The 57,671-nt window shown below is 51.2% G+C and carries 37 protein-coding genes (2 of these 37 cut by a window edge); 26 read left to right on the top strand and 11 right to left on the bottom strand.

The genetic code is table 11. The annotated features are described in order from the left end of the window. From ACG2F4_RS04165 to ACG2F4_RS04145, 5 genes are all read left to right on the top strand, one after another. On the top strand, positions 1-1,395 hold the 3' portion of the coding sequence (locus tag ACG2F4_RS04165; protein ID WP_395258785.1) for a RagB/SusD family nutrient uptake outer membrane protein. Its footprint begins 516 nt before the window's first position; only the last 1,395 of its 1,911 coding nucleotides appear in the window; its start codon lies off the left edge, out of view; the stop codon is at positions 1,393-1,395. A 292-nt stretch (positions 1,396-1,687) separates the two neighbouring features. Further along, positions 1,688-5,044 carry a VCBS repeat-containing protein gene (locus tag ACG2F4_RS04160; RefSeq protein ID WP_395258783.1) on the top strand — a complete coding sequence of 1,119 codons (3,357 nt, stop codon included), beginning with the start codon at positions 1,688-1,690 and terminating at the stop codon, positions 5,042-5,044. A gap of 201 nt (positions 5,045-5,245) precedes the next feature. Continuing rightward, complete coding sequence (locus tag ACG2F4_RS04155) at positions 5,246-6,145, top strand: sugar phosphate isomerase/epimerase family protein (RefSeq protein ID WP_395258781.1); 900 nt, start codon at positions 5,246-5,248, stop codon at positions 6,143-6,145. Between the two features lie 95 nt (positions 6,146-6,240). Further along, entirely contained in the window at positions 6,241-7,314 is a 1,074-nt protein-coding gene (locus ACG2F4_RS04150; protein WP_395258778.1) for a Gfo/Idh/MocA family protein, read from the top strand. Positions 7,315-7,353: 39 nt separating this feature from the next. Continuing rightward, complete coding sequence (locus tag ACG2F4_RS04145) at positions 7,354-8,349, top strand: N-acetylglucosamine-6-phosphate deacetylase (protein WP_395258776.1); 996 nt, start codon at positions 7,354-7,356, stop codon at positions 8,347-8,349. A 14-nt stretch (positions 8,350-8,363) separates the two neighbouring features. Here the strand turns inward: ACG2F4_RS04145 and ACG2F4_RS04140 are convergent, their stop codons facing one another. The 3 genes from ACG2F4_RS04140 to ACG2F4_RS04130 form a co-directional block, all read right to left on the bottom strand. Beyond that, positions 8,364-9,638 (bottom strand): AGE family epimerase/isomerase, encoded by a 1,275-nt coding sequence (locus ACG2F4_RS04140; RefSeq protein ID WP_395258774.1) that lies wholly within the window; start codon positions 9,636-9,638, stop codon positions 8,364-8,366. A gap of 4 nt (positions 9,639-9,642) precedes the next feature. Next, positions 9,643-11,139, bottom strand: coding sequence for a sodium:solute symporter family protein (locus ACG2F4_RS04135; protein WP_395258772.1), 1,497 nt, complete (start codon positions 11,137-11,139; stop codon positions 9,643-9,645). A 247-nt stretch (positions 11,140-11,386) separates the two neighbouring features. Beyond that, on the bottom strand, positions 11,387-12,262 hold the full coding sequence (locus ACG2F4_RS04130) for a sugar phosphate isomerase/epimerase family protein (RefSeq protein ID WP_395258769.1): 876 nt from the start codon (positions 12,260-12,262) through the stop codon (positions 11,387-11,389). A 184-nt stretch (positions 12,263-12,446) separates the two neighbouring features. Here ACG2F4_RS04130 and ACG2F4_RS04125 point away from each other — a divergent pair, with 184 nt between their 5' ends. From ACG2F4_RS04125 to ACG2F4_RS04090, 8 genes are all read left to right on the top strand, one after another. Continuing rightward, on the top strand, positions 12,447-14,009 hold the full coding sequence (locus ACG2F4_RS04125; protein ID WP_395258767.1) for an FG-GAP repeat domain-containing protein: 1,563 nt from the start codon (positions 12,447-12,449) through the stop codon (positions 14,007-14,009). A 767-nt stretch (positions 14,010-14,776) separates the two neighbouring features. Beyond that, complete coding sequence (locus tag ACG2F4_RS04120) at positions 14,777-15,562, top strand: glucosamine-6-phosphate deaminase (RefSeq protein ID WP_395258765.1); 786 nt, start codon at positions 14,777-14,779, stop codon at positions 15,560-15,562. Between the two features lie 72 nt (positions 15,563-15,634). Continuing rightward, positions 15,635-16,987 (top strand): Gfo/Idh/MocA family protein, encoded by a 1,353-nt coding sequence (locus ACG2F4_RS04115; protein ID WP_395258762.1) that lies wholly within the window; start codon positions 15,635-15,637, stop codon positions 16,985-16,987. A gap of 224 nt (positions 16,988-17,211) precedes the next feature. Then, complete coding sequence (locus ACG2F4_RS04110) at positions 17,212-18,234, top strand: Gfo/Idh/MocA family protein (RefSeq protein ID WP_395258760.1); 1,023 nt, start codon at positions 17,212-17,214, stop codon at positions 18,232-18,234. Between the two features lie 288 nt (positions 18,235-18,522). Beyond that, on the top strand, positions 18,523-19,908 hold the full coding sequence (locus ACG2F4_RS04105) for a DUF1080 domain-containing protein (RefSeq protein WP_395258757.1): 1,386 nt from the start codon (positions 18,523-18,525) through the stop codon (positions 19,906-19,908). A gap of 32 nt (positions 19,909-19,940) precedes the next feature. Continuing rightward, complete coding sequence (locus tag ACG2F4_RS04100) at positions 19,941-21,266, top strand: Gfo/Idh/MocA family protein (RefSeq protein ID WP_395258755.1); 1,326 nt, start codon at positions 19,941-19,943, stop codon at positions 21,264-21,266. Positions 21,267-21,749: 483 nt separating this feature from the next. Further along, entirely contained in the window at positions 21,750-23,003 is a 1,254-nt protein-coding gene (locus ACG2F4_RS04095; RefSeq protein WP_395258753.1) for a tagaturonate epimerase family protein, read from the top strand. A 414-nt stretch (positions 23,004-23,417) separates the two neighbouring features. Next, entirely contained in the window at positions 23,418-24,641 is a 1,224-nt protein-coding gene (locus ACG2F4_RS04090) for a Gfo/Idh/MocA family protein (RefSeq protein WP_395258751.1), read from the top strand. Positions 24,642-24,884: 243 nt separating this feature from the next. On the opposite strand, the gene ACG2F4_RS04085 is transcribed toward ACG2F4_RS04090, so the two are convergent. The 6 genes from ACG2F4_RS04085 to ACG2F4_RS04060 form a co-directional block, all read right to left on the bottom strand. Beyond that, positions 24,885-26,192 (bottom strand): serine hydrolase domain-containing protein, encoded by a 1,308-nt coding sequence (locus tag ACG2F4_RS04085; RefSeq protein ID WP_395258749.1) that lies wholly within the window; start codon positions 26,190-26,192, stop codon positions 24,885-24,887. Positions 26,193-26,260: 68 nt separating this feature from the next. Beyond that, positions 26,261-27,559 (bottom strand): TRAP transporter large permease, encoded by a 1,299-nt coding sequence (locus tag ACG2F4_RS04080; RefSeq protein WP_395258747.1) that lies wholly within the window; start codon positions 27,557-27,559, stop codon positions 26,261-26,263. 6 nt (positions 27,560-27,565) lie between these two features. After that, entirely contained in the window at positions 27,566-28,054 is a 489-nt protein-coding gene (locus tag ACG2F4_RS04075; RefSeq protein WP_395258745.1) for a TRAP transporter small permease, read from the bottom strand. Continuing rightward, a complete protein-coding gene (locus ACG2F4_RS04070; RefSeq protein WP_395258743.1) occupies positions 28,051-29,106 on the bottom strand; it encodes a TRAP transporter substrate-binding protein in 1,056 nt (351 codons plus the stop codon). Before ACG2F4_RS04070 ends, ACG2F4_RS04075 begins: the two co-directional genes overlap by 4 nt. Before the next feature lie 386 nt (positions 29,107-29,492). Further along, on the bottom strand, positions 29,493-30,941 hold the full coding sequence (gene uxaC / locus ACG2F4_RS04065; RefSeq protein WP_395258741.1) for a glucuronate isomerase: 1,449 nt from the start codon (positions 30,939-30,941) through the stop codon (positions 29,493-29,495). Positions 30,942-31,048: 107 nt separating this feature from the next. Further along, the gene (locus ACG2F4_RS04060; protein WP_395258739.1) at positions 31,049-32,092 is read right to left on the bottom strand and encodes a LacI family DNA-binding transcriptional regulator; all 1,044 of its coding nucleotides are present in this window, start codon (positions 32,090-32,092) and stop codon (positions 31,049-31,051) included. Positions 32,093-32,890: 798 nt separating this feature from the next. On the opposite strand from ACG2F4_RS04060, the gene ACG2F4_RS04055 reads away from it, so the two are divergent. The 11 genes from ACG2F4_RS04055 to ACG2F4_RS04005 all read left to right on the top strand — a co-directional run bounded on the left by ACG2F4_RS04055 (position 32,891) and on the right by ACG2F4_RS04005 (position 53,813). After that, on the top strand, positions 32,891-35,884 hold the full coding sequence (locus ACG2F4_RS04055; RefSeq protein WP_395258737.1) for a SusC/RagA family TonB-linked outer membrane protein: 2,994 nt from the start codon (positions 32,891-32,893) through the stop codon (positions 35,882-35,884). 19 nt (positions 35,885-35,903) lie between these two features. Next, positions 35,904-37,589 carry a RagB/SusD family nutrient uptake outer membrane protein gene (locus ACG2F4_RS04050; protein ID WP_395258735.1) on the top strand — a complete coding sequence of 562 codons (1,686 nt, stop codon included), beginning with the start codon at positions 35,904-35,906 and terminating at the stop codon, positions 37,587-37,589. 98 nt (positions 37,590-37,687) lie between these two features. Further along, the gene (locus ACG2F4_RS04045) at positions 37,688-39,694 is read left to right on the top strand and encodes a ThuA domain-containing protein (RefSeq protein ID WP_395258733.1); all 2,007 of its coding nucleotides are present in this window, start codon (positions 37,688-37,690) and stop codon (positions 39,692-39,694) included. A gap of 130 nt (positions 39,695-39,824) precedes the next feature. Further along, positions 39,825-41,264, top strand: a complete 1,440-nt coding sequence (locus ACG2F4_RS04040; RefSeq protein ID WP_395258730.1) for a Gfo/Idh/MocA family oxidoreductase — start codon at positions 39,825-39,827, stop codon at positions 41,262-41,264. Positions 41,265-41,412: 148 nt separating this feature from the next. Further along, positions 41,413-42,789, top strand: coding sequence for a putative oxidoreductase C-terminal domain-containing protein (locus tag ACG2F4_RS04035; protein ID WP_395258728.1), 1,377 nt, complete (start codon positions 41,413-41,415; stop codon positions 42,787-42,789). A gap of 383 nt (positions 42,790-43,172) precedes the next feature. Then, the gene (locus ACG2F4_RS04030; protein ID WP_395258726.1) at positions 43,173-44,198 is read left to right on the top strand and encodes a plastocyanin/azurin family copper-binding protein; all 1,026 of its coding nucleotides are present in this window, start codon (positions 43,173-43,175) and stop codon (positions 44,196-44,198) included. 11 nt (positions 44,199-44,209) lie between these two features. Then, positions 44,210-45,694, top strand: a complete 1,485-nt coding sequence (locus tag ACG2F4_RS04025) for a hypothetical protein (RefSeq protein WP_395258724.1) — start codon at positions 44,210-44,212, stop codon at positions 45,692-45,694. 437 nt (positions 45,695-46,131) lie between these two features. Then, positions 46,132-46,827 (top strand): DUF1080 domain-containing protein, encoded by a 696-nt coding sequence (locus ACG2F4_RS04020; RefSeq protein WP_395258722.1) that lies wholly within the window; start codon positions 46,132-46,134, stop codon positions 46,825-46,827. A gap of 422 nt (positions 46,828-47,249) precedes the next feature. Beyond that, the gene (locus tag ACG2F4_RS04015; RefSeq protein WP_395258720.1) at positions 47,250-50,915 is read left to right on the top strand and encodes an FG-GAP-like repeat-containing protein; all 3,666 of its coding nucleotides are present in this window, start codon (positions 47,250-47,252) and stop codon (positions 50,913-50,915) included. Positions 50,916-51,096: 181 nt separating this feature from the next. Next, positions 51,097-53,268: an alpha-glucuronidase family glycosyl hydrolase gene (locus ACG2F4_RS04010; protein WP_395258718.1), complete on the top strand. Its 2,172-nt coding sequence runs from the start codon at positions 51,097-51,099 to the stop codon at positions 53,266-53,268. A gap of 110 nt (positions 53,269-53,378) precedes the next feature. After that, complete coding sequence (locus ACG2F4_RS04005; protein WP_395258715.1) at positions 53,379-53,813, top strand: SRPBCC family protein; 435 nt, start codon at positions 53,379-53,381, stop codon at positions 53,811-53,813. Between the two features lie 66 nt (positions 53,814-53,879). Here ACG2F4_RS04005 and ACG2F4_RS04000 read toward each other — a convergent pair whose 3' ends face one another. Together ACG2F4_RS04000 and ACG2F4_RS03995 are read right to left on the bottom strand one after the other, a co-directional pair. Beyond that, positions 53,880-54,938, bottom strand: a complete 1,059-nt coding sequence (locus ACG2F4_RS04000) for an FAD:protein FMN transferase (RefSeq protein WP_395258713.1) — start codon at positions 54,936-54,938, stop codon at positions 53,880-53,882. Positions 54,939-54,969: 31 nt separating this feature from the next. Beyond that, positions 54,970-55,785, bottom strand: a complete 816-nt coding sequence (locus ACG2F4_RS03995) for an SDR family oxidoreductase (protein WP_395258711.1) — start codon at positions 55,783-55,785, stop codon at positions 54,970-54,972. A 653-nt stretch (positions 55,786-56,438) separates the two neighbouring features. On the opposite strand from ACG2F4_RS03995, the gene ACG2F4_RS03990 reads away from it, so the two are divergent. Both ACG2F4_RS03990 and pstC read left to right on the top strand, forming a co-directional pair. Beyond that, a complete protein-coding gene (locus tag ACG2F4_RS03990) occupies positions 56,439-57,395 on the top strand; it encodes a PstS family phosphate ABC transporter substrate-binding protein (RefSeq protein WP_395258709.1) in 957 nt (318 codons plus the stop codon). Between the two features lie 40 nt (positions 57,396-57,435). Beyond that, positions 57,436-57,671, top strand: partial view of a phosphate ABC transporter permease subunit PstC gene (gene pstC / locus ACG2F4_RS03985; protein WP_395258707.1) — the start only. The gene runs 646 nt beyond the window's last position; 236 of the gene's 882 nt are visible here — the first part of the coding sequence; it begins with the start codon at positions 57,436-57,438; the stop codon falls past the right edge of the window.

Raw genomic sequence — 57,671 nt, 5'->3', positions numbered from 1 at the left:
GATGAAACTACGGAAAATCCAAACCAGCCCAACGACCAAGATATCTGGCCGAATATTGAAGCCGATTTTCAGTTCGCGTTTGACAACCTGCCGGAAGTGCAAAATGACGCAGCCCGCGTTAATAAATGGGCGGCGGCATCGTACCTGGCAAAAACCTATGTCTACCAGGAAAAATGGAACGAGGCTCAGCCGCTGTTCGATGATATCATCGCCAATGGCATGACCTCGCAGGGCGTGGCATACGACCTGATTGACGAGTTTCGCCAAAACTACAATCCGGCCCGGGAGGATGGAAACCCGGAAGCCGTTTTTGCCGTGGAAATGGTCGCCAACGACGGTACCGGCCATACCAACAATGCCAACCTGGGGATGTCTTCCGCGTTCCCGTATGGCGATACCAGCCCGTTTCCCTGCTGTGGTTACTACCAGCCAACTCAGGATCTGGTAAACTCCTATCGCACCGATGGCAACGGGCACCCGATCATCGACGTGAATGATCCCGATCCCTATAATGACCAGATGGTTACGAATGACATGGGCGTTTCCCCGGAAGATCAGTTCGACCCATATGACGGTCCCCTGGATCCCCGCCTCGACTGGACGGTCGGTCGCCGAGGAGTGCCCTATTTGGACTGGGGCCCGTACCCGGGTATCGCCTGGGCGCGCGAACCGGAAAATTTCGGTCCCTATGGACCTAAAAAGCACGTCTACTGGGCCGAGCAGCAGGCGGAGTACGCGGATCTTAACTCCTGGGCTCCGGGTTCTGCAATCAACACCTACGTGATCCGCTTTGCCGATGTGCTGCTGCTGGCGGCGGAAACCGAAGTTGAGGTTGGTTCCCTGGAGCAGGCCCGGGAGTATGTAAACCGGGTGCGCGAACGTGCCGCCAACGAAGATGGATGGGTAAACCTGGATCACAACCGGGCACAGGCGATCGCCGAAGTGGCCGACGAGAACGAGATGCTGAGTCTCGAAGATGTGGGACAGTTTGACTGGGTGATCCGGGAAGACACCGAAACCACGTTTGTATACCTCGGCGGCGGTTCTGGTGATGCAGCCAACTGGCAGGAGTATGAAATTCCCAATTATGAAATTGAGGAATACACGGCTGCCCAGTTTGCGAACCAGGATTTTGCCCGCGAAGCTGTTCACTTTGAGCGAAAGCTTGAACTGGCCATGGAAGGTCACCGGTTTTTTGACCTCGTGCGCTGGGGCAAAGCCGAAGAGCAGCTGAACGAATTCTTCGATTACGAGGGACCCACTCTGGGAATTCCCACCCGTAACGGCCAGTTCACCGCCGGGAAAAATGAGTACTATCCTATTCCACAAAATCAGATCGATCTGAGTACCGTGGATGGAGAACCGGTATTGCAGCAGAATCCCGGCTATAATTGAGGCATCGGTCAGGATATAGTTTATTTAACTGTTTAAAACAGGGAGAGGCAGCCTCAACAGGTTGCCTCTTTTTTTGGATTTTGACAAACGCTCTTTTACCCTGTTTTGAATCTTCGACCCATAAAACTGTTTGAATAAATATCCATACACTGCTGATGTTATTATCACTACGTTTGTAATCCAACAAGCTGTAGTTTTCAGATGGAGAATGATGAATTCACAATGCAAATGCCGAAAGATAACGCTCTGTTCTCAACAAATAACTTATACACTAATTAACGAATAACTGCCAGTGCGTACAACTGTTCTCTTGTCGATAAGCCTTTTGCTGTGCTGTTTTGTTGCAGGATGTTCCTCTCTGCAGGAGCAGAAGGCCTCCCTGTTTGATTTATTGGGGTCCGATCATACAAATATCGATTTTCAGAACAGGATTACCAATACAAGAGAATTAAATATTCAGAATTACGGGTATTTCTATGACGGCGCGGGCGTGGCGGCGGGGGATATCAATAATGACAGGTTGCCCGATCTTTACTTCGTCGGGAATGAGCAGGCCAACAAGCTGTACCTGAACAAGGGCAATTTTGTATTTGAAGACATAACGGAAACAGCCGGAGTAGGCGGTGATACCACGGGGTGGTCTACCGGCGTCACTATGGCTGATGTCAATGGAGATGGTTACCTGGATATCTATGTTTCCCGGGTCAATTATGGAGGAAAAACGGGGGCAAACCAGTTATTTATCAATAATGGAGACCGCACGTTTACCGAAAAAGCAGGTGCATACGGGCTCGACTTTAAAGGGTACTCCACACAAGCGGCTTTTTTTGATTATGACAAGGATGGAGATCTGGACCTGTACCTGTTGAATCACTCCTTCCACAGCGAAAACACCCGGGGCCGGGCTCAGATGTTGCGAGAGAAAACCGATTCACTGGCCGGAGATCGCCTGTACAGGAATGAGGGAAAAACATTTGTTGATGTCACCGAAAGGTCGGGTATATACAGCAGCTCGCTCGGGTATGGGCTTGGCATCGCAGTCGCCGATATTAACAGGGACGGGTGGCCGGATATCTATATCGGCAATGACTACCACGAAGATGACTATCTCTACATCAACAATCGGGATGGCACGTTCACGGAAGCGCTGGACACCTCCCTCAAGCATACGACCCGGTCATCGATGGGAAATGACATCGGAGATATCAACAATGACGGCCTGGTTGAGATTGTGTCCCTGGACATGCTGCCTGAAAACCAGACCGTTTTGAGGCACTCCGGCATATTGAACACCTTCGGGCGCATGCGCACCGATGCGAGGTTTGGGTACAAGCCGCAGTATTCCCATAATACGCTCCAGCTGAACAGGGGTATAAACGGGGAGGGAATGCCTGTTTTCAGTGATATCGGGTTCGCTTCCGGGATAGCGGCTACCGATTGGAGCTGGGCCGCCTTGGTAATGGATATGGACAATGACGGCTTCAATGATATCTATGTGACCAACGGTATGGTTGGCCGCCCCACTGACCTGGATTATAACCAGCTGCTGCAGGAAGAAAGTCAACAGATTACACTGAGTGAGGATATCGACCAGGAAAATCTCGAACTGATCGGGGAGATGCCCCCGATAAAAATCCCGAATTACGCCTTCGAAAATAAGGGCGACCTGACGTTCGAAAACAGAGCCGAGGACTGGGGATTCCATCAGCCGAGCTTTTCCAGCGGGGCGGCCTATGCGGATCTCAACAATGACGGGAGCCTGGATCTCGTGGTTAACAACGTCAATATGCCGGCTTTTGTGTATCGCAACAAGACGGGCCAAGCGGGGGAGACTGCCTACCTCAGGATAAAGCTGCATGGGAAGGGGCAGAATACGTCGGGAATCGGGGCCAAGGTGGTCCTTTACAGGGATGAGCAGGTGCTGTACCGGGAACAGATGCCAACCCGTGGATTCCAGTCCTCCGTGGAGCACGTGCTGCATGTTGGTCTTGGAGACAGCACTGCGGTCGATTCGCTAACGGTCATCTGGCCGGACGACTCCTTTCAAACACGGTACGATGTCCGTCCCAACCAGTTGCTGGAGCTTGACCAGGCCGAGGCTTCCGGTTCTTTTATTTACCAGCGCCTCCAGGATCGATCTGATGCTTCTTATCTACGGCAGGTAACGGATCAGGTGGCACTTGACTACGAACACAGGGAAAATCGATATGCAGATTTTCAGCGGGAACCCAACCTGCCATACATGATCTCCAGGGAGGGACCGGCCGCCGCACGGGGCGATGTAAATGGGGACGGCCGGGACGACCTGTTTCTCGGGGGCGCACACGGGCAGCCGGGACAGCTATTTTTGCAGCAAGAGAACCGTACGTTTACGGCTTCACCAGACAACCAGAAACTATTCGCTCTGGACAGAGAAAAAGAGGATGTCTCCGCAACCTTTTTTGACGCCAACGGGGATGGACTGCTGGACCTGTATGTAGTCAGCGGCGGCAATGAATACCATAACAGCGAGGAGATTTTGAAAGACCGTCTCTACATCAACACGGGGGGAGGGGCGTTCGTTAAGTCGAGAGAAAGTATTCCACCAATGGTGACTAACGGTTCGGTGGTGGTCGCAGGGGATTTTAACAACGACGGTGCGGCAGATCTCTTCGTGGGCGGCAGAAAGTCGAGAAGCTATGGAATGGCTACCCGGAACTACCTGCTCCAAAATGACGGTAAGGGCCGATTCTCGGATGTTACCGAAACTGTGGCACCGGAATTGCGGGAGGTCGGCATGGTAACGGATGCCGGGTGGGCCGACATGAACGGCTCGGGGTACCCCGACCTGGTGGTGGTGGGTGAATGGATGCCGGTACATATTTTTGAAAATGACGGAGAGCGTCTCAGCATGCAGGGCCAAGATACGGAACTGGCAAGAACCCGCGGGCTGTGGTCAAAACTGCTGATTGATGATTTTAACAGCGACGGAAGGCCCGATATTGTCACAGGGAATTTTGGAACCAATTCCCGGCTGCAGGCGTCGTTCGATTCCCCGCTTCGTCTGTATCTGCAGGATCTGGAAGGAAGCGGGCAGCTCTCATCGATTATAGCCTACGAAGAAGGCGGCCAATACTATCCCTTTGCCCCGGTCAACGAGCTGTTGCAGCGGTATCCCTCGCTGACCGGCAAGGTGTCAAGTTATTCCGCATTTGCGGAACTGCCCATACGGAAAGTGATTGGAGAGCCCACCGCTTCTGCCGCTCAAATAAAGGAGATTACCACCCTCTCATCCCTCTATATCGAAAACGAGGGAGATGGGAACTACGGTATTGAAAAACTGCCGTTTCATGCCCAGATTGCCCCCGTAAAGGCGATGCTTTCTGGTGATTTTAACCGAGACGGGAACACGGACCTGTTGCTGGGAGGTAACTTGTACGGGGTGAAACCGAGTATCGGGGGACGCCAGGACGCCAGCTATGGGCTGATGCTTGAAGGAGATGGAAACGGGAATTTTGAACCTCTTCCCATGAAATCCAGCGGATTTTACATTGAGGAAGGGGAGGTGCGGGGACTACTTCCGGTTGCTGTTGCAGAAAAAGATACAATGATTATGGTGATAAAAAATGATCAGGGCGCACAATTTTTTGAAGAGGCCAGAATCGAGTGATTTGGACTCACAGAGTGGCGTAGCAATATTTTTTGCTTTGTGCAGCCTCGAAAAGCGAAAATGTTGGGGCGCTGAAATATTGCGGATCAATTTTTTGTACGGGTCGTTATATTTCGTTATTCAAAATTCACATGACTGAATACTATCGGGATGCGGTGGTTGGGTAAAATTCGTATAAAATGTTCATAAAAAAGGGATGATATGAGTAGAAGAGACTTTCTGAAAAAATCGGCACTGGCATTTGGTTCATTGATGCCCTGGTACACCCAAAAAATGCCGACAGACGAGAGGGATTGCAGCAGGAACAAGCAGATCAAGATAAGTTTAAATGCCTACTCTTTTAACAGCTACCTGCAGGAGGGAGAGATGGACCTGGAGGAGCTGTTGCTTTACTGCGCGGAGTTAAACTTTGACGCCCTCGATCCCACGGGATACTACTTCCCCGATTATCCGGAAATCCCTAGCGACGAGTATATCTATAAGATTAAACGCAAGGCGTTCATTCACGGTATGGAGATCAGCGGGACCGGCATACGGAATGATTTTACCGATCCTGATCCGGCGAACAGGCGGGCTGATCTCGATCTGATCAAAGAGTGGGTGCAGGTGGCCGCCAAGCTGGGGGCACCGGTCATCCGGGTATTTGCGGGCCGGGGCATCCCGGAAGGGTACAGCCGCAGCGAAATGAACGGGTGGGTTGCGGAAGCCCTGAAAGAGTGCGTGGGGTACGGGCGGGAGTATGGGGTCATGATCGGGGTTCAGAATCACAACGACTACCTCAAAACAGCGGACCACGTGCTGGAGATTATTGAATTGGTCAATTCCGACTGGCTGGGAATTATCCTGGATGTGGGCAGTTTTTCCACCGCTAATCCCTACAAAGATATTGCCCGCGTGGCGCCGCATGCGATCTCCTGGCAGATCAAGGAAAACCTGGGATACCGGGACAAAACCGTCCGAACCGACCTCCATAAAATCGCCGATATCCTGGAAGAGGTGGAATACAGGGGATATATCCCGATTGAGACGCTGGGGGGAGACCCGATGAAAAAAGTGCCTCCGTTCCTGGATGAGGTACGAGAGGCAGTATATGGAAGATGACAGAAGGTCCGGATCACAGGAAACAGGCTGATTCTATGAAAAGCTTTATTTATTCGATATTTTCCCGAAAAATTTAACTAAACCCAATAATATTTATGGGAACAGATAAAAAGACGTATGGTATTGGAATTGTTGGCTGTGGCAATATTTCCGGAACGCATGCCGAAGCGATCCAGCGAACGCAGAAAGGAACCCTGGTTGCTGCCCACAGCAGAACGAAGGAAAATGTGGAACAGTTTGGCCGGGAATATGATATCCCCTGGTTCACCTCCTATGAGGAGTTTCTCAATCACCCGGGGCTCGATATCGTAGTAATTTGCACCCCCTCCGGCACGCATCTTGACTACGGCGTATCAGCGGCCGAGGCCGGCAAGCATGTGATTGTGGAAAAGCCGATCGAAATAACCGTGGCGCGCGGGAAATCCCTGATCAACGCCTGTGACGATAACGGGGTCAAGCTGGCCGTCATTTATCAAAGTCGGTTCACCGGGGATATCATCCGGATGAAAGAGATTATCGACCGGCAGGATATTGGTGATATTGTCATGGCGAGCGCTTCTGTCAAATGGTTCCGTTCCCAGGAATACTACAGTGAATCCTCCTGGCGGGGCACATTAGACCTGGACGGGGGCGGGGCGGTTATCAACCAGTCGATCCACACCATAGACCTGCTGCAGTGGTTTGCCGGGGGCGTCAAATCGCTCTCCGCTTTTAAGGGAACATTTACGCATGAGGGGATCGAAGCCGAGGACAACGCGGTTGCCTGCCTGTCGTTCAATAATGGGGCTATCGGCGTGTTTGAAGCCTCCACTTCAATCACGCCGCCCCAGGAGCGGAAAGTGGAAATCAACGGTACAAAGGGCACCCTGCTGCTGGAGGGAGACACCCTTCATAAAAAGCTGGAGGGCGATTCCGGCGATGAGAAACAAGATAAATCCGGCGAATCCGCCGGTGCCGCCAGTCCGCTTGCGGGAATGACTTACCAAAACCACAAGAACCAGTATGATTCGATCCTGAAGGCTTTTCTCAACGGTACCGAGCCCACGGTTTCGGGTACCGACAGCCTGCAGTCACTGGCAATTGTCGAAGGACTGTACAAGGCTTCGGATAAGCAAGAAGTCGTACATATCGATGATATACTGGCCAGTGAAGCTGTTACACAGAAATAACGCATTTTTTATTTTCAAAACGGTTCAGAAGGAACAGCAGTGACTATTCCCGGATTTTTTGATCTGCAGGTAAACGGTTACAAGGGGATCGATTTCTCCAGCCCGGAGCTGACCAAAGAGGAATTCATTTTTGCCTGCCGGGCATTACTCAAACAGGGAACGGCGGGTTTTTTGCCAACCATTATAACCTCCCGGGTTTCCACCTTTAAACGTAATCTGCGCCTGATGGCCAGCGCGATGCAGGATGAGGACCTGGATCGGGCGCTGCCGGGCATTCATGTTGAAGGGCCTTTTATTTCTATGGAGGAGGGAGCGCGGGGCGCCCACAACGCCAGCTGGGTACAACCGCCGGATATTGGCCTGCTTGAAGACCTTTACCGGTGGTCAGACGGCTTCATCCAACTCCTGACGATGGCGGCTGATACAGAAGGGGCTGCTGCCCTGTGCCGGCATGCCACGGAAAAGCTGGGTCTTACCGTTTCGCTGGGTCATCACCTGGCAACCGAAGAGGATCTTGAACAGATGGCTGCCGCCGGAGCCCGGTCGCTGACGCACCTGGGAAATGGAATTCCCCGGCTACTGCCCCGACACCGCAATCCTCTCTGGGCGGGCATTGCCAACGATGATCTGACGGCTATGATTATTGCTGACGGGCACCACCTGCCGAGATCTTTAATTAAAACGATTATCCGGACCAAGGGCGTGTCGAAAACGATCGCAGTAAGTGACGCCTCTCCCATTGCCGGACTGCCGCCCGGCAGGTACAACACGCTCGGCAACGATGTTATCCTGGAGGAGTCAGGTCGTTTGTACAACCCCGAAACAGGGTACTTGGTGGGATCCTCCTCCTCACTTCTCGATTGCATGAACTACCTGTTGTCCCTGGATCTGTTAACCCTTGAAGAGCTGTACGATATCGGGTTCAATAATCCTCTTCAACTTATTGACATCGACCCCGCTTCATTTCGCGGCGCCGACACCCACATTGAATACGATGAGGACAAAAATGAGTTTTTTTTAGTTGATGAGCAGTAACGGGCTCGTAATCTTTAATCCTGTTTATCCGCGTTGACTGTTCCGCCATCCAGCAGATCTATGATCAGCAACATACTTCTCAGGATGTGGAAGGGGTCTTTAACCGGTAGAGCGGCGACTTTATCCACCGGATCTCCTTTCCGATCCCGGATCTGGATCCATTCCCCGATTTCCGTATCGGGATTTGGAAATGTACTAAAAACGTAGCGAGCCATCTTTGTGTAGCGCTGATACATCCGGGGATCGCCGGTTATTTCGTATGCCAGCAGTGTGGCATAGAGCGCTTCGGCATGCGGCCACCACAGTTTCATATCCCAGGAATCAACAACCAGCTGCTCGTATGGGGTCCCTGTTCGCTCTCCCGCCGGTTTTCCTCCTTCCGCATCTGTAAACCTCAGCAGTCCCCCGTACTTGGGATCCCAGCCCACGTCAAGAGCATGATCAATAGCCGTTATCGCCTTCACCAGATAGTTCCTGTTTCCCGTCTTTTGTGCTGTATGGATGACAAACCACATCGACTCGATCGTGTGACCGGGATTGATGTGCCGGAAAAGGAGTCTGTGTTTTGCTGGATCTTTATTTCCGGGAAGCATTTCAATAACCCGGTGGTCGGCTTGGTAAAAGTCCTCCATAATTGTGTGCATATACGAGGTACTTTGCTGAAACAGCCGGCGCTTGTGCTGGTGATTCAGCTTTTCAGCTCCCTCCGCCAATTCCTGGCTGAGGTTCAGCATGATCATCGGAATGGCGTGGGCCCTGTACCCCTCGGGTATGGGGTAGGGTTCGGTACGAATCGTTCCCATTTTTATTCTCGCCCTGATCTGGTCATAAAGATCCAGCGCTTGTTGGAACCGCTTGTTATCTTTTGTCAGGGTTGCGAATTTTGCCAGGCCCAGAGCCACGAAACAGTCCGCATATATGCTGGTATCATATCCTTCTCCCGGAACTGGTTCTTTTTTGGTACCATCCTCTGCCAGTAAAAAAGCGCAATTCCCGTTCTCCAAAAAAATATATTTTTCCAAAAAGGATGCACTCTTGTGGAGATGTGACAGGTAGCGTTCCCGCTTTCCATCCAGCTTGCCTTCGTCAATCATGCGGGCTACAACCGACCACAACCAAAGGAAGCGGCCCTGAGACCAGCTGTATTTGTCATTGCTGACCCGCTCATCCCCTGTATTGTTGAAACAGGTATAAATGCCCCCGCGTATCTCATCAACCGCCCGATCCCAAAACGGCAGCAACACCTCCTCTACATGATTCCGATAGAAGTCTGGTAACGCTTTATCCACGGGTTCAGATCGTTTCTTCGATCAATTCTTGTTTGTCAAGTTCCAGTTTGTCGAGCAGTTCGTCCACCTCGGGTGAAACGTCGTTATTCCTGTTCAGCCAGCCCAGCAACGCGTAGAGGAGGAAGGATACAAATAGCGGAGAGGCGATTTCAACTACCTGCGGCGAGTCAACCAGATACTTCGACACCACAAAGGCTCCGAGTCCGCCGATGATCGATATGATAGCCGTTTTGGAATCACAATTTCGAAATGCGGGCAACAAGCCCAGTATCATGGGCACCGAAATCGGGCCCACGATGGCGGCAAACCAGCTGATGATTAATCCCAGCACTCCGCCAAATGAATCGGCATTGATGGCCACTACCAGCGTGAGGGCCGTAAAGCCAAACGTCGATAAGCGGGCCAGCAGAAGCGACTTTTTTTGTTTCATATTTTTAAACTTGTCGGAGAGATTAGGCAAGATATCCCGGGTGATCACTGAAGAGATGGTATTGGAATCCGACGAGGTCATCGACATGGTGTTGGCAAACATGGAAGCCAGTACCAGTCCCACCATGCCCGGGGGTAGCAATTCCTGGGTAATCAGGGCATAGGATTGGGTCGGATCCTCCAAATTCGGAAGGATGATCGGGGCAGCCCACATCGGGAAGAACAGGATCAGCGGCCACACCAGGTACAGGGCTCCCGACAACAGGGCCGCTTTCCGGGCGTCTGAACCAGATGGGGAAGAGATATAGCGGGTAGCGAGATTCCACGTACCGCCGTTGTAGCTGAGCAGGTTGATAAAGAGAAAGGCAAAGGCAAAACCGGGCGTGTATGGATCATTAAATAGCTGCCCGTTGGCCTCCGGCAGCTGATCCCAAATGGTGAAAATGGAGCTCACCCCGCCCAGCATATCCATCACAATGAAAAACATTACAAAACCGGCCACAATCTGGACTACGAACTGGGCCAGATCGGTCCACACATCGGCCCACAATCCTCCAACTGTTATATAGATCAGTGAGATCCCTCCCGCCAGTAAAATTCCCACAACCAGGGAGGTGCCGGTGAACACGTTCAAGAGAACAGCAATGGCCGCCCACTTGGCCCCGACATCAAACAGCTTCAACAAGACGCCTGACCATGCCATGAGTTGCTGCGTGGGCAGATTGTACCTCGTTTTCAAATACTCGGTGGGAGATTCGATATTCAGTTTTGCCCGCAACCGAGACCAGCGCGGCGCTATAAAAACAGATCCCACAAAAATACCGACGGCGATGGTAAAAGCCCACCAAACATAAATTGTAAACCCGTGCGTGTAGGCCAGCCCCGCATACGCCACGAATACGGCCCCGCTGTAGCCCGAAATATGATGCGATATCCCTGAAAGCCACCACGGCAATTTTCCCCCTGCCACAAAAAAGTCGCCCGAGTTATCCACCTCCCGGAAAGACCAAAATCCGATTACTACCATAACCAGGAAGAATAGCGCTATTACTATCCAATCAAGTTGCTGCATATTTAACGTACTTTATCCGAAAATGAGTGATTAATCGCTGCGGGTCATTGCTCACAATTGCAGATCACCAGCTGCCCCTATTCCAGCTTTTACCCGGAATATACATGCTAATGGGATAGACCGGATTAATAACCATCGTGATGCTCCTGCGAGTTGCAAAGGCATTTTCTCCTGTCGACGCCGACATGTGGGGAATTCCGGCACTTCATGCAGGTGAGACGGTCTCAGCATGCACGCCAGGCGTTATTTATTCAAGGCTCGAAATGACCTCTTTTATAAAGGCAAAACTTTTGGGTACTCTTTCAACGACTTCTGAACTCTCGTCTTCAATATAGTAGTACTCAATATTGGTATTCTTCGCGGCCTCCATTACTGCGGGAAAATCGATCTGCCCTGTACCCAGTCGCACGTCATACTCTTCGGGCGCACTTCCCGAAAAATCATTGTTAGCCCCTTTTTTGAGATCCTTGAGATGCATCAGCCTGAACCGGTTCGGATATTGCTTGAGGAGCTTAACGGGATCGGCCCCGGGGTGGGCGACCCACAGCAGGTCAATTTCAAAACTGACATACTCTGGATCGGTATGCTCAACCAGGTAATCGAAGAGTGTGCCGTTGTTGTAGGGCCGGAATTCATAACCGTGATTGTGATAGGCGAAGTAAAGTCCCGCTTCCCTTATTTTTTTGCCAGCCCGGTTAAAATCAGCGGCAGCTCTTTTGGTATCTTCAATGGAAAAAGGGGCCTCGTGCGGAATCCAGGCTACACGGATATATTTTGCCCCGAGGGTACGCGCATTTTCGATAACTTGCTCGGTATCGTTAACCAGGGCATCGTAGCCTACCCCGAACGAGGTGCAGATCAGTCCTCTTTCATCGAGCATCGCCTTTAATTCATCCGCGGTGGTCCCAAAAAGGCTGGAAAATTCGATGTTGGTCAGTCCCATCCCCTTGATGAGATCCAGTGTCCCCGGCACATCCTCTTCAAATTGATGGCGGAACGTGTATGAGACGACGCCGGGTTCCGTAAACTGTGGAGTTCCCTGTGCTTGGGCGGTCTCTAATGCCGGATTGTAGCATATTGCTGTTAGATATAGCCCTATCCCGATAATTATACTTCTAACCATAAATCACCATCTCCTTGTTATACATATTAACAAATTTTTATCGCCTTTAATTAACTAAAATATCTTTTAGATAAAAATTATTTATACTGCCAGTCATGATATTATCAGCACAAGCCGGGCCGAAACAAAAATGAGATTAACCAGCGGAATCAGGACCTTATCTTTAATATTACTGGCATTTGTGATGATTGTACTGTCTCTCTACCTGTTTGGCAGATCCTTTTCTGAGGTCCAACAATCCGCAGCCAATCCCGAAGTTTCGGAAGGCGGACAACTGGCTGTTACCCATTGTTCGAGCTGCCATACTTTTCCCGAACCTACCTTGCTACCCAAAAAACTGTGGAGCGAATCGGTATTGCCGGCCATGGCGCCGCATCTCGGGATATTCAGGCATAAATTCACAACCTATCCCACAGAAAATGACCCTTATCTTCCCGCAGATTATTACCCGGAAACGCCCCGGCTGACCACGAGTGAATGGCAGAAGGTTTTGAATTATTACGAGGAGGCAGCTCCCGAAACATTACAACGCCCCCACCGGGAAAACAAGATAGTCACCGATTCCTTCTCATTTACAGCCCTTTCGCCCGGTCCCGTCAGTGCCGAATTGCCCCTGGTAACAGCGGCCCGGTTCGATACGCTCAATCAGCGGCTGTACGCGGCGGACGCCAACATGAAGAAGCTGCTTGTTTTTGACCGAGATCTGACACTTATTGAAGAGCTAAATGCAGCCAGTCCCATTGCGGACATCCGGTCTGCGGAAAAAACGAGTGGGCATGGATCGGAACATTTGTTTGTAACCTATATGGGACATCTGTTGCCTTCGAATGCGCCCGCGGGTTCAGTGAAGGACCTCCGGTTTGATCGTGAAAATGGCGAATACCAGTCATCTTCAACCATCGCCGACAGCCTGGTTCGGCCGGTGGAGAGCAGGCTTGCCGACCTGAACCAAGACGGGAAGAGGGATCTGTTGATAAGCGAATTCGGCCATCGAACAGGGGCCCTTTTCTGGTTGAAAAAGAGGGGAAACGGGCGGTATTCCGGCGCAAAAAACATGCTGATTGAGACACCCGGTTGCATCGAAACGCAGCTTGTCGATTACAACCGTGATGGATTAACAGATATAGCCGCGCTCTGCACGCAGGCAGACCAGGCCATCTACCTTTTTATGAACCGCGATCACGGTAAATTCCGAAAAAAGAAGCTGCTCCAGTTTCCGATTACCTATGGATCGAGTTCGTTTCAAATGGTGGATTTTAACGACGACGGGAATCTGGATATTTTATATACCAGCGGGGATAATGCAGACTATTCGCCTGTTTTGAAGCCCTATCACGGGGTGTATATCTATATTAATGATGGCCACAATGGGTTCAGCCGGGAGTGGTTTTACCCGTTGCACGGGGCCTATGATGCCAAGACATCAGATTTCAACCATGACGGGAAATTGGATATTGCCGCCATCTCCTTTTATGCCGATTTCGAGAATCGGCCGGAAGAGGGATTTGTGATTTTCAAAAATGACGGGCTCCTTTCCTTCACCCCGATTCACCACCCGGCAGCCTCGGATGGACGGTGGATTTCATTGGATATTGCGGATTGGAACAGTGACGGGTATGCCGATATTCTGCTGGGCAACTTTTTTAAAGATCTGTTTAGTACCTGGAGTGAGAATCCGGAAAAGAACGGCGGTCATCTCCCCTTTCTGCTGCTGCAAAATAACCGCGGGTTACAGCACCGCAGATGAACAGGGGGAAAGAATAATGAATTTCGAATCAGTAAGTGGAAATGCCGAGCAGGCCGGACCCGTGTGCTCCGACAAGCGGGCTTTTCTCGCTAACGCTGCTAAACCAGCTCTTCTGGGCTCAAAGCCTGGAAAAGGCTTGGCCGGAATCCTAATTTGGCACAAGTTTAGGGGAACAGGAACAGCACATACGGGGCATTTGCGCCCGGCGTGGGACCTTAGGGCTATATGTGTTCCCGGCTACCCAAATCGCAGAGTTGGTACAAAAAAACAAGACAACCGTTGCAATTAAACAGCTGTTTTTGTCCCAACTACATCCTGAAGCAAAAGGCAGTGAAAGTTGAATTTCTTCAGTATTCTTCGTATTCACCTTCATATGTTTTTTGGGATATAAAATCGGTGCTTTCTTATCCCCGTTTTGCATGGGGGGCTTTGAAAATGAACAATTTTGCAAAACCTTCCATGAATTAAATTTATTTTTTAAACCAAACAGGGGATCTGGAAGAATATTGACAGGGATTTTACGGTGTTGGGTTTTACCCCATACAGGAACGATATCCCGCCCACAGGGAATAGCTTTTTTACTGCCAAGTATGGAATAACGGGAAAGGCGTGGCTGTAAATTTAAAGCAGTCCTTGTAATTTCTCATCGGTTGACCGTTTTGCCTCCGATTGAGCACTTGAGACTCCTTAAATCCATTTTACTGCTAACAAGGGATGGGTTTTCCAACGTCTCCTTAAACGACTTTCATTCAAACTGTATTTACTTTATGACTACAATAAATCCTGTTCGAACGACAAAAATTGATTCATTATCCGTAGAGGCCTATGATTCTAAGCAATCCATGGGTCAGGCTGCCGCACGATTTGTAGCTGATAACATCCAAAAGGTGCTTGGCAAAAAGGATCATGTCAATCTGATGCTGGCGACGGGTGCCTCCCAGTTTGCATTTTTAGATGCGTTTAAAAATATCGATACCATCGACTGGTTGAAAATCAGAACATTTCACCTGGACGAATATATCGGGCTAAACCCGGATCACAAGGCCAGTTTTCGCAAATATCTGCATGATCGTATTATTGATGACGTGCAGCCCAAAGAGGCATATTTCCTGGAGGGGGATGCGGATGATATCGACAAGGAGATCGAACGGTACGAAAACCTGCTGAAAAAATACCCGACTGATATAGCTTGCATCGGGATCGGGGAGAATGGGCATATCGCATTTAACGATCCGCCGATAGCCGATTTTGATGATCCCCAGCTGGTTAAGATCGTGGAACTGGACAACAAATCACGCCGCCAGCAGGTTGGCGAGGGCTGGTTCGATACCATCGAGGATGTCCCGAAAGAGGCCCTTTCCCTGACTGTACCGGCCATTATGGCAAGCGATGTCATCAGTTGCGTGGTCCCCGACAGCAGAAAGGCACAAGCAGTCCACGATACCCTCTACGGCCCGGTAACTACAGATTGCCCGGCCTCCATCCTGAGAACACACGAAACCGCCGTTCTCTTCTTGGATAAGAACTCAGCAGCGGGATTGAAAAATAAATGATGGTGACCAGCGAATAGCAAACAACAGGGTGGGAAAACCACGGTTTGGAAAAGAATAAAATAGATAAATCAAATGATGGATAATAACGACATGGACAACAAAATAGAACGAAGAGAATTCCTTAAGAAAATTTCAACAATCGGTGTAGGTGTGGGACTGGTCGGGGCCAATGCACCCGGAGTTTTTGCCGGGGGCTCTCCCAATGAAACTATTGTTGTAGGAGTTATGGGCACGAACAGCCGGGGCGCAGCCCTGGCCCGGGGATTTGCACAGCTGCCGGAGGCCGAGGTCGCCTATATTTGCGATGTGGATGATCAGGCTATTAAAAAGGGAATGGAAGCTGTTAGGGAAGGGGGACAAAAAAGGGAACCCCGGGGCGTCAAAGATTTTCGGCGCATCCTGGATGACAAGAACCTGGATGCGCTGGTCATTGCCGCCCCTGACCACTGGCACGCTCCTGCCGCCATCCTGGCGCTGAAAGCGGGCAAACATGTGTACGTCGAAAAGCCCTGCAGCCACAATCCCCGAGAAGGGGAACTGCTGGTGGAGGCAACACAAAAATATGGAAAAGTAGTACAGATGGGGAATCAGCGGCGCTCGTGGTCGAACGTGGTCCGGGGAATCCGGGAAGTAAAGGAGGGGGCCATCGGAGAGGCATATTTCGCGCGCGCCTGGTATGCCAATACCCGGGGATCAATCGGCCACGGCAAAAAGGCTCCGGTGCCATCGGGACTCGATTATGAGCTTTGGCAGGGACCCGCGCCCCGCAGGGAGTACAAAGACAACCTGATCCACTACAACTGGCACTGGTTCTGGCACTGGGGAACCGGCGAAATATTGAATAACGGGACCCACTTTATCGACCTGTGCCGGTGGGGACTGGAGGTCGACTACCCGGAACAGGTCAGTTCAAACGGGGGGCGGTACGCCTACCAGGATGACTGGGAAACCCCTGATACCCAGATCACCTCGTACGATTTCAGGGAGGGCAAAACGATCTCATGGGAGGGAAGGAGCTGTAATGGTCAACCGATCGAAGGACATTCGGTGGGGGCCTCCTTCCACGGTACCGAGGGCAGTTTGGTGATTCACGGCAACGGGTACTCCAGGTTTGACAAGAACGGCAATGAACTGGAAAAAGTCACGCTTGACAGCGAGGACGCCCTGGATACCTCGGGACCCGGTTTCGATCTTGATGCCGACCACCTCGCGAATTTTAGGGATGCCATCCGGAAAGGAACAACCCTGAATTCCCCGATCGAAGATGGCAATATAAGTGTCGTGCTGTGTCAACTCGGAAATATTGCACACCGGACCGGTCGCGTTCTCAATTGTGATGTGGAGACGGGCAGAATTCTGGGCGACAAGGAAGCGATGAAGCTCTGGGGCCGGGAGTATGAACCGGGATGGGAGCCAACCGTGTAAACGGGAAAGAATTCTTCTCCCGCAGGTTTTTATCGAATGTTTTCACATCGTTTAACCCGGATTATTCACCAAGAAATTTAAGCTATAGATGATTTTCGATATATCAAACAATATCAATGGCTTATGCATATATTTTTAATATGATTGTGAATAATTCGGGTTAAGCGGGACCCTTTTGTAACACTATCAAAACGTAAATAGGAAAATATCAAAAAAAAGAGCATATGGATAGTTCAGTAGATCGCCGGGATTTTATTAAGATGGCCGCTTCAGCGGGACTCGGGCTAAGTTTGCAGGGACCGGCTTCCCTGTGGCGGGATCGATCGTCCCGGGCAGAGATGAAAGTCGGAATTATTGGCCTTGATACTTCTCACAGCATTGCTTTCACCAAAGCCCTGAACGACCCGAATGTAGCTCCCGACCTGGCTGGGTTTCCCGTTGTGGCCGCCTACCCGAAAGGGAGTTTGCGAATTGAATCGAGCTACAGCAGAATTCCGAAGTATACCGAACAGGTAAAAGAGATGGGAGTTGAAATTGTCGATTCGATTGATGAGCTCCTCGACAAGGTCGATGCCGTCTTGCTGGAGACCAATGACGGGAACCGCCACCTGGAACAGGCGATTCCCGTTTTTATGTCGGGCAAGCCGGTTTTTATTGACAAGCCGATAGCGGGGTCACTGTCTGACGCCATAGCTATTTTTGAAGCTTCCGAGCGATATAATGTTCCCACCTTCTGTTCCTCTTCCCTCCGATATATGGAAAACGCCCAGGGGATAAGAAACGGGGAGCTGATAGGCAAGGTTACCGGTGCGGATACCTACAGTCCCGCTCTCCTGGAAAAGACGCATCCTGATCTTTTTTGGTACGGCATTCACGGGGTGGAAACACTTTTTACCGTTATGGGGACAGGATGCGAGAGCGTAGTCCGCAAGCACACCGCTGACACCGATGTGGTGGTCGGAACCTGGGAAGACGGTCGCATCGGTACATTCCGTGGACGCAGGTCGGGACAGCACAGCTATGGAGGAACGGCGTTTGGCGAGGAGGGAGAAGCCCAGGTGGGTCCCTACAGGGGATACCGGCCACTCCTGGTCAAAATCGTGGAGTTCTTTCGCACGGGCGTTCCCCCGGTCGGCAAAGAGGAGATCCTGGAAATTTATACTTTTATGGAGGCGGCCGATGAGAGCAAGCGCCGCGGTGGGGAAGAGGTGAGGCTGGATGAAGTGTTCCGGAATGCCGGCGGCTGACAGGGCTGAAGTTGCATGTGGTGGCGAACGACCTCTATTGTTCTCACGGAACTGTACTGGTCTGCCCGATCATCCAGCGAAGGCCGCACCATCTCTGCAAAGATTACACTAATAATCTCGGTATCTGCCTCGAACGGCAGGGGTTGCCGGGAAAATTTTTTTGAAAATGTGCAATCGATTGCATTTATTGCTTGTGGGCAACGGATGTAAAACGGGTTTACGGGATACACCTTGCCATCCAAATGGATCTGAAAACATCAAAATAGTAGTCGAAACTAATATATCGGTATGCGTATCTTAAAAATAATGCTTTCTTTTCTTATAGTAGTCTTTCTGGTATTTCCACAAACCCTGTTGGCCCAGGAGGAGTGGACTCCTCTTTTTGATGGGGAAACGCTGAATGGGTGGACGCAGAAGGGTGGTGATGCACCCTACACCGTGGAAGATGGTGCGATAGTGGGAGAAACAATTCCGAACAACGATAATTCCTTTTTGACCACCGACAAAACGTATGGAGACTTTATTCTGGAGTTTGAGGTATGGGTGAATCCCCATATTAACAGCGGAGTTCAAATCCGGAGCCTGAGCAAAGAATCGTACAGAGATGGCCGGGTGCACGGGTACCAGGTGGAGCTGGATCCTTCGGATCGCGCCTGGACCGGCGGAATTTACGATGAAGCGCGGCGTGGATGGCTGTATCCGATAACACAGAGTGAGAAATCGCAAAGTGCATTCCGCAACGGGCAGTGGAATAAAGTCAGGATTGAAGCGATCGGTTCAACCATTAATACCTGGGTGAACGGCGTGCAGTGTGCCCGCCTGGTGGATGATATGACCGCCGAGGGTTTTATCGCACTGCAGGTTCATTTTCCCTGGCAGGACCAAATGGTTGGCGGTAAGGTAAAATGGCGTGATATCAGGATCCTTACGGAAAATCTTGAAGCACACAGTACGACCCCGGATCCGCAGGTTCCGGAGATCAGTTACCTGAAAAATGAATTAACCGAGTTGGAGAAACGCCGCGGATGGCGCCTGCTGTGGGACGGAAAAACAAGTGACGGCTGGCGTGGAGCCAAACTCGATCATTTCCCGGAAAGCGGCTGGGAGATTGAGGATGGAGTACTCACGGTACAGGAGACCGACGGCGGCGAAGCCACGGGCCCCGGCGATATCATTACCCGCAACCAGTTCAGCGATTTTGAGCTGGAGCTCGAGTTCAAGATTACCGAGGGCGCCAACAGCGGCATCAAATATTTTGTCGATCCGGGGCTGAACCAGGGACCCGGATCAGCTATTGGAACAGAATTTCAAATTCTCGATGATGAGAACCACCCGGATGCTAACCAGGGCGTCGCCGGGAATCGACAGGTGGGTTCCCTGTACGACCTGATTGCCGCGGAGAACTTGTCCGCTCCCAGCAGAAGCAAGCCGTTTAATGGGGTGGGGCGCTGGAACAAAGCCCGAATTGTTTCCAAAGACGGTCATGTGGAACACTGGTTGAACAATCAAAAAGTGGTCGAATATGACCGGTTTTCCCAGATGTTTGCTGCACTGGTGGCCTACAGCAAATATGAGAAATGGGAAGGATTCGGTCGCTGGCCGCAGGGACATCTGCTGCTGCAGGATCACGGAAATGAAGTGAGCTTTCGAAGCATCAAAGTTCGAGAACTGTAAACCACAATACGTTAACACAAAACATACTGATTATGGGATCTAGAAAAGATTTTATCAAAAAAGCGACTTTTGGAGCCGGGGGATTGGCTCTCGGCATGTCAGCTAAAAGCTATGGCAGAGTTATTGGGGCCAATGATCGGATACGGGTGGCCTTTATGGGATGTGGCCGCAGGGTGGGAGCCTACTACGAGAGTTTGTCCGAGCCCTATAACACCGAACTGGCCTACATCTGCGATGTTAAAAAAAGCCAGCGAGACCGGGTGGCAAAAGACCTGGAGGGAGAACTCTCATATACTCCCAAACTGACCGACGACATCCGCGAAGTACATGAAGATCCCAATGTGGATGCCATCTTCAACGCCACTCCCGACCACTGGCACGCACCCGGGGCCGTAATGGCAATGAAGGCGGGCAAGCATGTGTATGTGGAAAAACCCTGCAGCCACAATCCCGCCGAGAGCGAGCTGTTGGTGGCTGCCCAGCAAAAATTTGACAAAGTTGTGCAGATGGGGAATCAACAGCGCTCGGCCGATCTTACGATCGAAATTATCAATGATATTCACAATGGTGCCATTGGCCGAGCCTACAAAGCGGTGGCCTTTTACAGCAACCAGCGCGGCAGAGTGACCAACCGCGTGCCGCAGGATCCCCCATCCGACCTGAACTGGGAGCTTTTCCAGGGGCCGGCCCCGCGCGAGGAATATCACCACAATACCTGGGACTATAACTGGCACTGGTACGGCTGGAAGTGGGGAACGGCCGAAACCGGAAACAACGCCACGCACGAGGTGGATGTCGCCCGCTGGGCACTCCAGGTAGACTATCCTGAATATGTCTACGTGGATGCCGCCAAGCAGCACTACCAGGACGACGGGTGGACCATGTACGATACCATGTACGCCACGTTTGAATTTCCGGATGAGAAGGTCATCAACTGGGATGGCAAAAGCCGCAATGGATTGAATACCTACGGCTCCGGACGGGGAACCATTATCTACGGAACCGAGGGATCGGTATTTGTTAACCGTTCCGGTTACCGGCTCTATGACCGCGGGGGCGAGTTGGTCAGAGAGCGCACATCCGACGGAAATGAGCAGGGAACAGCCCTGGGCGGCGGCGGAAGCATGTCGACCAAGCATATTGTTAACTTCCTGGATACGATCCGGGGAACGGCCTCCGAACAGAACTCCCCGATTGATGAGGGAGCAAAGAGCGTCCACTTGTGCCACCTGGCCAATATAGCCTATCGAGTAAACAAGTCGTTTGAGACCGATACCTCCACGGGCCGTATTTACGACCGGGACGCGATGGAACTCTGGAGCCGTGAATATGAACCCGGATGGGAACCAAAACTCTAAACCGGAACCTTCGTTATCGGAATGGTCATTGTCTTTTAACAGGGGCAATGGCCATTTTTGATATTATAGATATTTTCCCTGATCACAATCTTGTCAACTGATCGCTGTATGACGTATTTAAAATATGCGGGGCCAGTGTAGTTATCGGTTGATTCGTGTGTTAGTCACTTGGGGAGGGTCACAAGTTATTTTCTGCCTTATAACCGGATAATCCAGGCGTATTACCTGAAAAATTTACCGCGTATCGTATTCCTGAATGTAATGGTAATAACACTGGCAGGGTTTCCTTTTATAGAGGATAACCTGTATTTCTAACAAGAATTTGTTTGGCTACTCCTAATGTCCTGATGTACATGAATTACGTCAATTTCAAGACCAGGAATGTTATAAAAGAGTGGAAATTCCCTTGAAAACCGCCTTTATTTTGTGTGCGGAAGGACAGTACGAAGTATTACTCAAATTCTAAAAAATGTTGATTGTCTTATGCAACTTACAACATACTCATTCGGAACAGGAGATCGATTTGCGCGTCAGGGCACTGCACAGTTGAATTCCGTCATCAAAGCCAGGGAGCAGGGCGTTCATATTTCCCCCGTTTGGAACAAGTCGTACCGCGAGCATCAAATTATCGGTACGTCGCCCCGGGAGGTGCGGGAGGAGGCAGACCAGGCGGTGGAAAAAGCGGGGTGGGAGGAGCCATATTTTGTGGATGCCGACCATATCGGCATGGACAATGTCGACTATTTTCTGGAATATTCCGATTTTTTTACAATTGACGTGGCTGACTATATCGGCAAGGGGACTGAAGTTGAAGCGGTGGATTCTTTTCTGGAGCTCCACCAGGATCTGATCGGTACAGTTAAAATCCGCGGCATTGGGGAGCCGTTTACCATTACAGAAGCAAAAATGCGCCAGGTAGTCTCCGATTTTTGGGAGGCGATTGCCGAGGTGGAGAAAGTGTATCTCTACATCCTTGAAAACAAGGATCAAAAACCTGTTATCGAGGTCTCCATGGATGAAGTGGAAACACCCCAGACGCCGGTGGAGCTGCTTCTGATTCTCCGAATGCTGGCAGATCGCAATATTAAGCTGGATACCATCGCCCTGAAGTTCTCCGGACGATTTAACAAAGGGGTGGACTACGTGGGCAATGTGGATCAGTTCGCCCGTGAATTTGAGCAGGATCTTCTGGTGATTGATCATGCGGTCCGGGAGTTTGGCCTGCCTGAGCAGCTCAAGCTGAGCGTGCATTCCGGCAGCGACAAGTTTTCACTCTACAAGCCTATGCACGATCTTATCATGAAACATGAAAAGGGACTTCACCTGAAAACGGCCGGTACAACCTGGCTGGAGGAGCTGATCGGGCTTGCGCTGGCCGGGAATGAGGCGGCCGATATCGTAAAGCAGATCTATCGCCGGGCGCTGGATCGATTCGAGGAGCTGACCGCTCCCTACGAAACGGTGATCGACATCTCACGGTCCGAACTCCCCACCGCCGAGGAGGTAAGCAGCTGGAACGGCAATCATTTGGCAAATGCACTGCGCCACGACCCCTCACACCCGGATTTTAACTCCAGCTTCCGTCAGCTGCTCCACTGCGCCTACAAGATTGCGGGTGAAATGGGATCAGACTTTACTGATGCCCTGGAAGCTCATGAAGAAATCATTGGTGAAAATGTGACGTATAACCTCTTTAACCGGCACATTGCTCCCTTGTTTCTGGGCGAGCAATATTAACCCGGATTATTCACCAAGAAATTTGATTGTGCACGAGGCGAAGGAAACATGACCGCGGAGTATTACAGATGTACAGTGAGCAGGTTATTTTTCCTTCAACGAAGTGCACGGCCCAATTTCGCAGCTATTTGTGAGGATACCAAAATTTGAGCTACCGGGTGCTTCCGCTGGATATAATAATATCATTGGCTTAAGCCGTAATTTGTTCTACTTCGTGAATAATCCGGGTTAACGAAGGCGGATCCCCTGACCGCTTCAAATATGGTAGCGCGGAATAGCTACCCGCGTTATTTTTTGATTTCGGTAAAAGGAATAAACTTGTGAAAATTTATACTCTCTTTATAAACAAGTAGTTAACTACTGGTAGTTGAAGTTCTAACCAAAAGTGATATCCAACAGTAAAAAGGTATCGGTATGTCCGATAAAATTACTCGAAAAGACTTTATTCTTAGAACAGGAGCTGCATTTACCGGGATAAGTGCTCTGGGTTATTCCTCTATACTTGGAGCAAATGACACGATAAATGTTGGTGTCATCGGAACCGGGAGCCGTGGTACCTACCTGGCCCAGGAAATCGCACAAACTTCTAATGTCCGATTGGTTGCCTGCTGCGATGTCCGCCAGGAAAATCTGGAGCGCGGCCTGAGTTATGCTGTCAACAACGCAAAGGGGTACACTGACTACCGCAAGATGCTTGAACACCCGGAACTGGATGCCGTGATCATTGCAACGCCGCTTTCTTTGCATTATGAAATGGCCCGGGATGCGGTAAATGCCGGCAAGCATGTGTATTGTGAAAAGACTATGACCTACGCCATTGAAGAGGCCCAGAAGCTGGCCGCCCAGGTTCAGGATTCATCATCAATATTCCAGGTTGGGTACCAGCACCGTCATAACCCCTTGTATCAACGAATATATGAGCTTGTCAATGATGGTTCGATAGGACCGATCTCGTACGTCAAATGTACATGGAACCGGAATGGCGACTGGCGGCGGCCGGTGCCGAATCCCTCGCTGGAGCGACTGATCAACTGGCGGATGTATCGCGAGTACTCTCAGGGTCTTATGGCGGAGCTCTGTTCTCATCAAATCGACATCGTCAACTGGGTGCTTGGAGAGGTTCCAGGCAGGGTGTCGGGCTTTGGAGGCATCGATTACTGGAAAGACGGGCGGGAAACCTATGACAATGTGCACACCATTTTTGATTATCCTTCCGGCGTCAAAGGAAAGTACACCGCCATTACCACCAATGCACACGAAGGCTATTCCATCCGGTTTTACGGTAAAAAGGCGATGATTGAAGTCAGGGATGTTTCGGGGCACCAGGCCAGCATCTACGCCGAACAGCAGGCCCGGCAAGTCCGTGCAGACGATAACCAGGCTGATGCCATAACGGAACCCACAAACAAAGCCTGGGAGCAGGGCGAGCCGATCCCCCTGAAGGTTGAAGGACAGGCCAACCAAGAGGCAGGAACCACACAAATGGCGCTTACCCACTTTGTGAAATGTATTATTGATAACAAACAACCGCTTTCAAATGTAATTAATGGACATGATTCCGCGATATGCGTAATAATGGCCAACAATGCCATGCGTAATGGCACCATCGAACCGTGGAAGGAAGAGTACGCGATTTAGCCTGCATTTTCCACGAGAATCATGTTAGATTTCTTGGTGAAAAATGCAGCCAGGTGTGGGGTTGTTGTAGGTGATAACGCGATTAAACAATTAAGGCGCTGCAGCCGACGGCTGTGGCGCCTTCTTTTTTAGAAAATTAAGAAAATAAGTACTGGCGCAAGTGTGCCATTTTTGAATAATAGCACGAGCGAGACGCACACACTAGTGGCAAAATTTATCCTACATTGAATTCACGACATTCTATTATTCTGCCGGTACAAGCGCCTGATAAACAGCACTCTCAAATGCCTCCCGAATGCCGCTTCCATAATAGGGAACGACCTGGATCATGAGCACGGTAACGAGATCTTCTTTGGGATCAACCTCGTAGTCGGTGCCATAGGCCCCGCTCCAGCCGAATGTGCCTGCGGATGTAAATCCATTGGCCCCGAGGCGATCGCTGGTCTCAAATCCGAGTCCAAATCCCATGCCCTCATCACTGAACAGATCACCTACTTGATTCGATGTCATCAGGGCTATGGTATGTGGCGACAGATATCGCTTCCCGTCGAGGGCACCGCCCCGTCGAATCATCTCCAGGAAGCGGGCGTAATCCCGTGCGGTTGAGAGCAGCCCGGCACCACCTGCAAAGCTGCGACGTGGTCCCTCAACATAGTCACCTTGTCCACGGGGACCATCAGGAGCACGCAGCACGCGGTTGGAACCCTCCGTTGGTGTATACACCGTCGCCAGCCGCTCCTCTTTTTCCGGGGGCAGGAAGAAATGCGTATCCTCCATTCCAAGCGGACCGGTAATGCGTTGTAGGAAAAATTGGTCGAGCGGCAGGCCGCTGACCCGCTCAACCACACATCCCAGGATATCCGTGTTGTATCCATATACCCAGTCGGAGCCCGGTTGAGCCACGAATGGCAGAGTGCCGAGACGGTCCATCGTTTCGCAGATCGGTTCCTCGTCATCGGCCGTGTACCAGCCGTAGGTATCGCCATAGCCCAGCCCTTTTTCTTTATAAAGGTCGGCAACTAACGAACTGCCGCCATAAGAAATTCCGGATGTGTGCGTCAACAGATGCTCAATGGTAATTGGGCGGTTGGCGGGGACAATGGCTCGGCCGGTGTCGGTTTGTACGGCGACGGTCGAATTTTCGAACGTGGGCATCCAGCGGCTTATTGGATCGTTGAGGTTGATTTTACCTTCTTCCACCAGCATGAGAATGGCCGCGCTGGTAATGGCCTTGGTTTGCGAGGCGATCCGGAAAATGGCATCGGTGCCCATCCGGCGATTGGATTCGCGGTCGGCCCACCCGGCGGCGTGTTCATATACAATTTCGCCATCCTGCATAACGAGGCCCACCACTCCGGCTACTCGCCCCTCGTCCACATAATGCTGCAGTACGGAATCAACCTGTGACAGCCGATCGGGATCAAGAACGTTACCTGAGGTCAGCGAATCATGGTATTGGGCCCAAGCCGTTCCCTGAGCTACCGTCAAAAAGAGCAAGAAGGTCCCAAGCAGGAGCAATGAGGAAGATTGAATCAGACGTTTTGGATGCATGACATAAATATAGTTTGATTACTTCGAACCATAGCATAGACTGAACTCAAATAAGTTGTGACGCTATTTTACGCCAGCCCAAACAATTGTGGCAGCCACAGGCTCAGGGCCGGCCAGAAGGTAACCAGCAGCAGGGCGATAATCATGGCCACGAAAAGCGGTAGTAATGGTTTTATCACTTTTGGAATAGTCGTTCCCGCTATGCTTACGCCCACGAACAGCAGTGTACCCACAGGCGGTGTACAGATACCGATGCAGAGATTCAGTACCATCATAATGCCGAAGTGAACGGGGTCCATGCCCAGCTCCGTAACGATAGGCAGGAAGATGGGCGTAAAGATCAGTACCGCCGGGGTCATATCCATGAACATACCCACGAACAGCAAGATCATGTTAATAAGAAGGAGAATCACGACCGGGCTGTCACTCAAAGAAAGAATGCCGTTACTGATGGCCTGTGGAATGCTTTCAAATGACATAACCCAGGACATGCTGACCGATGTAGCAATCAGCAGCATTACGATGGAGGTGGTCTTTACCGCCCCCAGCAGAATATCCGGTAGGTTATTCATCGTTATTTCGTTGTAGTAATATCCAAGTACCAGGGTGTAAACCACGGCAATGGCGGCAGCCTCCGTTGCCGTAAATATACCGGCGATGATACCCCCGATTACGACTACCAGCAGAAAAAGGCTGGGGAACGCGCTCATAAATGATTGAATCAGTTCTTTAAAGGTACCTCGTTCCCCGACCGGGAAGTTTTTGCGCAGCGTCCATACTGCCGCCACGGCCATCAGCGAGAGTCCCACGAGAATACCAGGCAGATAGCCCGCCACAAACAGGGCGGCAATGGAGGTCCCCCCGCTTGCCAGGGAATAGACGATCAGCGTATTAGATGGTGGTATAATCAGCCCGGTCGTGGAAGCACTGATGTTGATTGCCGCTCCAAACTCTTTGGTATATCCCTCTTTTTCCATCCTGGGTCCCATAATACTGCCGATTGCCGAGGCCGCCGCTACGGAGGAGCCCGCAATGGCCCCGAAAAGCATGGCTGCAACCACGTTGATATGAGCGAGCCCTCCGGGCAGTGCTCCCACCACGTTTTTGGCAAATTCAATCAGCCGGGTGGCAATGCCGCCCTTGTTCATTAGTTGACCGGCCAATATGAAAAAGGGGATGGCAAGCAGCGTAAAGCTGTCCAGGCTGGTGACAAAGCGCTGGGCCATCGTCGTTAAAGCTGTAATGGTTTCAATGCTCAGGAGGATGGTAAGCACGCCGGAGATACCCAGCGTCCAGGCTACAGGCACGCCTATGCCCAAAAGAACAACGAAGCTTAAAACGAGTACCAGAATTTCATACAGTTCCATAAGTTCCTATAGGTTTTCGATGTATTCGGCGGGTGTTTGATTCAGAATTCGTTTAATATCGGAAAGCTTGTAGTACAGGATCAGCAATCCACTGATGGGCCCGATCGAGTAAACGTAGGCGATCGGTACCTGCAATGTGGAAGAAAGCTGTCCGTATATGTGGGTGTAATAGACGAGTACACTGCCCCCGATCACCAGTACGGTGATAACAAAAAGGAGCACGACAGAATGGATAAATATGGCCAGTTTTTTCTGCCCCGCGGGACTGAGCCTGTGCGAAAGCAGGTCGATGGAGAGGTGCATGTGCTGGCCGGAAGCGTAGGCTGCTCCCAAAAAACTGACCCAGATCAGCAGAAAGCGAGCCAGCTCATCCGTAAATATACTTGGAGAGCCGAGCACATAACGGGTAAACACCTGCCATACAACGTCTACCACCAGCAGGCCCATTAGAAATACGAGTGTGTATTTAGTGATGGTATCTACCGTGTCTCTCATTTTGTCTCCTGGGTATTTGCAGATTGAACCTGTTGACTGTCGGGCTGAATCTCCCTGATTTGTTCGACCATCTTGTAAAGTTCGGGATTTTGCTGGGCATATCGGTCGTAAACCGGTTGAACAGCCTCCTGAAATGGACCCTTGTCAGGACGAATAATTTCTACGCCCGCTTCCGTCACAATATTCATCGCCTCCTCAACGGCTTCATCCCAGAGCACTTCCTGCCGGGCGGCCGACTCCTCCACGGCTTGAGAAAGCCACTTTTTTTCCTGGTCGGTCAGGTCGATCCACACATTGGTGCTGATCACCAGGAAGTCCGGGACCGAGGTGTGTTGGTCCAGCGAGTAGTAGTTACAGACCTCGTAGTGGCGGGCGGTATGGAAACTCGGCGGGTTGTTTTCAGCGCCGTCCACCACGCCGCTTTGCAGGGCGGTATATAGCTCACCGTAGGCAAGGGGAGTGGGAGAGGCTCCGAGCGCCTGCATCGTTTGAATCGCCATCTGGCTTTCCTGCACGCGAATTTTCATACCATTCAGATCAGCAGGCTCCCGTACCGGTTTTTCCACCGTGTAAAAGCTTCGGAAGCCGGCATCGTAGTAGGTCAGGCCTTTCAACCCGTATTCGGCCCCCCGCTGCAGTATCTCCTGGCCGATAGGTGCATTCTGGACAGCCTTCAGGTGGGCTTCATTGCGGAACAGGTAGGGCAGGCTGAAGATCGTAACGGCAGGAACTATTTTGCCGAGTGCAGCGCCGGATATCTTGGTCATGCCCACGGTTCCGATCTGCACAAGCTCCAGCAATTCGCGTTCGGATCCCAGTTGCTGGTTGGGGTACATCTCGATCTTCAGCCTTCCGTCCGAAATTTCTTCAACCCGTTCATCCATGTAGGCCATCGCCTTGCTTACCGGATGCTCCAGGTGCATGGCGTGGGCCATAATTAGTGTTTTAGACCGGTCGGTAGCGGTATCGGATCGGCTGCACCCCCAAAAGAGTAGCAGGGCCATTGAAAATAATAATAGATTCGAACTGTAGAAGTTTGCTGTTTGTGTCATAGATTTTTGAGCTATGGTCATAAATAAAGCAGGTAAAAAAGCCTGTAATTTTCGCCTGTCCGGGAAAAGAATGTCAGTGTAACTGCGGTTTTTCCCGAAAATTTCAAATTACCCTTGAACCTTGTGCAACAGGTTGCATTCTCAATCCTGCACCCACAATTTGATTTCAAAAATGGTATCTCAACCCGTAACCGGTTACTTGTCCCGTTTGCCCAGTTCGTTTTTATTTTATTTGATTTGGTCGGAGGTTTGTATACCACGCGATTTGATCAATAAGATTCGAACATATTTAAAGTGGTAAACCGTTCGCAAATCAATATTCAAATACAAATTTTTCGCAATGATAACAAACCCAAATTTGAATTATTCAGGGTAATATTTCGGTTTTACGAATTTTTAACAGGAGCGGGATGGAAGTCAAAATACTCCCGGGCGTTATAGTAGCAGATATCAGATACGATTTTGCCGAGCCACTCGATATCATCGGGCAGTTCGCCGTTCGCGACGTCGTTGCCGATGAGGTTGCAGAGAATGCGCCGGAAATACTCGTGCCGCGGAAATGAGAGGAAGCTCCTGGAGTCGGTAAGCATGCCGATAAAGCAGCTCAACAAGCCCATGTTCGAGAGAATGTTCATCTGTTCTTCCATCCCGTCTTTTTGATCCAGGAACCACCAGGCAGACCCGTATTGTATTTTCCCTCTTACCGAACCGTCGTTGAAATTGCCGGTCATGGTCGCCATGACTTCATTGTCGGCAGGATTTAGATTGTACAGGATTGTTTTGGACAGTTCCCGGTTTTTGTCCAGCTCATTAAGAAAATTGGCCAGTGCCCGGCTTTGCTGAAAATCTCCGATGGAATCGAATCCAACGGCCGGTCCCATTTTGTTATACATTCGCTCGTTGGCATTGCGAAGGGCGCCCAGGTGAAACTGCTGTACCCAGCCGTGCTCGTTGTACATGCGTCCCAGCTGGAGCAAAATGTGGGATATCAGCGCTTGCTTCTGCTCCTCGCTCAGCTCTTTTCTCTGGTTGCGTATCCGGCTATAATAGCGATTCAGCTGTTCCGGGGATACAGGGCGGTAGTACATCCGCTGCAATCCGTGGTCCGAAAGACGGCAGCCGTGTTGGTGGAAATAGTCAACTCGCTGTCCGAGGGCCTCCAGCAGGGAATTGAGCGAGCTTATTTCGATATTGCTGGCCTCCTGCAGCTCATCAATGTAGCTGTTGTAGGAGGCGGGGTCATCGAAGTTAAACGCCGCATCGGGGCGGAATGCGGGGAGCACCGTAATCTCAAAATCACTGTCCCGGAGGGCCTGGTGGTGATCAAGAGTGTCAACGGGGTCGTCGGTCGTGCAGACCACTTCCACGTTCATGCGCTTCAGAAGGCTGCGGGCGCTGAAGTTCGGTTGTCGAAGCTGTTCGTTGGCAGTAGTGTAAATGTCATCAGCCGTATCTGTATTCAGCAGGGTTTCGATGCCAAAATAGTTTTTCAGCTCCATGTGAGTCCAGTGGTACAGGGGATTCCGCATGGTGTAGGGCACCGCATAAGCCCACTTTCGGAATTTTTCCCGGTCCGCGGCGTTGCCGGTGATATATTGCTCATCGATGCCCAGGGTACGCATGGCCCGCCATTTGTAGTGGTCGCCGTCTAGCCAGATGCTGGTGAGGGTGTCAAAATTACGATCCTCACTGATCTCGGCCGGGGGGAGGTGAGAGTGGTAATCGATGATCGGCATGTCACTGGCGTAGTTGTGATAAAGTTCTCTTGCTTCCTCCGAGTGCAGTAAAAAGTCCTCAGTCAGAAATTTTCCCATCGGTATATCCCTTAATTCCATATTAATACAAACGTTTGCACAAGGTAAATAATAAGTCGCCTGCTATATATCAAGCCAAAAGAAAAACAAAGTCTGGGGTAGAGAGGGTTTGGGACTCGGCCATAAAATCAGCCGTTCTTCTGTGATGATCCCCGGATGACCAGTTTTGGGTTCAGTAGTGTTTTGCGCGGGGTGAATTCGGTATTGGATTCGCTGATCTGCTCCAGGAACAGTTGGGCCGCCAAATTACCCATCCGCTTGGTGTGCTGGTCAACGGTGGTCAGTCCCGGTTCGATAAAAGATCCCGACACGTCATTGCTGTAGCCCACGAAAGCCACATCGCCGGGGATCTCAATGCCCTGTTCCTTGAAAACCTGCATGGCGCCCATCGCAGCAAAGTCGCTGGCCGAGAATACCGCATCAGGCAGTTCCGGCATCTCCAGCATGCGGTGAGCCAGGGTCTGTCCCAGTTCCACCACCCGTTCCATCGAAAAGATCAGATCCTCCTCCATGATCAGGTTGTTGTCGATGGGAATGCCATGCTCGCGCTGGGCGTCGATATATCCTTTCAGGCGATCCTGGTAGATGTTGATGTGCTGCTTGCCGGCAAAGTGTACGATGCGCTTGCATCCCTGTTCAATCAGGTGGGATACCGCCTTGTAGGAGCCCAGGTAGTCGTTGGTAACCACGGCATTTACATCCAGCGATTCATTCACGCGGTCGTACAAAATAAGTGGAACTCCCTGCTGTTTTACCTTTTTAAAGTGCTCAAAATCCGTGGTCTCCTTGGCCACAGAAGCAATGATTCCGTCAACCTGGATCTTTAGCAGCGCCTCAACGTTGGTCTGCTCCTTGGAGAACTGGTCATCGGACTGGCAAATCACGAGGTTGTACCCCTCGTCGCGGATGACCTCCTCGATACCCCGAATCACGGAAGCGAAAAAGCTGCGGTCGGAGGTGGGCACGATAACCCCCAGGATATTGCTTTTGCCCTTGACCAGCGCCGCGGCAATATTGTTGGGCTGGTAATTTAATTTTTCGGCCACATCCCACACTGCTTCTTTAGTGGCGGAGCTAATTCTCGGATGGTTCCTCAGCGCCCTGGATACCGTGGAAGCGGTGATGTCCAGTTCTTTGGCAATATCCCGGATCGTTGTTTTTTTCTTTTTCATTGTATAGTCATGTAGTCGGGAACCGGAGACCGTCTGTAACCAACGGCTGGCGGTGGCTCCCCAACGTGGATAGTAGAAATTAGTAGTTATGATTTAGAGGCCAGGCACAGGCCAACAAGCAGGTGACGTCTGTTTCGACGTATGTGCGTGTACAAGATCAGATTCCGATTGTGCTGATAAGACCGTCAGGCCCCGATATTTTGACTAAACAATGTATAGGAATGTATTAGCAAAAAAACAAAGCAGAATATTCCTGAAAACCATTGATCCCTATCTGAATCTATACCGGAACAGGAGTCGTTTGCAACCAGGCGGACGTTTCAGAGGCATCGCGGGCGTCTCCGCGATGTTACTACAAACGGAGTTCGCCACAACATGCTCAATATCAACCTGATTTATAAATTTCATTACGGATTAAACCAAATTTTGTCAAAAAGTTGTATAAAAAAATAATTATTGCAAACGTTTATTCAACAAAATTTGATATAGATCGGGGTTGGAGTTCTTTTACTACGGGAAAATACGTAAAACAAAAGAGTTAATGTTAAAAAATGTAAATATAATTGATAAAAAAGTCTTTTCACTTACTTTTGGGTAGTGCAAACGTTTTCGCACAAAGTGCAAAACGGGAAAACTCACACAGCAAATCCAACACAAAAGGGAAAGGGGAATAATATAGCAAAAGGATAAGGATAAGGTTTACTTCTGGGAAGGGTCTTGGGTTAAAGGCCTGGATCCTGAATACAAAGACGTTAACATTTCTCTTTTTAATCTCAAACTTACTACAAAGGACTGAATATGGGGAAAATAACTACAATAAAGGTTCTGATATTTTCTATATGTGCGGCCTTGCTCGGGGGACTCTCCCCGCAGGTGCACGCGCAAGGCACCCACGAAGTCAGTGGGACAGTCACTTCTGCCGAAGATGGTCAAACCCTGCCGGGAGTAAATATTTCGGTACAGGGAACATCGATTGGTACTTCCACCGATGCAGATGGTGAATATTCATTTAATGTACCTTCAGCCGAAGGAACACTCGTTTTTTCATTTGTCGGATTCCAAACCCAGGAGGTGCCCATCGAAGGGCGTTCAACCATCAACGTTAAGCTGGTATCCCAGACATTTGAAGGGGAAGAGCTCGTGGTTGTAGGATACGGTCAACAGGAACAGCAGGATGTTACCGGCTCTGTTTCTTCGGTCTCCTCCGACCAGATTGCCGAAGTTCCGGTAAGTGATGCCGCTTCTGCGCTGCAGGGACGAGCTGCCGGTGTTATGGTGGCCAATTCCGGCGGCAACCGCCCGGGCGATGGCGTTACGGTGCGCATTCGGGGTCGCCGTTCGTTGACGGCTTCCAATGACCCGCTGTTTGTGGTCGACGGTATTCCGTTTAGCGGAAATCTGAACGATATCAACCCGCAAAATATCGAGTCGATGGAGGTATTGAAAGATGCTTCCGCCACCGCTATTTACGGGTCTCGCGGTGCAAACGGGGTTGTGCTGGTCACGACCAAGCGCGGTGGAAATCACGAGACGCTGGTTTCGTATGACGGTTACCTGGGAGTTTCTCAACAGCTCGAGGAGCCGGACATGATGACCGGACCGGAATTTGCCGAGATGCGTCGCGAAGGATTCAGGGCCAACGACAACTACACGGGCAATGATGAGAACCACTTTACGGAGCCCGAGCTGGAGTCGATCGAGAGCGGGGCCACCTATGATTATCCGGACCTTGTCACCGATCCCGCCGGGTACCAGCAGAGTCACCAAATTACCGTGCAGGGCGGGAATGAGAGCACGCGGTTTGCCATAAGCGGTAACTTTTTTAATGAGATCGGTATTATTCCCGGCCAGGATTTTGACCGGTACACGGTCAGGATCAATCTCGATCATGATGTGAGCGACCGTTTCCGCATCGGTACCTCCACGTTGTTGTCTCGATTCGACCAGGCCTATGGCACCAATCCCTACGGCGGCGCGGTGGCCATGAACCCGCTTGGTAACCCCTACAACGAGGATGGAACCCTTGATTTCAGGCCGACAGACGACGGGCTGGTAGCAAATGTGCTGAATGACCTGGTCCCCGGCAAAATGCTGGATGACCGAAAGCGGATGCGGATCTTCAGTAATATTTTCGGGATTTACGATTTCTCGGACAATTTCAGTTATCGCATGAATTTTGGTCCGGATCTTTCTTCTTTTACCCGCGGCGTTTTTCAGGGAACCCTGACCACGGCCCGCGGAGAAGGGGTGCCATATGCTGAAAAGCGGAATCGCACAACCCAGGCTTATACATTCGAAAATATTTTAACGTACGAGCAAACATTTGCTGATATTCATGAAATCGACGCCACGGGGCTGTTTAGTATTCAAACAGATCGTACGACTAGAGATAGTGTGTCGGTTTCCGGTCTGCCGTACGAAACCCAGAAGTATCACAATTTGGGAACGGCCAGCACCGCTGAAGACTTTGGCAGTTATCTTACAGAATGGGGCATGATGTCCTTTATGGGGCGTGTCAATTACCAGCTGTACGACAAGTACCTGTTTACGTTTACCGGTCGTGCCGACGGTTCCTCCAGGCTGGCAGAAAGTAAAAAATGGGGTTTCTTCCCCTCCGCTGCCGTGGGCTGGAGAATTATTGAAGAGCCGTTTATGCAAGAGCAGGACCTGCTGTCTGAGCTCCGGCTGAGGGTCAGTTACGGGGTTACCGGCAACACCGCCATTGATCCCTATCAAACCCAGGGGACCCTTGCAAGAACCACCTACCAGTTTGGTGATAACGCCGGCTACGGCTATCGGCCGGGGCAAATTTCCAATCCCAACTTGCAGTGGGAGACCTCAAAGCAGTGGAATGTAGGGCTGAACTTCGGGCTCTGGAACTCCAGGGTTACCGGTAGTATAGAGTACTACCAGACCAACACCACGGATATGCTGCTTGAACGAAACCTGCCGATTACCTCCGGGTTTAACAGTGTGTTTGAAAACGTGGGTGAGACCAAAAACACCGGGCTGGAATTGACCGTGAACAGCCAGAATCTCGTCAGTTCCGGTCGCGATGCGTTTAGCTGGAGCAGCGACCTGATGTTCTTTACCAACAAGGAGGAGATTATTGATCTCTACGGCAACCAGCAGGATGATGTGGGTAACGAATGGTTTATCGGTGAACCGCTGACGGTGTGGTACGATTATGAAAAGATCGGCATCTGGCAGTCCGACGAGGCCCAGGAGGCCGATTCGTACGGGCAGGATCCGGGTGAAATTAAGATTAAAGATCAAAATGGCGACGGTACTATCAATGAACAGGATCGCGTGATCCTGGGATCGGATATGCCGGACTGGAATGCGGGTTTTGCCAACCATTTCAGTTATAAAGGATTTGACCTTTCGGTCTTTCTTTACGCGAGTGTAGGTCAGACCATCGTTAATAATTATAGAAATGTTACGCTAAATGGCCGAACCAACGATCTGGATGTCGATTACTGGACAGAAGACAATCCTACCAATGCGTTCCCGCGGCCCGATGTGAGTCGTGAGTATCCACTCTACCGAAGTACGCTTACATACCAGGATGGGTCATTCTTGAAAGTGCGCAATATCAGGCTTGGATACAACTTGCCTCCTGATTTGGTTCAGCAGTTTGGACTGCGCTCTATGAGAGTGTACGCCAACGCCGAAACGCCGCTGCTTTTCTCGGAAACGGGGAATATCGACCCTGAGCAGTATGGCGGGGTAATTGAAGCAGACGTTCCGACGACCCGACTCTACACTGTTGGCGTAAACATTAATTTCTAAGGACAAAGGATTTAGCGTGATGAATAAATTAACTTATACATCGATATTATCGCTTTTGATCCTCATTGTTGCATCTTGTGACGTGCTGAATGAGGAGGTTGTCTCCGATGTAACTGCAGAAACACATTTCACGACTCCAAGCGGGTTTGAAGATGCAGTGAACGGGGCGTACGAACCACTCAGGTCGTTTTACGGGGCTGAGCAGGGAGGAAATCTTACCGAGTACGGTACCGACCTGATCCAGAATGCAGGTCACGGAGGCTTCCATTATATGAATCAGTATAATGCCGGTCTTAACTCGGAGGCAAGTCCCATGCAAACGCTGTGGGATAATTACTATATCGCCATAAATTCAGCCAATGCGGCGATTAACCGTGCTTCCGAGATCGAGGATATGGACGAAGGGCTCAAGAATACCAGGCTGGGAGAAGCCCATTTTCTCCGGGCTCACTACTACTTTCACCTAGTGGAACATTTTGGTCCCGTTCACTTGACTACGGAGGAGACCATCGGGGTTGAAATTGAGGCTACTCGAGCTCCGGAATCAGAGGTCTACACCCAGATCGTCTCCGACCTGGAGACCGCCATTAATAACCTCCCCTCCGATCCGTCGGAGCAGGAGTGGGGGCGGGCAACCGAGCCGGCTGCCAAGATGCTGCTCTCCCAGGTGCTGTTGACGAGAGGATACAAGGACTTTGCCGAGAGCGATGACTACAGCCGCGCGGCCACGCTTGCTGAAAGTGTGATCAATGATTACAACTTCCGGCTGCTGGATGATTACGAGATGATCTTTGACAATGACAACGAGGAGAATGAGGAGATCATCTGGGCCGTCCAATATGGCAAGGATCCGCTGATTAACGGTCCGGGTAACCGAAGCCACCTCTACTACCGCCCATGGTATGAAGTGTACGGCGGAGACGGAAGTGGCGCCGGGCTCGTTCGCAGCCTGGAGCCGGGCTATGGTCGCCCCTGGATTCGATTTAAAATGACGCCGTTTGCCCTGCAGAACTACCGTCCCATCGACCAGGATTCACGGTACAAGAAAAGCTTCCAGGATACATGGTATTACAACGATGCCGCAAGTCTTCCAACAGATGAGTATCCCAATGTGGCTGTAGGCGATACCGCGATCTATATCGATCCGGATATGACAGCACAGGAGGTTGAGCAAAACCAGGACAGTGCTCCCTATTACCTGATGTCCTGGGCTACAGCGCACACCAACGAAAATATCAACATGTTCCCCAGCCTTAAAAAGCACGACGATTTCCAGCGCCCATCGGTCAACGAAGCGGCTGGTAATAAAGACTATATCGTCTATCGTCTTGCAGAGGCGTACCTGTTTGCCGCCGAGGCGCGCTACCAGATGGGTGAACTGCCTGCCGCCGCCGATCATATAAACGCTGTTCGGGAACGGGCGGCCTGGCCGGGAGAAGAAGCCAATATAACCGCCAATACGCTGGCCAATCTCCAGAACGAGGGGCTTGACTACATCCTCGATGAGCGGGGCCGCGAGTTTTACGGCGAGCAAAAGCGGTGGATCACTCTTAAGCGAACGGGCAAACTGCTTGAGCGGGTCAGAAATTATGCAGGCTTGCAGGAAAGTCGCGACAATATCGAGGAAAGGCACCTGCTTCGCCCGATTCCGGCTACGCAGATTAACCGAACCGACGGGGGATATGAGCAAAATCCCGGCTATTAATATTGCCTTAGGTTCTGATATATTATAAAATTAACACTGCCTTGGGAGAATCCACTCCCAGGGCAGCTATTTTTAATCCATAATGATCCAACCAGCTTATGAAAAATGCTACAAGGAAGCTTTGCGGGTTTCTGTCTCTTGTTATTGCGGTGGCATTCTCAGCGTTTCCGGCTGACGCGCTTTTTGCACAATCACAGGAAATAGCGGAAGTTACGGTAAAAGCGGGAGAATATGACCGGAGCAATACCCCGGTAAGTGCCTCTTTGAACGGTATTCCACTGGGACTACAAACTGGGCAGGAGCTGCAGCTCTACGAAATTGTTGACGGTGAACAGCATCCCGTCGCCTCGCAGGTTGATGCGGATGGATATGACAAGACGCTCCGCTGGATATTGAGGGGAGAAACGCCTGCAGGAGCAAAACGAAATTATTTATTAAAAAGAGTCCCCGAAGACAAGACCGGTGAACCCGAAAAGGCGGTTCACATTACCGATGATGGAAAATCATTGACGTTGATGGTCGATGACCAAAAAGTTCTTAGCTACCGGTATGCGACTAAATCTCCCCCTGAAGGGGTCTCAGATCTCTATTCGCGCAGTGGATATATCCACCCGCTCTGGTCGCCGGAGGGAGAGGTGATTACCCGGATCCAGCCTTCCGATCACTACCATCACTACGGCATATGGAATCCCTGGACGCGAACCGATTTTGAAGGTCGCGAAATTGACTTTTGGAACCTGGGTGACGGAGAGGGAACCGTGCGCCACAAAGCGATTCCCCAGATCATCGAAGGCGAGGTTTTTGGAGGATTTGAGGCCTTCCTGAACCACGTGGATCTGACCGCCCCCACACCAACGGGAGACAAGGTCGCTCTCAATGAAAAGTGGGAAGTAAAGGTATGGAATGCAGATCCGGAGAACGACATCTGGCTGGTCGACTTTGTTTCTACGCTGAATCCGGCGTCAGAGTCACCGGTAACGATCAAGGCCTACCGCTACCAGGGGTTCAGCCTGCGGGCCACCGAAAAATGGAGCGATGACACTGCCACCTTGCTGACCTCGCAGGGAAAGGACAAGAGCAATGGCAATGCCACGCGCGCCCGCTGGACCGACATCAACGGGGTGTCTCACGTCGGAACGTCCGGTATTTTGTTTATGACCCATCCCGGCAACCAGAATTTTCCGGAACAGCTTCGAATCTGGCCGACAGGCGCCAACGGGGGAGAGGAAAATGTCTATTTTAACTTCAACCCTGCTCAGGAACAGGATTGGCACCTGGAGCCGGGCAACAGCTATAACCTGAAATACCGCATGATGGTCTATGATGGCAAAATTCAACCGGAAGATGCGGAGAGCTACTGGCAGGATTTTGGGAATCCACCGGAGGTTGAGGTCCGGAAAAAGGTTCTCGAGGGGAGCCGTGTCCTGGTGTATACCAAAAACGGGGAAGGGTATGTTCATGAAAACATTCCCAACAGTATCGAGGCGATCCAGAACCTGGGCGAGAAATATAACTTTACGGTTGATGCGTCAGAGGATCCCTCGGATTTTACGGAAGAAAACCTGAAGAAGTATGATGCGCTGGTATTCTCAAATACCAACAATGACATCTTCAATACCGAAGCCCAGCACAAGGCCTTGCAAAACTATATGAAAAACGGAGGCAATTTTGTGGGTATTCACTCCACTTCCGGTGCTGAGCGCGACTGGCCCTGGTTCTGGAGTCTGGTCGGCGGTACCTTTCACCGGCACGCTCCCTTCCAGGAATTTACGGTGAACGTAACGGATCACTCCCACCCGTCTACCGCGTTTTTACAGGAAGAATGGGTACGCGAAGATGAGTGCTATTATCTGAAGCAGTTGAATCCCGATGTCAACGTACTGCTTCACGCCGATATGACTACGGTGGAAGATGAGGAGAAGCAGCAGTATCCCGGGGATGTTTTCGGTGATACATTTCCACTGGCCTGGTACCATGAATTTGAGGGGGGACGTTCCTGGTATACTACGCTGGGGCACAGTGTGGAGGATTATGACGACCCGGTTTTTGTACAGCATATTCTGGGCGGTATAGAATGGGCCGTTTCAGGGGGTTCTCTCAAGTAAAATATTAGATGTGGAGGGCTTTATTGCACCACGAACCAGCAGTTGTGAACGAGCTTCTGAACCCTGGTTTTGCAAAACCCCCGCCAAAATATTCAAGAAATAAAGTTTAATACTAAAATGGAATGTAGCTATGGATAAAAAGAACAGTAGTGGCAACAAAATGACACGGCGCGAATATTTAAAGACCTCCGCTATGGGCGGGGCGGGACTCTTCTTTGCCCCCTCTATCGTCCCTTCGTCGGTGATGGGATCAAATCCACCGAGCGAGAAGATTAATATCGGCCAGATCGGCTGCGGGCGTATTGCCCGGGGACACGACCTGCCGGAGACCATGAAATATGATATGGCCCGCGTGGTGGCAGTCAACGATGTGGATATGGACCGGGCCCGCGAGGGAAAAGAGCTGGTAGAGCAATATTATGCCAGGGAAAAAGGCAAAGAAAATTATGTCGACGTAGCTGTCTACCAGGATTACCGGGAGATGCTGGAAGACCCCGAAATTGACGCCGTTATCATCAGTACGCCCGACCACTGGCATGCCCAGCCGGCCATTGAGGCGGCCCTGGCGGGCAAGGATATCTACCTGCAGAAACCGGCTTCACTGACGATTGAAGAAGGGCGTGCCATGAGCGATATTATCCATCGCACCGGCACGGTATTCCAGATCGGAAGCCAGCAGCGATCGGTCAACCCGTGGCCGCAGTTCAAGCGGGCCTGCGAGCTGGTTCGCAACGGCCGCATCGGTGAGCTCCAGCATGTGGAAGTGGGGCTGCCCGGCGACCCCGGCGGGGGCGATACGACCCAAATGCCGGTGCCCGAAAGCCTGGACTATGACATGTGGCTGGGCTCAACACCCGACGTTCCGTACACCGAGCAGCGCGTACACCCGGAAGAAGGATACTCACGTCCGGGCTGGCTGCGCATCGAGGCGTATAGTGCGGGCATGATTACCGGTTGGGGCGCCCATCACATCGACACGGCCCACTGGGGCATGGGCACCGAGCATTCCGGTCCTGTGGAAATAGAGGCAACCGCTGAATTCCCAACCGACGATCCCAACTACAGCGGACTTTGGAATGTTCACGGCGATTTCAAGGTAACAGCCAAGTACGCCAATGGCGTTACGATGACCGTGGGGGGAGACAACAAGCAGGGCGTCCGTTTTGTCGGGTCCGACGGCTGGATTTACGTCTCACGGGGCGATGTGGGAGTAACAGCGAGTGATCCGGTCAGCGCCCAGAAGCAGACGGAATCGTTCCAGGCGAGCGATCCGAAGATACTGCGCTCCGAGATCGGGGAAAACGAAATTCACCTCTACGAGTCAGAAGAGCAGCACGGCAACTGGCTGAAGTGCATAAAATCGCGTGAACTGACTGTGGCCCCCGCCGAGGTGGCACACCGCTCGTGCAGCGCCTGCCTGGTTTCTCATATCGCCATGAAACTGCCGCGCAAACTGTACTGGGATCCGGTCAATGAGCGGTTCAAAAATGACGATGAGGCCAATGCCATGCTTTCGCGCCCGCAGCGTTCACCATGGGGCGTGAAGTATATTGACGGGCTGCGAATTTAGATGAACCGCATGGAGGCGCCTCTCTGGTGCCTCCCATTTTTTGTGCTCTCGATTTTGATTTTATCTTTATACTGATCGTAAACAGTCATTAAACAAACGACAAGAGGAAATAGTGAAGAATCTGTCACTTAAACGAATTGCATCACTGATGATATTACCCCTGGTTTTTTATTCCTGCTCCGGTACCGAAACCGGCGACAGCACAACTGCAGATAATGAATTTACCGGCGCGCCCGGGGAGGTAAAGCTGATGACGGTGGATCCGGGCCATTTCCACGCCAGTCTGGTACAAAAGTACAGCTATGACCAGGTAGACTCTGTTGCCTACGTGTACGCTCCTGAAGGATCGGACGGTTTGGAACGGCACCTGGCCCGTATTGAGCAGTACAATAATCGCGAGGAAAATCCCACTAACTGGGTGGAAGAGGTCTATACCGGGCCCGATTTTTTTGAGAAGATGATCGAAGAGCGACCCGGGAATGTAGTGGTGCTGGCCGGCAATAATGCGAAAAAGACCAGCTACATAAAGCAGTCGGTTGATGCGGGGTTGAATGTGCTTTCCGACAAGCCGATGGTGATCAAGCCGGAACGGTTTCCGATGCTCAGAGAAGCGCTGGAGCAGGCCCATGAAAACGGGATTCTGCTCTACGACATCATGACCGAGCGGTTTGAAATAACCACGATACTGCAGCGTGAGCTCTCCCGCTACCCGGATGTGTTTGGCGAGCTGGAAAAAGGTACGCCCGAGGATCCTGCTATTACGAAAGAAAGTGTGCATCACTTTTTTAAATATGTCTCCGGCCAACCGCTTATTCGTCCGGGCTGGTTTTTTGATGTAGACCAGCAGGGAGAGGCGATTGTAGATGTTTCCACCCATCTTGTGGATATGATATTGTGGGAAACCTTTCCCGGGCAGGGCATCGACACTACCGATGTGAACGTGGTGCATGCCGACCGGTGGGCCACGCAGATGACTCCGGATCAATTTACCAAGGTTACGCAGATGGAGCCGTACCCCGAGTACCTGGAGGAAGATCTGGATGAAAATAACAATTTGAATGTGTTTGCCAACGGATCGTTTGTCTTTACCGTAAATGGGGTGCACGGCAAGGTTTCGGTTGAATGGGACTACCAGGCGCCCGAGGGAGCCGGTGATACCCACTACTCGATTATGCGCGGAACGAAAGCGAATTTGGTTATACGGCAGGGCGAAGAGCAAAATTATACGCCCACCCTGTATGTTGAGCCGGTGAATGGCAGCGGTGGCGAGCAGTTTGAACAAGCCCTTAACAGTGCAATCGAAGAGATTGCCGGTGAATATTCGGGCGTGTCACTCACTCCCTCCGATAACGGATGGCAAGTGGTTATCCCGGATGAACACAGGATCGGTCACGAAGCCCATTTTGCGCAGGTCACGGAACAGTATCTGGATTATCTTGTAGATGGGGAAATTCCTGAGTGGGAGCGAAAAAATATGCTGACCAAGTATTTTATTACCACCCAGGCGTATGAGAAAAGCAGATAGGCTCGTTGCCGGTGTTGGACATCATCACCGGCGTTAACCCATGAGCTTTGCTCGGGTGAATTATTTATCTCGTCCAGGCGCAAGTATTGTTCTTCTTGCAACGTACAGGTGGAGATCCGGGTAGATATAGAGGCTGAAATTGGCACGATAAACTCCGCCTGGGACGATTCTGGCTACACTTTTCAGAGCTCCCCAGGAACAGGTTCCCGGGTTAAATGTAAGCCCACATTATTCACAGCGATCAATATCATCCTTCAGTTCGAATTTTTGTCTACAGATTAATGCCGGAAACATCTTTTATAAAGCAGTGCTATCCGATTGCGAAGCTGATACTATCTTGTTTTATACTTGTCGCTTTCCTGCTTGCCAGGCCTTTGCAGGGAGTGGCACAAAACAACACTTCTGTCGATAAAACGATAGATATCGAGGCGGTTGCCGGGTTAAAATATGACAAGGTGCGGCTGGTGGTAGAACCGGGCTCTGTCGTTCGGTTAAGGCTGGTAAATGCCGATGAAATGATCCACAATTTGCTTGTTGTAAAACCGGGTACCCGGGAAAACGTGGTAAAACAGGCAGAAGCGATGGGAGCAGAGGGTGTTGAAGCCGGATTTGTACCTGAATCCCCAAACGTGCTGGTAAGCACCCCGCTTCTTGACCCGGGGGAAGAAGCCTCGGTCATATTTGAAGTCCCTGACCGGGAGGCGACATATCCCTATGTTTGCACTTACCCGGCCCACGGCATGGTGATGTACGGGGCTATTTATGCCACCCGAAATCCTGACGAGCTCCCGCCGCTGGATGAAGATCCGAATATCCCGGAACCGGTGCTGAACGAGATGGCCGCATCCAACGCCATGCATCCATACCCGATGGAAATGCCCACCATCACCCGTCTTTTTATGCCGGAATCGAGTCCCGCTGCCATTGCTGTGGGTATGGAAAAAGATCAATCCTACAACTGGGATGCGGGATACGGCTTCCTGCGGTACGCCTGGGACGGCGGCTATATCGACGCATCCAAACAGTGGGATGCCAAAGCGCATGAAGTAGCTGAATTGGAGGGTGAAATCTATTACCGGAATACCACCGGGTTCCCGTTTCGGGTGGGACACCAGGATTCGGTGCCCCGGCCCAGCTTCCAGGGATATCGCATGGTAGACGGGTATCCGCAGTTTAAATATCGAATGGGAGAGATTGTGGTTCGCGAATTAATTTTGCCGGCTGATACCACGCCCGGCTTTCGGATTGAGTATCGTCTTGAAAATGTAGAGCAGCCGATTTGGTATGACCTTAGTACCAACGATAATCTGCGGGTTGCGGTGTCAAAAGGAACCAGGGAGGCAGATACCGTCAAACTGACGCCCAAAGAGGCGGAGGAGTTTTCAATAGCATTTATTTCAGAAAAGTAGATAACGAGAGTATGAGAGGAACGGCACTCGGAATAATTTGTATCACAGGTTTGCTGATCCTCCTGACGGGAATGGGATGCGAGCAGGCATCACCGACAGGGGGACCTGCCTACAGCGTGGAAACGATCGAGACGCCGGAGAGACTGAGTGTGGAGACCGGGGGACTCGACTTCCTCCCGGACGGCCGGCTGGTAGGATGTTTCCGCCGGGGAGAGGTTATGACCTATGACGAGGAAACGAAAGAGTGGGACTTATTTGCCTACGGCCTGCAGGATCCCCTGTGGATTAAAGCCGTTTCCAACCACGAGGTGCTGGTGATGCAGCGGGCCGAACTAACCCGCATTACAGATACCGACCAGGATGGAAAAGCCGACCTGTATGAAACGGTTACCGATGACTTCGGCATGTCGGGAAATTACGCTGAGTTTGCATACGGACCCGAAGTCGACAGGGAGGGCAACTATTATATCGCTCTCAATACCGCCTCTGCCATGGCCGGTGTATACGACATTATACGTGGAGAATTTTCGTCCGCTGGTCGCCAGGGACGCATGTATTCAGCCGTTCCCTATCGCGGCTGGGTGCTCAAGGTTAAGCCTGACGGCACAACGATTCCCTGGGCCAGCGGACTTCGTTCTCCAAACGGGCTTGAGATGGACGATGAGGATAACCTGTTTATACCGGATAACCAGGGAGACTGGCTTGGCACCAGCAAACTCTATCACATCAAAAAGGATCATTTTTACGGGCACGCGCCCAGCCTGGTATGGGAAGAGGGATTTGAAGATATTGAGCCGCTTGAACTGCCGGTTCCGGTGTTGGATAAGATGCGGACGGAGGCGGCCATCCAGTTTCCGCACGGCTTTTTTGTGAATTCTCCCACACAGCCGCTCATCGACAGAACCGCCGGGCAATTCGGACCGTTTTCCGGGCAGATGTTTGTGGGGGAGATGAATCACAAGCGCATTGTACGCGTCATGCTTGAAAAAGTGCAGGGTGAGTTCCAGGGAGCAACGACCTCTTTTATCGATTCCACGGGACTGAATATCGGCAATAACCGGCTGGCATTTTCGCCCGAAGGGGAGTTGTGGGTAGGCCAGACCGATCACGGCTGGCCCGGGGACCAGGGAATTCAAAAGATCACCTGGAACGGCATCGTCCCGATGGAGGTACTCACCATGAGTCTCACTAAAAAGGGGTTTGAGCTGACTTTTACCAGGCCGGTGGATCCCGAGACCGCATCCGATCCCGACCGCTACCACTTTGAACGGTATTACTATAAATATCACCAGCCGTATGGATCAGATCGGTATGGCATTAAAAATATTGAGGTCTCGGAGGCCGAGGTCTCAGGTGATCACAAGAAAGTAAACCTAACGATTGAAGATCTTGAACCCGGGTTTATCTACGATATGCGTATCCAGGGGCTGCCCGCTGAAAACGGGGATTCGCTGGTTCACAACCGGGTATATTATACCTTGAACCGGCTCCGCTGAATGAATCATCCGATGTTTATGATTATTGGATCGGCATCCTGTTATCCATTTGGAACTGTGTCCGCAAATATTTGAAATACGATGAAATTAATAGTAAATAGTACGCTCGTAAAAGGGTAAAGGAAATGGAAATCTAAATCACCGGGTCAGACTCTGCCGCTAATTAGGTAAATACCTTCACTTGTGATATGGCTCGGTTTATTGAATATGTTGTGGTTTCCCTTTTAAAACCGCGAACATACCGGAATATAGGATTATTACCCTTTTACAAAACATGCTGTGAGGGACCTTTGCAGAACCTGCTATTTGGCTGGGAGGTGGTTGTACCGACCCCTTATTATTGTTTTTTAAACGGGAGTACAACTCTCCCTGGAACGAAGATTTCAGGGTTTTGCAAGCCCTCTATAAATTAATCTTACTTGAAAACGGATATAATTATGAACAGACTGAAAAATATGAGCACCTTGGTACTTCTGCTAACGGTTATACTGCTGGCGGGCGTAAACAGTGACTATTTTGTGACTCCTGAAGCCGACCTGCATTCAACATATCTTCCGCAGGATGGAGAGTGGACCAACCTCATTCAAGGAGATCTGTCCGAGAACTGGGTGCAGCGCGGAGGAGAGGCCAAATATCGTATCCAGGGCAACCAGATTGTAGGTACCACGGTACCGGATACGCCCAACAGTTTTTTGTGCACGAAAATGGAATATGGCGATTTTGTACTGGAGCTGGAGGTAAAAGTGGATCCGGAGCTGAATTCAGGCATCCAGATTCGCAGCCAGAGCAAGGCATCGTACAATAACGGCCGTGTGCATGGCTACCAGGTCGAGATCGACCCCTCTGAGCGTGCCTGGAGTGGCGGCATCTATGACGAAGCCCGCCGTGGCTGGCTGGATGACCTGGAGGGACAGCCAGAAGCCCGAAAAGCTTTTAAAAATGGAGAATGGAATAAATACAAAATCAGGGCACACGGAGATACCTTGAAAACATGGGTCAACGGGGTTCCGGTCGCGCACCTGGTTGACTCGATGGACGCCAGTGGCTTTATAGGGTTGCAGGTGCACAGTACCGATCATGAAGAACCCCTGCAGGTACGCTGGCGCAATATCCGGGTCAAGCTGTTGGAATAGAATCTCATGGACAGTAAAATAAGTAATTTGCCCGCAGACTTATTTTGAAGGGCTACATATCGGTATCCTGAGTGCCGCAGCCCAATCAACCTGCGGGCAATATTATGCTGAGTTTGCAAGATTTGGGGATACGGCATCAGGTTCAGGGTTCAGATGTGTATGCGGGCCAATATCCAGCGTACCTTCTCTTGCTATAACTTCATGAAGATGGGGATCAACACTATTTTTTCCAGTGATATAAGAGGTGCCCGGTATTAAATATGAGAGGGCTTTGACAACCGTATGTCCGAAGTCTTCATGTGAAATCAGCACCGTTACTTCAAGAATCAGGGTTAGGTAGGATGAAACAATGGTTGCCAGGGAACATCGCAGTACTATCCGAAAGAGGTGCTACCTCCGTATTACAACCGGTGTTCATATTGATGATCGCTATTCTGGCCGGGTGCTCTGCGTCACCGGAGCTGCAGTGGAACGAAGAGACGAACTACCGCTGGGCCGAGATTTCTCCGGGATTTTTCGGGGAGACCGGCTTCTCACCACGCTCTCCATCCCAAACCGGTATCCATTTTGAGAATCGGATTACGGAGGAACAGATCGCCGAAAATCGACACTACCTGAACGGCTCGGGAGTAGCGGCGGGCGATATTGACGGCGACGGTCTTGTCGATCTATATTTTGCTGGCCTGGATACGCCCAATAAGCTATATAAAAACAGGGGAGGAATGCAGTTTGAGGATGTAACTGCCGAGTCCGGCGTATCGCACGAAGGTTACTACTCCACGGGCGCAGTCTTTGCCGATGTGGACGGGGATGGGGATCTCGACTTGCTGGTTACGGCCATGCACAAGCAGAATGTACTCTATATTAATGATGGAAACGGGATTTTTTTCAAAAAAGAGGACAGCGGTCTCGGTGCTGCAAAGGGAAGCATGACGATGGACCTGGCTGATATTGACGGGGACGGGGATCTTGACCTGTACGTGACCAACTACAAGGAGAAGTCGGTCAAGGATATATATACGACCGAGGAACTGGAGTGGAATAATATCCTGAAGGAGCCCTATAATGAGCAAAATCAAACCGGCCCCTTTACCCTCGTTTCGCCCTTCGACGAGCATTACCAGTTGTTTATGTCCCGGGATAATCGACTTGTTGGAGCCGCGGAGACGGGAGAAAAGGATGAGCTCTATATTAATGAGGAAGGAACGTTCCGAAAAGTTACTGATACCGGTGACACCTTTCTTGACGCAAATGGGGCGCCTCTGGGGCTGCAACCAGATTGGGGACTGACGGCCAAATTCCAGGATTTAAACGGGGACGGCTTCCCTGACCTCTATGTGTGCAACGATTTTTTCCCAAAAGATCGCATCTGGATGAACCTGGGAGATGGTACTTTTCGTGAGGCGGACTGGAAGTCGGTGCGGAACATGAGCTTTTCGGCCATGGCGGTAGACTTTTCCGATATCAACCGCGATGGCCAGCTCGATATGTTTGTGACCGAAATGCTGAGTCCCGACCACGAGCGCCGCCTCCGCCAGATGGGATCGGATGATCCGACTCCCAACCGGACCGACTCCATACAAGCCCAACCCCAGTATAACCGAAACTCCATGTACCTGAAAAGAGAAGACGATACCTACGCGGAGATCGCTTATCTCAGCAATACAGAAGCCACCGGGTGGTCGTGGGCGACCCGTTTTATAGATATCAACCTGGACGGGTACGAAGACCTTATCATAAACACGGGCTACACCTATGATATCCTCGACATTGATACGCAGGCGGGGATGATAAGGCAGGGCCGAAATATGGATGAAAATTTTGATCTGTTGATCGGCAGGGCCCCGAAGCTGGATCTTTCCAACAAATTCCTGATGAACAACGGGGACCTGACGTTCCGGGATCGAAGTTCGGAATGGGGATTTGGCGAACCGGATGTCTCTCACGGGCTTGCCACGGCCGACCTGGATAACGACGGCGATCTCGATTTTGCCAGTAACCGCCTGAACAGCAGTGCGGCGGTCTTTGAGAATACAAGCCGCGCATCGCGTATCGCAGTCCGGTTGCGGGGCGATGCACCCAATGTTCGCGGAATCGGTGCCAGCGTCAGGCTGATAGGTCCTGCGATGACCCAGGAAAGGCAACTTTCGGCCGGGGGAGATTACCTTTCCGGATCTACTCCTTTAGCGATGTTTGCGGCAGACGAGGAAGCGGATTACACGATCGAGGTCACCTGGCCGGATGGGGCTTTCAGCGTGGTGAATGAGGTGGAGGCGAACCGGATCTACGAAATTCAAAAGTCGGGTGCAACGACAGGTAGAAAGGACAATGGAAACATATTTACTTCCGGGGAGCCCGTTTTTGAGGATGTATCCGGCCGCATCGGCCATACGCATCACGAAGATCCGTTTGATGATTCGACCCTTCAGCCGCTGCTGCCCGGCAAACTGAGTACGCTCGGACCGGGAATATCCTGGGTGGATATCGACGATGACGGTGACGATGACCTGCTGGTAGCCTCCGGCAAGGGAGGTACACTCGGGGCGTTTCGAAACAGGGGCGACGGCACTTTTGAACCGGTGACAGAATCCCCTTTTGATGAAATTGCACCGGGCGACCAGACCGCCATCCTGGGATGGTCTACCGCCCGGGGAACGAACCTGATGGTGGGTAGCGCCAACTATGAGCAGGGCAATCCCCGGGCGCCTTCCGCCTATCAATACCGACGGACTCCGGGCACCCAATTTGAGCAGTCGGGCACGCTTTCCAACTACTCTACCACCGGTACGCTGGCAGCGGCCGATTACGACAATGACGGGGATGTGGACCTGTTTCTCGGTGGGCGGTTTGTACCGGCCCATTATCCCAGGGATGCCACCTCCCGGCTCTTTAAAAATGAAAACGGCTCATTTGTGCTCGATGCGCAGAATTCCAGGAAATTGGGAGAGATCGGGTTGATTACAGGAGCGGTATTCAGCGATTACGACCAGGACGGGGACCAGGATCTGCTGTTGAGCCGCGGCTGGGACTCCGTTATTCTGATGGAGAATGATGGCGGTGTTTTTAATGATATATCTGCACAAGTGGGTCTTGATCAGTACAAGGGCTGGTGGCGCGGTATCGCCACCGGCGACTTCAACAATGACGGCCGACCCGATATCGTTGTTGCCAACGTAGGATTGAACAGCTCATACCAGATGAAGTTCGGGGATCCGCTGCGGATGTATTATACGGATCTCAACGGCGATCGGCGCGTAGATATCATTGAAACACACGCCAACCGTGAAGGACATTACGTACCCCGTAAGAAATTATATGAATACAATACCCTCCCCGTTATTTCCAACCGGTTCCAAAGTTACCGTGCCTTTGCCGGTTCCGACATGCAGGATATATTTGGGAGCCGGTTATCGCAAATTCCGTATAAAGCGGTAAACGATCTCCGGCATATGGTCTTCATCAATACCGGCGAAGGATTTGACGCGAAACCGCTGCCCGTGCGCTCCCAATTTTCGGCGGCATTTCACGTGGGGGTGGCTGATTTCAACAACGACGGCAATGAGGACCTGTTCCTGAGCCAGAATTACTTCGGTATGCCTCGCGAAGTGCCGCGCCTTGATGCCGGCCGGGGACTGTGGCTGCGGGGGGATGGAACGGGCAATTTTACGCCGCTGGCGGGAAGTGAATCTGGAATCAAGGTGTATGGCGAACAGCGTGGAGCCGCGTTTAGTGACATTAACAACGACGGGAAAGTAGATTTGGCGGTGACCCAAAATGACGCCGAGACTAAATTGTACCTGAACCGAACGAGGAAACCTGGATATCGTGTAACGCTGCAGGGACCCGAACAGAACAGCGATGCCCTGGGTTCGGCTATACGACTGGTTTATGGCAACGGTGAAAAGGGTCCGCTGCGCGAAATACAGGCCGGTTCAGGATACTGGTCGCAAAATAGTTTTACCCAGGTAATGGGCAGCCGGTCGAATCACAATGTTGCTGAAATAGAGGTGCATTGGTTTGACGGTCGCCGTCAGCGGGTGGAGCTGAAAGAGGAAAAAAGAGAGTATCTGATTGAGTTTCCCGAGTGATGGTTCAGGCAGTTACAAGACCAGTTGACGGTGATTTGAAGATTCTGCCGGGAGGGTAAATGGGAGTCACATGGCAAACGGGCACTTGGTCATTATGGGCAATGTTGGCATTTAAATTTTTTTATCTCAATTGCAGACTATAAACCCTGGTAGCAAGTTAACTCATAAAAACAGGATTACTATGATACGTAATATGAAAAGGCATCTATTATTTCTGGTGGTGTTTTTAGTCGGATTAGGGGCTCAGCAGGTTATGGCTGACGATGGCTACCGCCTGTGGCTGAGATATGACCAGATTTCAGATAACGCCAGACTTCAGCAGTATCGATTGGCCTTTCAGGAGGTTGTCCTGGCCGGCGATTCGGAAACATCCAGGGTGACAGGCAGGGAAATCCAAAAGGGCCTGAGTGGGCTGTTGGGTAAAGAGATCCCGGTCAAAAGCGAGCTCTCTGGCAACCGGTCGCTTATCATCGGTACACCGTCGGACTCTGAAATCATCTCCTCGCTCAACCTGGATAAAAAATTAACGTCGGTTGGTGACGAAGGGTTCTTGATTGAGCAGCACCGTGTTCAGGGGAATGACCATGTCGTGATTGCAGCCAATACCGATGTGGGGGCACTCTACGGTACTTTTCACCTGTTGCGGCTGATGAAGACGCATGAAGAGGTGCAACATATTTCGATCGCAAGCGCTCCGAAAATACAGCATCGCGTGCTAAACCACTGGGACAACCTGGACCGTACGGTGGAGCGGGGTTATGCCGGGCTTTCGCTGTGGGAGTGGAAGACGCTGCCCAACTACGAAGATCCCCGCTATACGGATTATGCACGGGCCAACGCTTCGCTTGGGATCAATGGTACGGTGATCAACAATGTAAACGCCGACCCGCGGATGCTCACTGAGCAGTACATTAAAAAAGCCGCAAAGCTGGCCGACATCTTTCGACCCTATGGAATTAAGATTTACTTTTCAGCCAACTTTTTTGCACCAAGTCGTGTAGGAGGTCTCGAAAACTCGGATCCGCTAAATCCTGACGTGCAGCAGTGGTGGAAAGACAAGGCGGATCAAATTTATAAACATATTCCGGATTTTGGAGGTTTTCTGGTAAAGGCCAACTCGGAAGGGCAGCCGGGACCCCAGAATTATGGCCGTTCGCATGCCGAAGGGGCCAATGTCCTTGCAGAAGCAGTGGCTCCGCACGGCGGTATTGTGATGTGGCGGGCGTTTGTATACAGTCCCGAGCAGGAGGATCGCTTCCGCGAGGGCTACGACGAGTTTGTTCCCCTGGACGGGCAGTTTGCGGACAACGTGATACTGCAGGTCAAAAACGGGCCGATCGACTTCCAGCCCAGGGAACCGTTTCACCCGCTGTTTGGAGCCCTGCCGGAGACCAATACCATGCTGGAGCTGCAGATTACGCAGGAATATTTCGGATTCAGTCTGCACCTTGCATATATGGGCCCACTCTACAAGGAAGCACTGAGTGCCGATACCTATGCCAAAGGGGAGGGCTCGACGGTGGCCCGGGTAATCGACGGGGAGGTATTTGACTACGAGCACACCGGTATTGCGGGTGTGGCCAATACCGGGCGCGACCGAAACTGGACCGGCCATCCGTTTGGGCAGTCGAACTGGTACCTGTTTGGCCGGTTGGCATGGGATCATACACAAACGGCTGAAGGGCTCGCTGACGAGTGGATTCGAATGACGTTTACCCACGATCCGGATTTCGTGGAACCGGTCAAAGAGATGATGATGATGTCTCGCGAGGCGGGCGTACGATACCGGAATCCGCTGGGCCTCACGCACCTGTACGCTCAGGGCCATCACTATGGTCCGGCGCCCTGGACCTCCGACCTGCCGCGCCCCGATTGGACGGCGGTATACTATCACAGGGCGGATGAGGAAGGGATCGGTTTTGACCGCACGGAGTCCGGCTCAAACGCAATTGAGCAATACGCACCGGAAGTACGGGAACAATTTGATGAAATGGGGGATACACCGCTGGAATACCTGCTTTGGTTCCACCACGTGCCCTGGGATTATCAGCTTTCAACCGGCCGAACACTCTGGCAGGAGCTGGTGCATCGCTACTACCAGGGGGTGGAAGATGTCCAGGAAATGCGGGAAAAATGGGCGTCCGTAGAGGGACTGATCGACAAGGAACGCTATCGTCATGTGGAAGCGCTGCTGGAAATCCAGGAGGAGGCGGCCCTTTGGTGGAGAAACGCCTGCGTACTCTACTTCCAACAGTTTGCAGGAGAGCCGATTCCCGAGGAATATGAGAAGCCGGAACACTCCCTGGAATACTACAAGGAGCTGGAAAAAACACATCATATCGCCCGGTTCTGAGGTTTTGTTGGGAATGGTTTTGGTGTAATGTGTGAAGGGATGTCGCTGTAGCAGGCGATATCCCTTTGCTCTTTTTTTTATAAAACTGGAACATATCGAAGGGATCTATTATGAGTCATATTACCACCAGTATAGCGATCGATGCCCCGGCAGAGTTGGTGTTTAAGACCATCGCCGATATACGGAATTTTTCAGAAGCGGTACCGGATATTGTGGAGGTGGAATTTTTGTCAAAATCGACATATGGGGTGGGGACCCGTTTTAGGGAAACACGCGTCATGTACGGCCGCGAAGCGACGGAGGAGCTTGAGGTGACGGAGCTGGTGGAAAATAGTCGAATTCGTATTGTCGCCGAAAGTCACGGTGTACGCTGGGATTCGCTGTTTACCGTGGAGGAAACGGGGGAGGAAACCACCCTGACCCTGGTAATGGATATCCAACCGCAAAAATTTATGGCCAGGATCATGACTCCACTCATGAAGGGTTCCATCAGAAAGGCCCTTGTTAAAGATATGGAGGCGGTAAAAAAATATTGTGAGCGTTAATCAGCAGTATTTAAGAAATGATGAGAATTTTGGCGATTGCAATCTGTCAGACAGTCTGGCGACCCATTATTCCTTGTGTATCAGCGTGCGAAACCCACCGGACTGCCACCGTTTGATTCCGGAATCACGGTATTGTTCCATAAAGAGGGCAACTCCTTTCATTTTTTCGGCCAGACGAAGGGCTTTTTCGGGGGGGAGAACGCTGGCAGCGGAAGCGTAGCTGTCGGCAGTCAAGCCGTTGGAAGCGATCACGGTAACCTGCCTGCGGTCGGTCAGCCCCAGCCCCGTTCGCGGATCGATGATGTGAGAGTAGCGGGTGCCGTCAATCTCCACGTATTGATAGAGATCGCCCGAGGTGGCCACCGCGCTGTTTGCGAGCTGCAGCATAATACGGTTGTCAACGCCGGCGGTGTCGTGGGTGAGCACTTCGATGTTCCACCCGTTCCTGCCGGGGGGAGGGGCGCCAATCGCAATATCGCCTCCCCCATCAACAAGGGCGGCATCAACTCCATGACGGTTCAGCATCTTCAGGGCCTGGTCCACTGCATACCCTTTGGCGATTCCGCCAAGATCGAGCTGCATATTTTTTTGCCTGAGTTCAACGGTCTGGTGTTGTTCGTCCAGCTTTACATACCGGAATCCGACCCGTTTGCTCATGCTGGCAAGGGTTTGATCGGTTGGGAGTGCGGGTTCCGCCTGGCGGTTCATCTTTCTCCAAAGCTGCACATAGGGACCGACAGTGACATCGAAAGCGCCGCCGGTTTTCTCTGAAACCTGCCGGGCGTACTGCAGTACCCTGAACAGGTGCCGGGAGACCACAACGGCCGTATCCCTGCCGGAGGTCCGGTTCAGTCGATTTAGTTCACTTTCGGAATCATAATCGCTTAGCAGGGAATCCAGCTTTTCGATATGCCTGAATGCAGCCCGCGAGGCGGAGTCTGCCTGTACTTTCGAGTCTGCGTAAAGCACTATCCGGAAGGTGGTTCCCATGTGAGAGCTACGGTATTCGTACCGCTCCGCTTTCATCTGCTGGGCGGGCAGCAGGTGCGGAAGAAAAAGAAAAAGCAGGAGCATGATTAAAAAGCTCCTGCTGAACGGGTGAAACCGTTTAATATTTTTCCCCATTTCCGAGAGGATCTGAGCAGGAAAACGATATTTAGACTCCGCTGTACGCACTGAAACCTCCGTCAACGGGAATGACCGTACCGGTAACAAATTTGGATGCCTCACTGGCCAGCCAAACCACCGTTCCAATAAGCTCCTCTTTTTCACCAAACCGTTTCATCGGGGTGTTGTCGACAATCGTCTGCCCGCGTTCGGTTAGAGATCCGTCTTCATTGAGCAGCAGGTCCCGGTTCTGTTCCCCGATGAAGAAACCCGGGGCAATCGCGTTAACCCGGAGTCCGTCGCCATATTTGATTGCAAGCTCGGTTGCAAGGAATTTAGTAAAGTTGTCAACGGCTGATTTGGCGGCCGAATATCCCAGCACACGGGTGATGGCACGATCTGCCGCCATGGATGAGATATGAACAATCGAGCCCCGTTCGTTCTTGATCATGTCTTCGCCGAATACTTTGGTGGGATGGTAGGTGCCAAAAAAATTCAGATCCATCACTTTTTCCAGTGCTTCATCGTCCAGGTCCAGGAACGACTGGTCGGGATTGATCGTGGCTCCCGCCATGTTGCCGCCGGCAGCGTTGACGAGGATATCAATACGTCCCCATTTGTCCATAATTTTGTCCCGCGCCGCTTCCAGGTCAGCTTTTACCAGCACATCCGCTATCAATGGCACCGCTTCCCCGCCACTGTCTTCGATATCTTTTACATTTTGTTTGGCAGAATCTTCGCTCCTGCCCAGAATGCCGACTTTAGCCCCGGCAGCAGCCAACCCTTTTGCCATGGCTCCGCCCAGAACTCCGGTCCCGCCCGTTACGATTGCTACTTTACCTGAAAGATCAAATAGGTTGTTCATTTTATGATTTTTAGATCTGTAATTATCCTTTTAATATGGGTATCAAATAAAACCAATTATAAGCGAAAAAACCATCATATTTGGCCTGAACTCCTTAAAAAGGAAAGTTTCAGGTTCTGGCACTGGCCGGCATTTTGGGCTTGCCGCTTTTTCATTTAAAAAGGGAGCCGCGTATCAAATTTTGGGTCGTGATGCTGCAATTTCGGTGGCTGTAAATACCTGCACTACACCCGGGCGCTGGTCCCGGTGCAGTGGTCAATGGCCAAATAATTTTACCAGACTGTTTTTCATAGAGGTCATCGAAAAAAACGTTGTTTCGACCAATTCCGCGCTCAGGGATTGGCTTTGAAACAAGCTTCAGGCTTTTTAGAGGCTCTCTTGGAGACTGTGCCGCAACACCTGGAGAACAGAGCGTTCTGAGATGGAGGGAGATGACAGGTTTGTGGAAAGAAATAACTTTTAAAAACCAGTTGAGATTTTGCCGTTTTGTATTTATTAAAGAGAACCACAGCGGAAAGTCGTTTTGCAGGACAACATAACACTAAGAATACATTGGCTTAACAGTTTGTTAACATCTGTTCTTTAGTTTTGCCGCTCAATGATCAGCACACTGAAATCAGAATACTTTTTAACCTTTTCACTTTTTCCTCATTATGAATAAAAGCCTGTTTCTCACCCTGTTGGTTGCATCCTTTTTACTCTCCTCCTGCGGTTCCGGGGGGGACGGAGACACCCTTTCCGGTAGAATCAATATCGATGGTTCAAGCACTGTTTTTCCCGTTACCGAAGCCGTTGCTGAAGAATTCCGTTCCGAAGCCCCTGATGTTCGGGTTACCGTGGGCGTGTCAGGTACAGGGGGCGGGTTCCAGAAATTCGTACGAGGAGAAACGGCTATAAATAACGCCTCGCGGGAGATTAGTCCTACCGAAATTGAGGCGGCCAAACAAAACGGGGTCGAATATCTTCAGTTGTCGGTGGCGTATGACGGGCTGGCGGTAGTTGTACACCCGGAAAACGACTGGGTCGACTATTTAACGGTTGAGGAGCTGAAAACGATCTGGGAACCAGAAGCGCAGGATGAGATTACCCAGTGGAATCATATCCGCCCCGACTGGCCGGAGAATGGTCTCAACCTGTATGGACCGGGCGTCGCCTCCGGTACGTACGATTACTTTACGGAAGCTGTTGTTGGCGAAAGCGGTGCAAGCCGGGGAGATTTTACGGCCAGTGAAGATGATAATGTACTCGTACAGGGGGTGTCGACCGACCAGTACGCACTTGGATTTTTTGGCCTGGCCTACTACGAGGAAAACCAGGAACAGCTCAGGCTGGTTCCGGTCAAACATGGCGAGAAAGACCCGGTGGCTCCCTCCATTGAAACAGTATCCAATGATACCTACACCCCCCTCTCGCGTCCGCTGTTTATCTATGTCTCCAAAGAGGCCGCACAGCGACCGGCAGTGCAGCAATTTATTGAATTCTATCTGGACATCGCTCCTGAACTTACGAAATCGGTCGGTTACGTGGCGATGCCCGATTCTGTTTATCAGGTTCAAAAAGACAAATTCCACTCCTTTATTTCCTCTGACAGCACGAGCGCTCAACCATAACCAAAAAATTGCTGGGTATTAGTAACGACATCGTTTTTATATGAAAAGGGAAACGAAGGAGAACATAATAGAAAGGGCGCTGGCGGCTTGTGCCTTTATTACCGTGTTGACCACCGTTGGGATTATCCTGGTGCTGCTAGTGGAAGCTGTCGCTTTTTTCAGTGAAGTTTCAATAATCGATTTTTTAACCGGTACGGAATGGACTCCGCTGTTTACCAGCAAGTCTTATGGTATTTTGCCTCTTATTGCGGGAACCCTGCTCACCTCTTTGATTGC

The sequence above is a fragment of the Halalkalibaculum sp. DA3122 genome, assembly GCF_043951865.1.
GTDB lineage: Bacteria > Bacteroidota > Rhodothermia > Balneolales > Balneolaceae > JAMQKA01.
Note: the sequence above shows the minus strand (reverse complement) of the source record. Positions and strands in the feature narration are given on the sequence as shown.

What these genes read in the sequence shown, in the direction of transcription:
- ACG2F4_RS04155 (WP_395258781.1), top strand. Translation starts at nt 5,246, where the DNA reads ATGAGTAGAAGAGACTTTCTGAAAAAATCGGCACTGGCATTTGGTTCA.
- ACG2F4_RS04150 (WP_395258778.1), top strand. Translation starts at nt 6,241, where the DNA reads ATGGGAACAGATAAAAAGACGTATGGTATTGGAATTGTTGGCTGTGGC.
- ACG2F4_RS04135 (WP_395258772.1), bottom strand. Translation starts at nt 11,139, where the DNA reads ATGCAGCAACTTGATTGGATAGTAATAGCGCTATTCTTCCTGGTTATG.
- ACG2F4_RS04130 (WP_395258769.1), bottom strand. Translation starts at nt 12,262, where the DNA reads ATGGTTAGAAGTATAATTATCGGGATAGGGCTATATCTAACAGCAATA.
- ACG2F4_RS04125 (WP_395258767.1), top strand. Translation starts at nt 12,447, where the DNA reads ATGATTGTACTGTCTCTCTACCTGTTTGGCAGATCCTTTTCTGAGGTC.
- ACG2F4_RS04120 (WP_395258765.1), top strand. Translation starts at nt 14,777, where the DNA reads ATGACTACAATAAATCCTGTTCGAACGACAAAAATTGATTCATTATCC.
- ACG2F4_RS04115 (WP_395258762.1), top strand. Translation starts at nt 15,635, where the DNA reads ATGATGGATAATAACGACATGGACAACAAAATAGAACGAAGAGAATTC.
- ACG2F4_RS04110 (WP_395258760.1), top strand. Translation starts at nt 17,212, where the DNA reads ATGGATAGTTCAGTAGATCGCCGGGATTTTATTAAGATGGCCGCTTCA.
- ACG2F4_RS04105 (WP_395258757.1), top strand. Translation starts at nt 18,523, where the DNA reads ATGCGTATCTTAAAAATAATGCTTTCTTTTCTTATAGTAGTCTTTCTG.
- ACG2F4_RS04100 (WP_395258755.1), top strand. Translation starts at nt 19,941, where the DNA reads ATGGGATCTAGAAAAGATTTTATCAAAAAAGCGACTTTTGGAGCCGGG.
- ACG2F4_RS04095 (WP_395258753.1), top strand. Translation starts at nt 21,750, where the DNA reads ATGCAACTTACAACATACTCATTCGGAACAGGAGATCGATTTGCGCGT.
- ACG2F4_RS04090 (WP_395258751.1), top strand. Translation starts at nt 23,418, where the DNA reads ATGTCCGATAAAATTACTCGAAAAGACTTTATTCTTAGAACAGGAGCT.
- ACG2F4_RS04085 (WP_395258749.1), bottom strand. Translation starts at nt 26,192, where the DNA reads ATGCATCCAAAACGTCTGATTCAATCTTCCTCATTGCTCCTGCTTGGG.
- ACG2F4_RS04080 (WP_395258747.1), bottom strand. Translation starts at nt 27,559, where the DNA reads ATGGAACTGTATGAAATTCTGGTACTCGTTTTAAGCTTCGTTGTTCTT.
- ACG2F4_RS04075 (WP_395258745.1), bottom strand. Translation starts at nt 28,054, where the DNA reads ATGAGAGACACGGTAGATACCATCACTAAATACACACTCGTATTTCTA.
- ACG2F4_RS04070 (WP_395258743.1), bottom strand. Translation starts at nt 29,106, where the DNA reads ATGACACAAACAGCAAACTTCTACAGTTCGAATCTATTATTATTTTCA.
- uxaC (WP_395258741.1), bottom strand. Translation starts at nt 30,941, where the DNA reads ATGGAATTAAGGGATATACCGATGGGAAAATTTCTGACTGAGGACTTT.
- ACG2F4_RS04060 (WP_395258739.1), bottom strand. Translation starts at nt 32,092, where the DNA reads ATGAAAAAGAAAAAAACAACGATCCGGGATATTGCCAAAGAACTGGAC.
- ACG2F4_RS04055 (WP_395258737.1), top strand. Translation starts at nt 32,891, where the DNA reads ATGGGGAAAATAACTACAATAAAGGTTCTGATATTTTCTATATGTGCG.
- ACG2F4_RS04050 (WP_395258735.1), top strand. Translation starts at nt 35,904, where the DNA reads ATGAATAAATTAACTTATACATCGATATTATCGCTTTTGATCCTCATT.
- ACG2F4_RS04045 (WP_395258733.1), top strand. Translation starts at nt 37,688, where the DNA reads ATGAAAAATGCTACAAGGAAGCTTTGCGGGTTTCTGTCTCTTGTTATT.
- ACG2F4_RS04040 (WP_395258730.1), top strand. Translation starts at nt 39,825, where the DNA reads ATGGATAAAAAGAACAGTAGTGGCAACAAAATGACACGGCGCGAATAT.
- ACG2F4_RS04035 (WP_395258728.1), top strand. Translation starts at nt 41,413, where the DNA reads ATGATATTACCCCTGGTTTTTTATTCCTGCTCCGGTACCGAAACCGGC.
- ACG2F4_RS04025 (WP_395258724.1), top strand. Translation starts at nt 44,210, where the DNA reads ATGAGAGGAACGGCACTCGGAATAATTTGTATCACAGGTTTGCTGATC.
- ACG2F4_RS04020 (WP_395258722.1), top strand. Translation starts at nt 46,132, where the DNA reads ATGAACAGACTGAAAAATATGAGCACCTTGGTACTTCTGCTAACGGTT.
- ACG2F4_RS04015 (WP_395258720.1), top strand. Translation starts at nt 47,250, where the DNA reads ATGATCGCTATTCTGGCCGGGTGCTCTGCGTCACCGGAGCTGCAGTGG.
- ACG2F4_RS04010 (WP_395258718.1), top strand. Translation starts at nt 51,097, where the DNA reads ATGATACGTAATATGAAAAGGCATCTATTATTTCTGGTGGTGTTTTTA.
- ACG2F4_RS04005 (WP_395258715.1), top strand. Translation starts at nt 53,379, where the DNA reads ATGAGTCATATTACCACCAGTATAGCGATCGATGCCCCGGCAGAGTTG.
- ACG2F4_RS04000 (WP_395258713.1), bottom strand. Translation starts at nt 54,938, where the DNA reads ATGGGGAAAAATATTAAACGGTTTCACCCGTTCAGCAGGAGCTTTTTA.
- ACG2F4_RS03995 (WP_395258711.1), bottom strand. Translation starts at nt 55,785, where the DNA reads ATGAACAACCTATTTGATCTTTCAGGTAAAGTAGCAATCGTAACGGGC.
- ACG2F4_RS03990 (WP_395258709.1), top strand. Translation starts at nt 56,439, where the DNA reads ATGAATAAAAGCCTGTTTCTCACCCTGTTGGTTGCATCCTTTTTACTC.